This window comes from Marinagarivorans algicola, from assembly GCF_001292705.1.
In the GTDB taxonomy this organism is placed as follows: Bacteria; Pseudomonadota; Gammaproteobacteria; order Pseudomonadales; family Cellvibrionaceae; genus Marinagarivorans; species Marinagarivorans algicola.
This window is the reverse complement of the sequence record NZ_LGAK01000009.1, coordinates 57,672-115,342: the sequence shown is the minus strand read 5'-3', so window position 1 is coordinate 115,342 and position 57,671 is coordinate 57,672. Positions and strand designations below refer to the sequence as shown.

Genomic DNA, 57,671 nt, shown 5'->3' with positions numbered 1-57,671 from the left:
AACTCCTGATACAGCAGCCACTAAAGCCTTTGAGCCTAAACCATCAACCGCCTCCATGGCAACAAATGCGTCTGGTACAGCAACTACGCCGACAAAGCAATACAGCACCCCTGTAAAAAACACTTCATCATCCACAATAGGAATACAAGATATGAAAGCCCAAACCAGCACCTCCTTCACGCCAAGCACGCCAAGCACGCCTGCCAGTAACAATGGGCCCAGCGGTGTAGCACAAGATGAAAACCGCCCCAGCGCAGTGATCGGCTCTAAAATTACTTTTAAAGGCGAATTGAGCGGTGATGAAGACTTACTCATTCAAGGGATTGTAGAGGGCACAGTCTCTTTGAAGGGTAACCAGTTAACCGTCGGCAAGCTCGGTAAAGTAAAAGCTAACCTTTCAGCCAAAAACATTATCGTCGATGGCAATGTTGAAGGCGATTTAATTGCAGAAGATCATATCGCCATCAATGCTTCGAGTGTTGTTAAAGGCAATATTGTTGCCGAGAGAGTAACTCTTGAAGACGGCGCGAAGTTCCGCGGCTCTATCGATATGGACACTGACACACCACTTTCTAGCAAACCACAAGGCTTTAGCAAAAACTTAAGCTATACCGATAGCTAAGTCGTAAGCTAGCGATATCACAATTAAAAAACACCCCAAATAAGCAAGGACGCTATTTACCAAGAGACTAAAGCGTGCTTAATCCGTCATCACAAAAGCCATCAAACTACAATAAAGACCTCACTTTCAAGCACCCCAGTATTGAGCTCATACACAAAACCCTGCAGCAAAAGCAAAAGCCAAAAATATTAGATCTAGGCCCCCCTAGCGCAGCAAGTTTTAATTTCTTTAGAGCCAAAAACTGCCACATACGGTTTGAAAGCTTAAATGACTTTTTTGAGCAGGCCGCACCCCACAAGGAACAATGGAACAGTAAGACATTCATTACTGAAATGGATAGCTTTTTATCGCCACTCAACAAAAACGATGAATATGACGTTATCTTAACCTGGGATCTATTTTGTTATTTAGATCGCGAATCTATCCGATACTTTTGCTGGCGACTCGCACAAAACAGTAAGCCGAACACACTCCTACAAATGGTACGCTATTGGGGCCGCGCCTATCCTAGTAAGCCTTGCGAGTTCAAAATACTTGATCATGAATATGTCAATAATAACTACGCAAGTAGCGAGCTTAAGCACGCTCAAAAACTCGCACCAGCTTCCCAATTGCAGGCTCACCTGCCATTGTTCAAACTCACACATCAATTTATCGATGCTCCCGACATGCACCCTGCAATGACAGAGTCTGTCTTTATTTTTAATCGCAGCACCCCCCAGCACCCCAACAAAAGCAACGCCCAACCAATCGGTATGCGATCGATCAATACAGTGAAAACCAAAATAAAGCCCGCTCCCACCAAGAGCATTCGCTTTGGTCATGTCAGCTACGCACTTGATCAATTATTACTCTCTGGGCGTACTTATCAGACTTTAGACACTCTCGCTACCGACCACAACAAAGTCGGTAATGCGCCATTAAATATCTTAGATCTAGGCGCCTACAATACCAATAACTCAGCCTATTTTAAGCGTTTAGGGCACCATGCTTTTTTTGTCAATCTCACACACCTTATGCAACACATTAATCTGAATAACACTGAAAGCTTACCCTCGCTATTACCTTTACGACCCAACCAAAAATTTGATGTTGTTTTAGGCTGGGACTTACTATGCAACTATGAGCCCGAGCAAATCACAAAAATCATCCAACTCTTAAAGCCGCATATTCACACCAATAGCTTACTGCACTTAATGCATTTTGTCGGCAAGCTCTCTGGGCCCAATACTCAACTAAGCTGCGACTTTAAAGCCGTCAACAAGCCAGTATCACCCAGCGATGATGAACAGCCTCAAAATTGCCAGATCAGCCTTCTAGAGGACAACTACCCCGCTCGAAGCAGCATAAATACAAAACATAAGAACTACAGTATTCACGAATTAACCTGCGCCATCAATGCCGCCAAAATAGAAAAAAGCTTTATGTTTAAAAAGGGGATGCACCCCGATATTAACGAGTACATTATTAGAATAGAAAGACAGTAGCCCGTCGCCGCACAAAACAGCGTATCGCGGGCACACTCAAAAGAAGACTTTAAGTGAAAAAGATAGACCTATTGGTAGCACACTCGAGTCATACACAAGCATAAAACAGCAGGGCCACCACTTTCAAGGTTGAGGTTATTTAATACTTTTATCTTTTAAGCGGTCGGCAGCACTACTTAACATTTCTATGACACGGTTTTTATCGTAGTTACGAATCTTTTCAAGATCCATATGCATAGAAAACCCCGTCATGTTTTCTTCGAACCATGTCTGCCCTTTTCCCAAATCCTTACGGAAGTCAACTACTTGATAAATACGTACCGGATGGGTAAGTCCTTTAACACTAATCTCACCTTGATCACGGCACATCACCACATCTTTGACTAAAGACCACGTTTGATGTGAGATTAAAATTTCACCCGGCTCGGCAGCCGACTCCAAGCGCGAAGCAATATTCGCGTGAGTACCCAGCACGGTGTAATCCATATATTGACTTGTCCCAAAGGAACCCACGGTGCAATACCCTGTATTAATCCCCATACGGATCAACATCGGCTTTTTAATGCCTTGGTTATACCAGCGCGCTTGTAGCTCTTGCATTTTTTTACGCATTTCAATCGCCATAGAAACGCAACGTAACGCATCTAGCTTCATACCTTCGCTTTGAGCATCACCAAAAATCACCATGACCCCATCACCCATAAACTTATCGATGGTGCCCTTGTGCTTGGCGGCAATTCTTGCCATCTCTGTTAAATAAGAATTCAGCAGCTCGGTCAAGGTTTCTGCCTCTAGCTCTTCGGCTAGGGTGCTAAAACCTTGGATATCAGAGAAAAACACCGTCACACGCTTACGCTCAGTAGTGAGTGATTGCTCACGACCCTCGCTAATGGCTCGCCAAACTGTTGGCGGTAAATAGCGAGCAAGCTTATAGGTTTTGAGCTTGTACAGCGTATGCTCACTAGAGAGCTTTTTAACCTGCTCAGAAAGCCTACGCATACGGTTATAGGCATAAAGCGCATACGCGCAAAAATAAATGAATATACCAATTAAACTAACGGCATTAATTTCTAAACGCGAAGAGTACTGCCACTCAGGCACCCGTATAACCAAGCTCACCACAATGCCTGCCACTAATGCTGCAGTATCAATACTCCACTTGTGCAAGCCGCCGTTAATAAGGCTATTAAACTGCACCATTGTTACAAACATGATGGTAGGCAACACACTAAAGTCGCACAAACTCAGTATGACACCAACTAATGCAGCATCAGCTACCATAAAGTGGTCAAACGTTTTATGCTGGCTAAGCATCCTACGCTTGATCAAAAAGTAGCTAACAACAGTGTAAATACCGACTAACAGACCTGCAAAAAACAACAGCCAATCGGCATCAGGCCAATTAACATGCGTAATAGCCGTACCCGCTGCAGCAAAGCAAATAAGCGCTCGGATATCGTGCTGACGCACGGATACCTCAGCGCCAGCTGAATGTTTTTTTTGTGCTGAGTTGTCGCTCATATGCGCACTCAATTATTATTCTATTAATGACATTTTCCACCAACAGTGAACTCCTTAGCGTTTGAACCTTCTATAAGAATACACAACATACAAATATGTTCACTACACATATACCGGCATTGCCTGCTCATACACTCGCAAGATATTCAAGGCCGCCTAGATTAAGCCATACCCTTCCAATTCTCACGCGTGTGCGCTTAACGGCAGGCATTAAACGCTTTTTATTACCAATTGTCCATATTGCACTCAATGACTCTGGCCTTCTAATTTTAAATCTAAATAGCGCTCATCTAAACCCTTGTATTGTTTTTTTAATTGATTGTGCTCTTACACCAGTACCTCATATTTGTGTACTAGCAAATGCTCACTCTCAATATTCACACGTTCAGCACTCAAATACTCCTCACTCGAACCCGTAATACCTAACAGCGCCTCGTGACTCACAGAGCGCCTTGCAACCCCGCCAGCATCCAAAGTCAAAGCATCGCCTCCTACACAGCTGCATTATTGATGGGGGTTTCTGGGCTGGTAGGTTCCCCTGGGGCATGCTTGTCTTTTGGGGCCACCAACGCAGCTTTTAGGCCTACAACTTCTTCTTTTAAATAGTGAGCCACCGTATCAGTGGCACACATATCGCTTTCAAGCTCTTGAATATGAGCTTTTAAGTCAGGCAGAGCACTGAGTTTTGACCGCAGACTTTGAAGCTCCTTGTACGTCATCGCCAGCTCATCTGCCATTAATTGAATACACAATGCCGACTCCTCTAAAAAGCGCTTATGCCGTGTAAGCTCGTCCTCAAGCTCACGAATCAGATCAATTTTAACGCAAGCATCGCTAGCACTTTTAATTGTTAGCCTCAAATCATCGATCATCTGGTGCTGCTCATTCGTCATTTGGCGTAATTCACGCAGCTCTTGCGTGGCCACATCAACGATATCATAACTACACTGATACTGGCCCACCAAATCAACCAACTCACTCTGATTTCCATCATCTACAATGCATGCTATTTTATCTTGTATGTGCTGAAAATATTCACCAGCCTGCGCTTTACTGGTATACCTAAAGGCTGCGACGCGCCTGTCAATCGGTACGCTAGAGCCAACATCAAGGTCAATATCTCGGCCTGCCTTAAATTGCGCATGATAGTCACGTATGCCACAGACATGCCTATCAAGATAATGCGTATAGGTGCTCAGCGAGGCGCGGGGCTGGTCTATAGCGTTCGCCGAGATAGCCTTAAGAGTGCTGGCCTTAGAAGCAATGTATGCTGATGAGTCGCTAAACTCAGGCACAACTAGGGGCTGGGCGTGATGGCCGAGCGCGCTGGTGCCGCTTGCTTGCTGATAAGCTTTTTTTGGGCGCGAAGCAGCAATGACTTAAGCTTGCGAATGTACACCACCATACCCGCAATGATTAATAACGCAAAGACAAAAGCCTCGATCAAAACAACCAAGGTAACGACCTTAAACTCCATGAATATAACTCAAAATAATCGCCGCATTACCCTAAAGTATGGTTCAACATCGCCTTTATGGGTAACAAACACCATTATTTTGCCTTTTTAAAGACTGATAAACAGATATCATTTGCCTTTAGCGTCAAGCTTCGATAGAGTTGCGCGCCTAATTTGGTGAGGTGTCCGAGTGGTCGAAGGAGCACGCCTGGAAAGTGTGTAGGTCGCAAGGCCTCGAGGGTTCGAATCCCTCCCTCACCGCCATTTCAAAAAAAGCCCAGTAAAACTGGGCTTTTTTTTTGCGTGACGCTTTGTCAGTCAATCTATTTTAAGGCCGCGCGCTGCGGTGGCTTGCTTTTCAACATTAAACATTCCATAGAGACTCTGAGCCATATCATTATGCATTATGAGGCGATTAGCATACTTGCTTGCTGGCGCCAATAGGCTAGCTGCGCAAGTGCGCTCTGGGACTGGTCATCAACGCAAAGGCTGAGCAAGTCTTCAATAAAATAGCCTAACGCGCGCTTCTCTATGGCTACTATAGCTTGCTGGATTGGCTCGGATAAATACCCGTAATACGACGCGGCACCAAAATCGCCAAAGAGTAACTGCATCTCGTCATTAACGAGAACATTATGCGCATAAACATCGCCATGGCTGATTTGTCGCACCCTCAAATGCGCTAATACCGATTCCATTTGCACCATCAAGATTGCGATATCAGCCAAACTTAAACGCTCATTTGGAGCAAAGGTATCACGCGTACAGCTGTGCAGGCTCGGTGGTAAACCTAAATTGCGATAATCGCTCGGTATTAGCTTCATCACTACTGCCAATGCCTCATCGCTTTGAACATAACCCACCGTACGCACCACATTGGCATGAGCACCAACACGCACAGCAATCGCTAATTCATCGCGAGGGTAGCCATCACTAGTCACAGAGCCATGAAATACTTTAACCGCGACATGCTTAGGCATTTTATAGGCGTTCACTCGCCATGAGGCCCGCCAAATCACTCCTGACGCCCCACGGCCTAACACGTCATGACATTTTAGGTGATCCATACGCACTTTAGGCACTTGCCATTCGCTATCTAGCGGCGCCGGCGGCTCAAAAGGGTTACCCGCAAAGGCTAGCCACGCTAAACGAGGCAGTTTGCACAAAACACGGGGGAACGAGGTCAATTGATTAGCAGAGATTCTGAGAAGCTGTAAGTTGTGACACCGCGCTAGCGTATCTGGCAGCGCGGTTAAGCGATTACCTGCCAGCATTAATTTTTGTAAATAAGGTCGCTCGCCAATCGCCTCTGGTAGTGACTCGATGGCATTGTCGGTAAGAATCAACCACCGGAGTTTAGCGGGCAGTGCGCAGGCAGGTACATGAGTAATACGATTGGCTTTAAAGCCGATCATTTCCAAGTTTTTGCAAGCCCCTAACGCGGCTGGCAAAACAGTAAAGTGATTATTTGAAACAAAAAGAACCTTTAAGCGGTGCAAGCGATGTAAATCATCGGGCAAGCTTGTTAAGCAATTATTTGATAAATCTAAAATTTCTAATGTGTCGGCTAAGGTAAAAATAGCTTCGGGAAAATCAGTGAGTTCTTGCGCTAGTGCCAACCGTGTGGCGCCTTGGTAAGCGCCATCTTCCAATTGCTTTAAAGTATTCACACTTTCCCCCTTTATTGTATAAGCCCAAAATCGACTTAGCCCCCTTGGCGATGCGCTATTTTACGCTGGACGACTCAATAGTCTAGCGCTGCAATCCTAAGCAATCTATCGAAGTTACACTCAAAAGCCTCACACGATGAAAAACTATAGCCATTACATACTAACTACAGCGTGCCATCAGAACTCACTTAATTCATGCGTATTGCGCTGTTTTTTTACCTTGATACCCTCAGCCAGATACTTTTAGGCCATACTCAATACACAGATATATGCAGTATTCCACTGCTTACTGTATGATTCGCCCGTTAGCTAACTTTTGAGGAGACACCGTGATTTCAACTACAGTCCTTATTGTCACCAGCCTTGCCTGCCTATTGATCGGTATCGCAATAGGTTTATTGATTATGCGCACCATCCAAAACACTGGCCAGCCAAAAGATTTAGAAGCCAAACACAACACGCTGCAAAATGAATACAATCAGTATCAACAAAATGTTGCACAACATTTTGTTGATACTTCCCGCCTTATTGTAGAAAGCCAGCAACGTCAACAGCAGTTGCGCGACCACTTGGTCAGCGGTGCACTTCATCTTACCAGCCCTGATATCAGCCGCGCCATTTTAGCTCAAAGCGATGAAGAGCCTACACCACCCCCACAAGCTCTCGAAAATATAGACCCAGCAACCATTAAACCGCCTCAGGACTGGGCCCCCAAAACACCGGGCCAGCAAGGCGTGCTGAGCGAAGATTTTGGTTTGGCTGAAGAGCCGGAAGATACGAGTAGCATTGAAGTCAAGACCGCAGGCAACGACCCGCACGACGACATTAAAAGCAGCTAAAGCACGTGCTCTACAAGGTATTCTTATTTACTCGATGGCCGCTACTTTTTGGCTTACTTGCGGCACTGGTGGTACTGATGGTTGCGCCACAAATTAGCGTGCAAGACGGACGCGCCACCTTTGTACATCGACCCAGCCAAAACACTGCGCCTGCATCTTACGCGCAAGCCGTACAGCATGCCGCGCACGCTGTGGTTAACATCTATACACGCAAAAAATTCACTAACGAACGCCGCCCGTTGTTTAATGACCCCCTTTTTCGGCACTTTTTTAATAATGCAGACAGCTCTCGACAAGAGCGTATGCAGTCAGCCTTGGGGTCAGGTGTTATTGTCACTCAATCGGGATACTTGCTAACCAACAACCATGTCATTCAAGGCGCTGACGAAATTGTTGTGCAGCTCCAAGATGGTCGCGACGCTCAGGCTGACCTTATCGGTATCGATAAAGAAAACGATCTCGCTGTCCTCAAAATAGCTTTAGATCAGCTCACAGCGATCAGCATCAACGAGCGCCCACTTATGGTCGGCGATGTTGTCTTGGCGGTAGGCAACCCCTTTGGCATGGGCCAAACCGTAACGCAAGGCATTATCTCGGCAGTAGGGCGTTACGGGCTTGGCATTAACACTTTCGAGAACTTCATTCAAACCGATGCCGCTATTAACCCAGGTAATAGCGGTGGTGCACTTATTGATGCTTACGGTAATCTTGTAGGCATCAACACCGCCATGTTGGATCGTATTGGTGAAAATAATCTGAACGGAATAGGCCTTGCTATACCCGCCGAAACCGCTTTGCAAAGTCTAAGCGATATTATTGAGTTTGGACGCGTCGTACGCGGCTGGCTCGGAGTGACCGCTCAACCCATTACTCCGCAGCTGGCAAGCCGCTATCGTCTTCCGTCACCACATGGTTTATTGGTCACTGGGGTGTACAAGAATGGCCCGGCCCATATTGCCGGTCTAACGCCTGGCGACATTATTATAAAAGTGAACGATCAGAAGGTAAATAATGGCTTGAGTGGTAGCCTTCGTAGTATGCAAGAAGTTAAAGAGTCCCGCCCAGGCGAAGAGGTTAAGCTGGAGGTGTACCGCAACAACACTCCTTTAACGATTACTGCGGTACTGTCGATCAACCCTAACAGTAGCGAATAAATACATCATTACCCCACCAGAGCTGACCATACGTACAGATAGATTTGCGTAAATCGAAACTTTATAGCGACTTGCAACCGGCAGTCGTTTTACCACAACCACAACCACAACCACAAAAGTGTAGCCGCCAAACATTAAGACCCAATAAACACTATGGATATTATTCTTGCTTCATCTTCTCGCTACCGCAAACAATTACTAGCGCAAGTAAACATTAACGCTCGGTGCATAGCACCCGATATTGACGAAGCCGCGCACTATCAGGAACAACCCAAGGCGCAAGCACTGCGCTTAGCTATCGCGAAGACTCACCATATTGCACAGCATGCCCCTCACGTGACGATTATAGGAAGCGATCAAGTAGCGAGCCTCAACGGCGTGCCACTAGGCAAGCCTGGAGACTATGAAAAAGCCGTTCAACAACTCCAATTACAATCAGGGCAGACGGTCCTTTTTCATACCGCCGTGTGTGTACGTAAAGGGCCAGCTTTACTCAGCGATGTAGTGACAACAGAAGTTGAATTTAGGCCGCTCACCAGCGCCGACATAGAAGACTATCTTAAGCAAGAGCAACCCTTTGATTGTGCCGGTAGCTTTAAATCTGAAGGCCTTGGATTATCGCTGTTTAAGCGCGTAACCAGTGATGACCCCAGCGCACTAATTGGCCTACCGCTCATTACAACGCTAAACTTTTTGCGCACCCTAGGCGCTCGCTAAGCTCTCGGAACTTTGTGTCGTATTAAGACGCCATCAAAAAGCCTTACAAAACAACAACTGAGTTTTCTTCAAAGCTTACATTACTCGGCACATAATGATCTGCACTATCATCATTTTCCCAGGTATCGCCATTTAACAAGTAGCGAAATTCATGTTGCTCACCTACAGGCAGTGAGAGCGTTGCGGCATATGCGCCGTTTTTTTGCTTGCGAAGTTTTTGCGCATCAACATTCCAATCATTAAATGTTCCTACTAGATGTACCGTTTTCACACCTTCAGCGCGTTGGCGAGGAAGTACGAATTTGACTTTACAAATAGGCTTACTCTTTAAATAATTCTTTTCAATCATAATGATGCGCCACGTGGTTGCTATGAGGTTATTGTCGGGTGATACTTAAATTGAGCAGTACTCAGAAGTACCCACACGATCATCAGTCATTCACCCTGCCCTCTGGGGTCTTAGGCTTTGATTTTATCTAATGACTTTATCTGATGACTTTATGTAGTGACTTCCGTAGATCGTAGAGCCAAGCGTTATAAAAGCCCTCTCAACACGTAAATATCCAGTGAATACGCTCGATTTATTCAGGCCTGTATTAGCTCAATAAGCGCACTAATCGGCCATGCGATTGGCAGCCGCTTATGCTGCAAAACCAACTCGCATATATATTTTATGATAAAAACAAAATTTCGCAGAACCTCAACTCATCCTATACGCCAAAAGAAAGTATTTGGCACCTTATTATTTAAAGAGCTATCGAAATGCTTTTTATTCCGCATCGATACACCCTAACAACGCTCGATCTTCGCGCACAATCAAGATGAGCTCATATAATAATGCGAGTCCACAGCCGCACACGCAATAACACCGCGATAGCATACCCTGCGATAACACACCCTATAACACAGTACACTCTGACTTATGCGCTGACAGCATGAAAGTCTTGCGGCAAAAGCTCAGTCAATACTTGGGTTAACTCATCATCACTCCAAGGCTTGTTTAAATAAGCTCCCACGCCTGCACTTTTGGCCATCACTTTGTGCCTCGCAGTAGTTCGTGAGGTCACCATGGCAATAGGTATACGCTGATAATCTGGTTGCGAACGCATATGAGCGGTTAATTCAAGCCCGTTCATACGTGGCATTTCCAAATCCAGTAAGGCAATCACTGGCGCGCGACCTTCGGGAAGCTCCGCCATTTGATTAATGGCATCAAAACCATCGCGCGCCGTCACAACATCGTACCCAAAATCCGCCATAAATTGCGCCAGCGCACGACGAGCACTCAGAGAGTCATCAGCTATCAAAGCAATAGGCTTGGTAGCTACCACAGGTTTTTTACGCACACCTAATAAAGCTGTACGCTCCTGCCAATGTTTACGCTCCTCTTCGGTGAAGCGCAATACCGGAAAGTCATGAATATCTAAGACGGGTGCAATAGCGCCATTCCCTAAAATCGCCGCGCCAGTAACGCCGGCAGGATGATAGCTAAAACGACCCAACGGCTTAATAACATGCTCTTCACTAGCGGTTATTTGCTCTACCGCAACACCACAAAGCTCGCCATCCGCTTTGGGTGTTATTAATAATGATCGGTAAATTGTGGCATCGGTACTAAAACCATCGTCAACACCGACCATCTGATTCAAAAAGAAGACCGGTACAGATTTACCATAGAAGTCATAAAACCATCGCTTTTGATCATCTTGCTGCAAATCACCCGCTTGTAGGTGGGCAATTTGCTGCAAGCCTCGACTAATAATACCGTGCACCTGATCGGCGCAGTTCACCATCAACATATGCGCCGACAACACACTCATCGGCATAGACAATTCAAACGTTGTGCCTTGATCGGCCTCGCTGTGTACGCTCAAATAGCCTTTAAGCTGGCGCACCTGATCACTCACAACATCTAAGCCTATACCGCGACCCGATGTTTGGGTCACCGCACTACGCGTACTAAAACCAGGCATTAAAATAATACGGTCAAGCTCACTGTGCGTATGGCTTTGTTCAGTGCTCACAATGCCTCGCTCAATGGCTATTTTTTCAATGAGCCGATAATCAATACCTTGGCCATCATCACTCACACGTACTTTAATCGTGTCCCCAATACGTTCAAACGTCAGAGTAATTTTACCTTCGGCGCTTTTGCCTTTTTGCTCACGCTCAAGTGCACTTTGCTCTAACCCGTGATCCACCGCATTACGCAACAAATGCAATACAGGATCGGCAATCGAATTTAAGACGCGTGAATCCACTAGTACATCATCACCAATAATCTCGAGTGTTGCGGCTTTGTGGGTTAAGCGCGCCGCTTGACGTACACCCCGAGTAAAACGAGACGATAAAATAGAGGCCGGCAGTAGCCGAATGCCCAACACCTGATTTTGCATTTCAAAACCCAGCTGGCGCTGCTCGCCAATAATAGTTTGCAAATCCATCAAAGATTGATTCGACTCCTGCACGGCCTCATGAGCATCAGTCGTAACTTCTTGTAAGCGGCTGGCAAAACTATGCAGCTCATGGTATCGCTCTAATTCTAATGGATCCATGTGCGTATCATCGCCAGCATTAGCGGCAATAAACGCTGCACTTTGCTGAGCCAAACTTTTATCTAACTCGCCCGCCAAATCTAAAAGCTGCTGCTGAAAACGCAACGTAGCCTCAACGACACTTAATGTGGAATTAACACGCGATTGAATTTGAGTATTAGAAATTTGCACCTCGCCGGCCACTCGTAATAACTCAGTCGCCTTCTCATCCGATAAAGTGAGATTAAATTGCGGCTTAGCCTCTAGCATCGCTAACGATGTGGTCGCATTAGGCACCGCTGTGCTGATGCGCGGCGCACTCGCTTTGAGCGCATCCGTATGTAGTTGATTACTTGGCACCCCATTGTCTTGCAGATCATCTTGTTGCGATAATTTCTCTTGCAGCGCATCGCCCTGCAAGAGATCGCGGTGTCCTGCGTGACTGAGTATCACGGTAGGCTCAGCGTCAATCTCTAAAGCGGTCGCCGGTATTTGCGCTTCACCAGCGGGCACTTGAGCGGTCTTAGTCGTTATGCTCGGCAATGATTGAGCATTCAGTGATACCTCTTGGGGTAGCTCTTGAGGTAGCTCTGCACCAATTAAACGATCAATATCCGTCAATACACCTTCGGTAAACACTTCACTTTCAAACGATTCTGTTAGCACGCGAGGCACTGCTCGATAATCGAGGGGCCCCCGTACTGCATGATCACCTAATACGTGCTCATCAGAGGAATGATGCTTATCGCTAGTAGCAGGTTGAGTATCATTACCAAACAAATCATCAAAATCGGCCGCCAAGGACTCGAATTCAGCGTCGAGATCTCCTGCAAACATAGACTCCTGCGCGACATAAGCGCTATCTTTTGTATCGTTAACCGGCTGCAATGCGTCCATCGCCAGCGCATCGGCATCCTGTAACTCGTCCTGCATCACTAATGCATCATCAGTCACCACGGTATCATTCGTAATAAAGGTGTCAGCAGCGGCCATGTCATCGTCAGCAAACGCGACCGTGTCAACAGTGCCTTCAAGCGGTGCCGTTACGCTAGCCTCTGCTTGTATGGTCTCTCTTGTCAGCGCACCCACAAGAGACATCAACAATGCATGAATATTGTCAGGCGCTGGCGCAAAACCCTGTAAAAAATCAGCGATATTTGCTAGGCAATCAGCCGCATCTAAAAGTAAATCAGCAAATCCGGCGTCCCCCATATCAATGCCTTTTTGGTGGGTCTCTAAAAGGTCTTCACAATAATGCATTAAATTGGCGACACCGTGAATCCCCACCACATTGCCAGCACCTTTAACTGTATGGGCAACACGCTGTGCGGTTAATAAATACGATGCGTCGCTGGTATGGATATAGTGGTCAATCGCCGCCGAAAAAAAATCCGCTTGCACAGGAAGCTCAGTAATTAAGCCATCCAATAATTCAGGGTGCACATCGTGAGGAATCGCCAAGCTGGCGTGCTCTTGGGTAATATCATCGGGGTATAACGTCTCTGAATCCTCATCAATAACAACTTCAGAGCACTCAAAAGCCTCTTCAAGCAGCGTCACTTCTTCAGGGGTTAGGGGTTCAGGCCACTCATCTGCCTGCAAATAGGCCAACAAATCTTTACACGCTTGAGCATTAAAGCCATTCGCAAAAATATGTTGTAAATAGCCTAAAAACACCACCGCCCAACGCGCCATTAACGCTTGTACTTCAGGGCTTGGGGCTGTGCGTGCGCTGGCAATACCGGCAAAAATTTTAACCAAGTGATTACAGCTAAGCCCAAGCCCGTGCAAGCCCACCATTTGAGCTGCGCGCGCTAGGTGCTCTAATTGGCTATTAAGATGCTCAAAGTAATGACGCCAGCGGTCAACACGTTGCCATAAATCATCTGGCTCATTACCTACATACTCCGCAACTTCATTGCGTAACAAATCGAGCAACTCTTGTTGCTGCGGAGAAAGACTATCGTATGCCACAGGCGACTCTCACTACTTGATTAAACGCCAATAAATAAAAAGTTACTATTAAGCCAAGTTGAAAAAACTCACCTGACAGGATGCTGATGGATGATTTTCTGGGCATTTAAGTGCCGAGAGCGCTTATATAGCGCCCATGGGTGGCTTAAGCGGCCCAGACAATGATTCATCACTACCCCATTCAGTACCTCTGAATAGCACTAAAAAATAACTTCCGCTACTTACATCGCCTTTGAAATAACGACTTGCTCAGGTTTAGTAGGGGTATATTGCGCCAGTACATTTTCAGGTAGTTTAAACAAACTTACTTGCTCAACTAATAAAGCAGATTGGCCTTTTAAACTATCGGTATATGTTTTTTGCTGAATTAATTGACTGCCTGTTTTTTCGGTGAAGTTTCGAATAATCATGGCTCGGTCACGTACGCGATTCGTCACTTCCGCTTGTTGCACAGCGCTTTGCGCCATCACTTGTACCAGTGCTACAAGCTCATTGGTCGCTTGGTCTGTCTCATTCATTCGCCGACCCGCCACTTCAGCCGTTTTAGTCCCTAGCGCAACCTCAGCAATTAATTTATTCATAATATTCACAGTGTCTGACGTTTCTACTCGAATATTATTCACCATTGACGAAATATCGGCAGTTGCTTCACGGGCATTTTCCGCCAAGCGCTGAACTTCATCGGCAACCACCGCAAAACCTTTACCTGCTTCACCCGCCGAAGCAGCATGCATACTCGCATTCAACGCCAAAATATGAGTTCGCTCTGCAATGGTATTAATCAAACTAACAATACCCGAAATCTCTTGCGAGCGATCACCCAAACGCTTAATACGCTTTTCTGTTTCAGAAATGGTTTCACGAATGGTCAAAATACTTTCTACCGCTTGCTCCACCGATTCACGCGCTTGCTGAGTATTTGCAATAGCGCCTTTAGCGAGCTTATTCGCATCACCGGCTTTACTCGCAATATCATTCATCGCGCGCGCCGAGACCTCGAGTGCTTTTGCTGTCGCAATCACCTGCTTTCTTTCATCTTCTGCAACGCGCACTACTGTCTCTGACTGCTCTTGAAGTACATCAGCCACTTGGTCAACATCCCCCGAAATCGCTCTTACTTGAGCTAAGGTTTTTGCCGTTTCGGATGTCAATAAGTTAATCGCATCTGATACTGTACCTGTAATATCGGCAGAAACAGGTACTTTAATAGTTAAGTCTTTTCGGGCAATCGTACCAACAGCACGAATCAATGAAATAATCGAGTTGTTAAGGTGTTCATTTTCTAACGCTTGATCTTCTAAGTTTTTAATGCGGTCATCTAACAGCTGGTTAAATGCATTACCCAGATCACCCATTTCATCATTGCCAATCATTTTTACGCGTGCTTTCAATTTACCGCGGTTAATACGGCGAATAACACTTTGCATATGCGTCATAGGAAATACAATCCCTTTATAGAGAAAGTAAACACCTACTGCTGTCGCTGTCACAATAATCGATACCATAACAATAAAAACAGCCGTCATGGTTTGATGTTGCTGCTCAGCTTCGGTCCGCGCGGCATTAACATCTTTCTCGACCTGCATCGCTAAAGCACTTACGTCGGCATTTAGCGCATTGTGCAGCTCGCTTTTTTGAGCCACTAATGACTCTAAATCTTTTATGCTGTAGGCTAAAGCTTCAAATTCACGGGAATATTTTTCTAAATCATTCAAAGCCGCTTCCCCCTTAGCTGTTTGTTCATCAGCACGGGCAGCATCCTTTAAGCGATTCAGGCTGTCGAGTACGTTGGCGTAGCGCTGCGCATCAGGTTCAGCAAGGTAACTCGCTTCGCTGGCCTGTAACAATGCTAAGTTGAGTGCTTGTGAAGGCAGGCTTTCGTGCAATACTGCAAACGCCGCAATGACCGACTGTTGTTTCTCGGCTAAGGCCCCTTGCAAGCTTGTGTATTCTGAGTGCGCAGAGAAATATTCTTCAAGTACTTGTGTAATCGTATCAGTTTGCACACCTTTAATCTCTTTTGACTGAAGACTCGCAACCAATACTTGAATATCATCTTTAGCTTTTTCCAAATTGGCATCTTGTGCTGCTAAACCTGCTCCGGTCATCGCTAAGTTCATCAGCGTATTCTGCATCGCACTCAACTGTGCATTTTTTCGACTTTGCTCTGCTTGCAAATTAACCTGTACAAAATATGCCGCACCAATGGCAATAAAACCCACAACCAGACCGGCGACTAAAGCCATAATCTTTTGGGATATACGCATATTCACTAAAAACTTCATGGAGTCACTCCGGTTGTGCGTAGTTAAATTTAAATTTTTGCCATTTCCCTTGTCTGTTTAAGCGCTTGCCATTAAAAAATTTCGACAAGAAATTATGAAACGGACTCTTGCGCGAGAAACGTAAAAATGGCCGCCACATCTAACTCAAACCACCATGCATGATTAAGCCAAAAGCTGCGCGATACAAACGGTTGCAGCGGCGCAGGTGCTTGATCATTCGCATTGCGTAGCGCATCGATGGACAACTCCAATGTCTGCGGTAAGTGATCGCATAATAATGCGACGCTATCATCACCTTTACCTAATATAACAACTTGCGGCTTTTTGATTATTTTTTTAGGTAAATCGATGAGTACAGGTTGGCTTTGCTCGACTGCATACAGGTATAGGGCCAAATCATACACTGGGATCAAGTTGCCCCGCATATTCAATAAGCCCACAAAGTACTGCGGCGTATTAGGTAGCGCAGTAATAACAGGGTCAAAGGTTAATTCGCTATAAGTGCCAACCGGTAATAAAATATTAACTTCACCCACGGTTACACCATAACCGCGCTGTTTTGACCAGCGATCACTTAGAGGAGCCGAAAAATCAAGCGCAACTTCAACTTGGCCATCATTTAATATTTTTTTATCACTCACAAACATCTCCAGCATGCTGTGCTTTCTCTATCGACTGCGCACGTATAGCAATCACAACCTTTGTTAGGCTTCTCGAATCGCTTTTAATATCTGCTCTTCATTAATAGGCTTAGGAATCACTGCGACACCGCCTTGAATGGTAGCCCATACTTCATCGGCCTTTTGATTTTTACTTGTTACAAAAAAGATAGGGATTTTACCAATTTCATGATCTCCCGTTATGCGCCGGCAGGCCTCATAACCGTCAATACCTTCCATAACTACATCCATTAAAATCAAATCAGGTCTTGCTGATTTTGCAATATTATAAGCCTCTTCGCCATCTGATGCGGTTACAACGCTATAACCTGCCCCCTCAACAATACGTCTTAAATGCGCCAAATCTACAGGTGAGTCATCAACCAATAAAATTTTACTTGTTGTCATCTTTAATTTCCTTTGGGTTTAAAGTGCTGTTTTAAAACATCTTCAAAATCATTATGATTTATAGGTTTTACTAGGTAAGTATCGCAGCCAGCTAAAGCGCCTTTTAAACGATCAAATGATGAGGACTTGCTTGTCAACAATACAATGGGTACATTTTTATAATGCGGTAGCAATCTAATCCTCTTGCATGCTGTATACCCATCCATTCCGGGCATTACAACGTCTAAAAAAATCACATCGTAGTTCTGAGTCTTAAGCTGCTCAATGCCTTCTTCGGCTGTTGCAGCCAGATCAGCATTAACGTCGAGCAAACTAAACTCTATTTCTATTTGTTTGCGCACCGGTAAACTATCATCGATGACGAGCGCCTTATTCAAACCGTTTAATTTGAGCTTATTAGCACCGTTTTTGAGCAGCCTAATACCCGCTAATGTGTGCCCTGAGACACGACTATCATCAAGGCCTATCTCAAACTCAGGGAAAAAGCTGAGCTCTTTAATCGTATAGTCATCTAACGTTTTTAAGAATTTACTCGGATTTAAAGGGACCGAAACAATGTATTCTTGGGGGGATGCTTGAGTATTTGCTTTAGCCAAGCGAATCAGTGGCTGCTGTAAGCTTTTGCGTGTGACATGACCTCGCCACTGGGCAATGACATCTGGATGATTAACACACAAAACATAAATATCAATAGATTGGTTAGGCTCATCGCTCACCGGCACAGCAACTGCTCGGTAAGATCGTGTTCGATGATGCGTCACGCTAAATATTCGATTAAATGCGGCCAAAGCATTTGATGTTGCACCAATGATGCCTACCGTAAATAAACGAGACTCTATAGGTTTTTGAGAGAGTGTTGGTTGCATAAGCTCATCACTAATGAGGCATATCAGCCTCGGTTAAGCAAATTATCAGGGCAATCAAAGTTAGCGTAACCACACAAACCCCAATGATTAATACACTACGCCCGGTGCAGTAATACACACAGAAGTCGGTCAAAAAACAAACAACATTGACACCTTAATAAATACTTTGACAGCTAAGACTTCCTGAAATGCGATTTGGCGCGTATTCTAACCTATTACACGTTCATTACTAGTGTTAACACGCTAAACAAATCACTAATGTGCTCAAAACTCTCAACACAAATAGAAACCATGTTATTAATACAACATTTAACACACTTTAGGAGCCCTAAAACATGATGCACGCCGAACCCAGCTATAATTTTTTTCTTGTTGCACTTTCTTATTTCATTGCTACTTTTGGCTCATACACAGGCCTACAACTGGTTAAAGGTATGCGCCATGCCGAAGAGGGCGAACGCACTAAATGGATCATATCGGCATCTTTTGCATTAGGCGGCGGTGCGGTGTGGGCTATGCACTTTATTGGCATGATTGCATACGACATGGGCATGCCCGTTGTCTATGACCCATGGCTAACTGCCGCCTCACTGGCCATTGCTGTAATCGTTGTGGGATTGGGACTGTTTTTGCTCAGTACGCGTCCAAATTCAATTGCTATGCTGTTAATTGCTGGCGTTATTGCTGGTTCAGGTATTTCGAGCATGCATTTTAGCGGTATGGCCGCGATGATTACTGCAGCTGATATGGATTACAACAATACACTCGTCATTGTATCGGTTTTGATTGGTATTGCCGCGGCAACCGCAGCTTTTTGGCTCGCCTTTAACCTAGAAGGCACCATGCAAATGATCGGCGCATCTTTTGTTATGGCTATAGCGGTATGCGGTATGCATTACGTTGGAATGGAAGCCATGATTATGACACACAACCCAAATCTTGCTATGCCAGAGTCAGGTGTTGAGCCACTGACTATGGGTTTGTTTATCTTTTGCTTTTCCATGATTATGCTGGTGCTATGCCTAGTTGTTACTTTAAGCCAATTAAATAAAAAAATGTATGAAGCCCTAGAGGCCGAAGACGATGAGGAAGATGAACTAGAAGAAGCCGCCAAAAATTAATACTAATGTACCAACAAATAATCATTGGGTTTTAGAAAAATAAATTCATATAACACTCTTAATACTGCGTCAATACTATTGTCGCAGTATTTTTTTTATTTTTATTTTAAAAAAATAGTTAACCTGAACTTTATTCACCCCAAAACGCTAACCACTTCTCTTTTTTAATTTTTTTACCCCCACTTTAGAACCAAAAATAAAAATAGCATTTGATGATTACGTTAATTTATTTCAATATAATCTAACAACTTTTGTTTAACATAGCGTTTAGTTTAATGTAATGTACCTGTTAATAAAGTATTCACACTTGTGAAGTAATGTAAAAAATTATTAATTAACTTTTAATCAATTGTAAGGATGTACTCATGAAAGTTTTAATTCTCGCGTCTTCGTTTAGTGGTTTATGTCAAAGAGTGTTAAGGGAATTAGTGTTACTCGGACATGATATTGATCAGCATTATGGTATGGACGAGCCTGTGCTGAGGGAGCAAATTGCTAGCTTTCAACCCGATCTTATACTTTGCCCCTTTTTAACCCATCGTATTCCCGAAGACATTTGGCAGCAATATAAATGCTTAATCGTACATCCCGGTATTGAAGGCGATCGCGGACCCTCATCGATTGATTACGCCATTACACATGACGACTCACGTTGGGGCGTTACATTATTGCAAGCCGATAGCGAAATGGATGCCGGTGATATCTGGGGTACGCAAAACTTTCCTTTGCGCCGCGCCGGTAAAACCAGCACCTACAAACGTGAAGTGAGTACCACGGCAGTCGCACTAATTAAGCAGGCCTTACTCGATTTTAAAGATCCCAACTACCAACCCAAACCCCTCAACTACAACAACCCAGGTGTTGAAGGCACTTGCAATCCGTTACTGCGCCAGCCTTTGCGTCGCATTGACTGGTCTGTCGATACGACACGCACCATCATGCAAAAAATTTATGCCGCCGATACAACCCCTGGCGTACTCGATCACTTTTTAGGCCATGATGTGCATTTATTTGGCCCAGAGCTAGAACCCAACCTTAAAGGTGAAGCCAAGCAAATTTTAGCGATTCGCCATGGCGCAGTCTGTATAGCCACCATCGACGGTGCCGTTTGGATCAAGCAAATGAAGTGCAAAACGCATTCTGCGCTCCCAGCAATCAAGCTACCAGCCGCTAGAGTAATCAATGCATTAGCAGGCAATCAGAGCCTGAACCTTGCTACCGAGTACGATGCATCGGTTATTGATGATATTCGCGTTGAGCATATCGGTGATGTAGCTTATGTCTATTTTGATTTTTACAATGGTGCTGCCAACACCCAGCAGTGCTTACGCCTTAAGCAGCGCTTAGCACACGTTAAAGCCAGTGATGCCAAAGTCATTGTTCTTATGGGTGGTGAGGACTTCTTCAGTAACGGCATCCATTTAAATTGTATTGAAGCAGCGGCTGATCCTGCGCTGGAGTCTTGGCAGAATATTAATGCTATTGATGATGTTGTTGCTGAGATCATTCATACACCCAATCAATTAACCATTGCGGCATTGCGTAATAACGCTGGTGCTGGTGGTGCTATTTTGGCTTTGGCCTGTGATAAGGTCATTATTCGTGAAGGCGTCGTACTCAACCCACATTATGCCAAAATGGGTCTCTATGGTTCGGAGTACTGGACTTACTTACTACCCAAGCGTATAGGCCATGAATTGGCACAAAAATGGACGACCGAGTGTGAGCCGCTCTTAGCTAGCGAAGCCTTACAATACCGCTTTGCCGATCAAATGTTACCCGAGGACTGGGAGCAATACCATGAGCATTTACGCAGCTTCTGTCAGCAACAAGCATCGCAACTTGACCTCACAGCAGAGCTAGAGCAAAAGCGCCAACGCCGTGCCGCCGATGAAGCGCTTAAGCCTCTCGAAAACTATCGCAGCGAAGAACTCGCTAAAATGCGTGAGATTTTTTATAACCCCGAAAGCAGCTATCATTTAGAGCGTAAACTGTTTGTTTTTAAGGGTAAACTTCCTGAGGCTGATTCCGTCAAAGATGCTCAACTCGAGCTTGCAGCGCAGTGACTCATGTAAATATTTACACACCAATAAAACAGACACTACACTAAAAACTGCTGCATAACCTAAGAGCCTTTAAATTATTTAAAGGCTCTTTTACACAACTTTTTCTGATGAGCATCATCGCTGACAAACCTCACTTTACAGTATACTGACGGATGATTTTTTGGGCGCTTAAGCGCCGAGAGTGCTTAAAAAAATAGCGCCCATGGGTGGTTTGAGCGGCCCAGACAATGATTCAGTACCCAATTTCGGCCCCTCGGAATAGTTACATTTTATGTTCAAGCCTTTATTTACTCGAGCGTAATGGCATGCTCTTTTATTTTTCTGCTACCCGTGGAGGGGGCCTACGAATGGAGCCCCCAGAAGGGTATACAGCACTCTTAAAGCGCCTTACCGTGCGGGCCAAAACCCAATAATTCACCTAACTCACTTTTTAGTAAATAGCGCACTAACTCTAATAAAAAATCTGCCAGCACAACATAAACACGGCCACTAGCTGCAATAAATACGTTAGTCCAGCACCTAAGCGCCTTGCGATAAAGGCTTGGTGGTTCATACCCATTGCATGAGCCACGCGAGCGAGTGTGAAGGCGGTGACTAATGCGCTTAAGTACATATTAGGTAATTGATTGAGCGTTAATGCCAGTAATAAAAAAGCAAAAATAGGCACTTGCTCGATGGCGTTGCCTTGAGCGCGAATAGCGGCAAATAAAATATCGTTACCACCATCGCCGGTTGATATTTTAAACTTCATGCGCAATAACGAAACGCGCATGGCTAAGGCAAATAATAACAACGCCTGTAACGCAATAAAAACTGAAAACCAAAAATAATCCATGCTATTTCCTTGTAATCAAATCATAACAAGTAGATAGGCACACTGTAATATTAGAGTGTTCACAGCGTGCCTCAACTACCATAACTCATGGCACTGTTAACGACTCTTCGTCCATATCCGCCGGCACACCCCAAAGGTCATATTCATCGGAGCCTGTAATACGTACATTTAAGCGATGGCCCGGCTGTAAGCCGTAGTCGCCATCTAATGATATTTGACCGTCAATTTCGGGGGCATCGGCTTGGGTGCGACCAAACGCTACACCATCTTCAATACCATCGACGAGCATTTCTTGAATAGTACCCACTTTTTTGGCTAAACGACTGGTTGATATTTCTTGTTGCTTGGCCATAAAGCGCTCCCAGCGCTCTTGCTGGATATCTTCAGGGATATGGTCGGGTAAATCATTAGCCTTCGCACCGTCAACCGGGGAATACTTAAAGCAGCCTACGCGATCTAATTGCGCCTCTTCTAAAAAGTCTAATAGCTCTTGAAATTCCGCTTCAGTTTCACCGGGGAAGCCCACAATAAATGTCGAGCGAATAACAAGTTCAGGGCATATTTCTCGCCACTGCTTAATGCGATGCAATACTTTTTCGCTATGGGCAGGGCGCTTCATGAGTTTTAAAATACGCGGGCTGGCATGCTGAAAAGGAATATCCAAATACGGCAAAATTTTGCCTTCAGCCATTAACGGAATCACTTTATCAACATGCGGATAAGGATACACATAGTGCATACGCACCCAAACACCTAGCTCGCCTAAAGCTATGGCTAAGTCTTGCATACGGGTTTCTAAGCCCTCGACTAAATCAAGCTTAAATTTCACATCAATGCCGTAAGCACTGGTATCTTGCGAAATAACTAATAGCTCTTGCACGCCGCTTGCAACCAGTTTTTTAGCCTCACTCACCACATCAGTTAACGGACGACTCACTAAATCGCCACGCATCGCGGGGATTATGCAAAAACTACAACGGTGATTACAGCCTTCTGATATTTTAAGATAAGCGTAATGCTTAGGCGTTAACTTAACACCTTGTGGTGGCACCAAATCAACCAAAGGGTTGTGCTGCTCAGGAGTAGGCGGTATAAATTGGTGCACTGCATTCATTACCGAATCATAATCGGCAGGACCACTCACGCTAAGCACATCGGGGTTTGCCTGCTTAATCGCATCGGCATCTACACCCTTACCCATGCAACCTGTCACAATCACTTTGCCGTTTTCGGCCATGGCCTCTTTAATAGCGTCCATAGATTCTTGCTTGGCGCTATCAATAAAGCCACAGGTATTAATTACCACTACATCTGCGTTTTGATAGCTATCGACCAAGTCATACCCATCAACACTGAGCTGGGTTAAAATGCGTTCAGAGTCAACCAACGCCTTAGGGCAGCCCAACGAAACAAAGCCCACTTTACCGTTTTTACTTGTCATAGAGTTACCACTTATTAAAACTGCCAAACCTACACATAAACAACCCTCGCTATCGCAATAGGCCAGTAGGCTAAAAAATTAGGCGCAATTCTACCAGAAAGCACTCGCAGCGCGTTTGCTTACCGAACAAAACCTTTAGCTAAAAACAATGACACACAAAAAAGGCCTCAATAAGAGGCCTTCTGATCAAATGCACTAATGGTTAGCGCTCATGACATTGCTTTGATTTTGGCAACCGTTTGAGCGGCAATATCGGTGATTTTTTGCCAATCTTTGGCTTGTACTGCCGCTTTAGGCACTAACCAAGAGCCACCTACACACGCCACGTTAGGTAGCGCCAAAAAGTCGGTAAAGCCATCCATCGTTAAGCCGCCGGTTGGACAAAAAGTCACTTGTGGTAATGGACCATTAATAGACTTAAGTAAAGGTATACCGCCCACCGCCGTTGCGGGGAATAATTTAAAGCACGTTAAGCCAAGCTCCATGCCTTGCAATACTTCAGAGCAGGTTGATACGCCAGGCAACAATTTAACATTTAATGCCTGTGCTTTTTTAACCAACGCTTCGGTCATGCCCGGTGATACCGCAAAATCAACACCCGCTTCAGCAACGCGCTCTAGATATTTTTCACCAATAACCGTTCCACAACCTACAATTAAATCTGGGCATGCCGCTTTAACCGCTTTAATGCAATCAATTGCAACTGGTGTACGCAAAGTGATTTCGACCGAGGTAATACCGCCTTTTTGCAACGCTTGCGCGACAGGTACGGCATCTTCGACAGCATCTAACACAATAACGGGCATTACGCCTAACGGTGCTAAAAATTCTTTTGTAATTGTCATAACAAGCCTCTTTATGTGTTTTTTAAATAAGTTTTACGATTAACAAGGTCCGTAAAAACCTTGTTAAAACCGGTTTACTCGACGTTAGTTATTCAAAGTCGATAGCGTCATTAAACACACTGGCACCACTTTGCGAACGATCGGCAAGCGACCTAAAGCCACCGAATAAATTGCGACCCAAATCATGTGTTTGCTGAGGCTGTGCGGCCACCTCACGCTCGGCTAATACTTCTTCGCTCACGAGTAATTCAACAATGCCGTTATCTGCATCAAAACGTACTCTATCGCCGGTTTGCACTTTTGCCATCACACCACCAAACAATGCCTCTGGCGACATATGAATGGCCGAAGGTACTTTGCCCGATGCGCCAGACATACGCCCGTCTGTAACTAGTGCGACTTTAAAACCACGGTCTTGCAACAAACCCAATGGTGGCGTCATCTTATGCAGCTCTGGCATACCGTTAGCACGCGGCCCCTGAAAGCGAACGATAGCAATAAAGTCACGGTTTAATTCACCGCGTTTAAACGCAGCAATCAAATCGTTTTGATCATCAAAAACAATGCATGGCGCTTCTAGCGCACGATATTTAGGATCAACAGCCGATATTTTAATAACCCCCTGCCCCAAATTGCCTTGTAGCAGGCGCAAGCCACCTTCACTATTAAATGGGTTAGTTGCTGGCCGCAAAATAGTATCATCCAAACTCTCGCCGGCATCGTGAATCCAAACAGCGTTACCTTTTTCATCTAGGGTTGGGTATTTTTGATAACTGTCTAAGCCTTCGCCCATCACGGTTTTAACATCTTCATTGAGCAAACCCGCTGCACGCAGCTCCTTCACCAAGTAGGCCATGCCACCGGCTTGGTGAAAGTGATTAACGTCGGCTTCACCATTCGGGTAGATACGCGCTAATAATGGTACTGCCCGCGACAGCTCGTCCATGTCTTCCCAGGTTAAAATAATACCCGCTGCCCGCGCCATAGCCACTAAATGCATCGTATGGTTGGTCGAGCCACCGGTTGCTAGCAGGCCAACTACGGCATTCACAAACGACTTTTCAGTGAGGACTTCGTACGTAGGAATATAAGTGCCTGCCGCCTGCGAGTTTAAAATACAACGCTCAACCGCTGCCTTAGTTAACGCTGGGCGCAATGGGTCATCCAAGGCAATAAAAGAAGAGCCAGGCAATTGGATACCCAGCATTTCAACCAACATTTGGTTACTGTTAGCCGTCCCATAAAACGTACACGTGCCAGGACTGTGATAGGACTTACTCTCGACCTCTAATAAGCGCTCTTCGCCCACTTCACCTGCGGCAAATTGCTGGCGCACTTTGGCTTTTTCTTTGTTGGCAATACCTGATGGCATAGGCCCTGCGGGTACAAATACAGCCGGTATATGACCAAAACTGGCCGCGGCTATCACCATGCCCGGTACAATTTTGTCACAAATACCTAAAAATAAATTCCCATCAAACATATTATGACTCAGACCAACGGCCGCCGACATGGCAACCACTTCGCGACTGAACAAGCTCAACTCCATACCAGGTAAGCCTTGCGTTACACCGTCGCACATTGCAGGCACACCACCGGCGACTTGCGCGGTACTGCCCATGCTACGAGCAACTTCTTTGATGAAGTCGGGATATGTTTCATAAGGCTGATGTGCAGACAGCATATCGTTAAACGCAGTTGTTATGCTCAAATTAGCGCTTTGCATAAGCTTAATCGTATTTTTATCTTCACCGCTACATGCCGCGTAGGCATGCGCTAAATTTCCGCAAGATAAACGCTTTTTAGGTGGATTATCTTTCATAGTGCGCTTCATCGCGGCCAAATAAGATTGCCGTGTTTTAGCGCTACGCTCAATAATACGTGCGGTGACCGCTGCAATGACATGATTCACAATTACTACTCCCGTTACCGGCAACAACAATGCTGCTTAGGTACTGATAAATTTAAAATGATGTTTAATAAAAAATTCTAGACCATAGCTTCACACTAAAATTTTTTGTTAAAAACCACTTACAATGACTATTAACTACCGAGTTAACTATCGATTACGAGCATCACCCCAAAAAACACCTATTAGCGCCCGATGAGGCCACTAGCTAAATAACGATGCACTCTTTAACATAAAGATAATATTATTGTTCGTAAAGCCCAAACTCAGGCACCTTTAAAGACTGAGCACGTCAAATACGCGCTCGTAACATGACATCAGCTAATATGACATCAGCACACAAGTCGAGTCAAAAGCCTCTATTCAATTGAGCCTCTATGACAGCTTTTTAGCTGTCACCTCTATGAGAATGTAAAACCTAATACCTAAATAGGCACAAAAAATAATAAGCCGTTTTTGTGCCGCGTAGTAGCACGTCGATTACTGTGCCGCACAAAAGTGACAAACGGATTAAACGCTACAGCATTCGCCTACACTACAATGTACATTGGCGTTAAAATCACAGGCCTCTATTCGGCCAGTAATGATCTTTTTAATACCGCCATAACAGTTATATCCGCTGATACATGTCATTGCTAATCGGTTGCACCATTGTGCCAATGACGGTTATCTTGCGCCATAAAATCATCGGAGGCTTGTGGGCCTGCAGACCCTGCCGCATAACCAACCGTACGATGATCTTCACTCGCCCAAGCTGCACGTATTGTGTCAATCCAATCCCATGCCGCTTCCACCTCTGGTTGGCTAACAAATAAAGTTTGGTCATTGCGAATCACATCAAATAACAACCGCGAATAAGCATCATGTCTTTTCTCTTTTGCTGTTTCACAAAAAGATAAATCCATAGTGCGGTCAATTAACGGAACACGTGCATCAAGGCCCGCTTTTTTGTTCATCATTCTAATGCGAATGCCCTCGTCTGGCTGCAAATGAATAACTAACTGGTTAGCCGAGTTATCGGTTAACTGATCGCGAAATAATCGGGTATTGTTTTGTTTAAACGTGATAACAATTTCGCCATGACGCTTGTCCAAGCGCTTGCCGGTGCGCAAATAAATAGGCGTGCCCGACCAGCGAAAATTTTCTATTTCCGCTTTAATAGCCACATAAGTTTCAACATCACTGGGGCGGCCTTGGCTTTCTTCTTCTTGCAGATAACCAGGCACTTGCTCGCCACCGATTGTACCCGCTTGATATTGGCCGCGCACGGTTGCCTCTTTAACATTTGTAGTATTAATAGGCTTGAGACACTTAAGGATCTTAAGCTTTTCAGCACGCACGTAATCGGCATCAAGGCTCGCCGGTGGCTCCATGCACACCAAACACAGCACTTGCAACAAATGATTTTGCACCATATCGCGAATGGCACCGGTTTCTTGATAAAAGTCCCAGCGATTACCACACCCCACCATCTCACTAACAGTAATTTGAATGTGGTCAATATGACGGTGGTTCCATAATGGCTCAAAAATATCATTAGCAAAACGCAAGGCCAATAGGTTTTGAACCGACTCTTTACCTAGATAATGATCAATACGGAAGATTTGGTTTTCTTTAAATACGCGGCTAAATTCAGCATCAATCGCTAAAAAAGCTTCTTTACTGTTACCAAGTGGTTTTTCAACGACAACTCGTGTTTTTTCTCCCGTCATGCCTGCGGTTTCAAGCGCTGTACATATTTTGCCAAAAATACTCGGTGGTACCGCCAAATAGACAATTAGACTAGCATCTTGTGTAAAGTACGTGTCTTTAATGCGTTTAAGACTGTCAGGATCAGTTGAGTCACCCTGCACGAAATGTAAACACGGAGCAAATTCATTCCAAATCGCTTCATCATATAATGCGCCAGTATTTTCAATGAGCCATTTTTTAACTAAAGCAACAAATGCATCACGTTCGCGTGCCGAGCGGGCCATACCAAAAATTTTGGTATTAGCTGGCATGCAACCATTGAGCGCCAAATAGTATAACGAAGGGTAAAGTTTGCGAAGCGCCAAATCGCCATCACCACCCACGAGTAAGATGTCAGTATTCATACCGGTACATACCTGCCTTAATTACAGTAATTTGAAGAGGAGTTTGACCCTAAAATATTTTACTTACCACCTTCTTCAGGTAGCAAAACTTGTGGCAAACACAGTGTATTTGCGCGCAAATACACTTACACACTGATTTGCGAAGCCCGAAATCTATTAACCAAAACACCCGCAAAGCTATGAGTGGCCTAGGTTTCAAGGACTTTTAGACCAGAGGGAGCACTGGTAAAGCCGGCTGTATTGTAGAGGTTGATTGGTTGCTTTTTCAACTGTGATTACGGATAATCGCCACACTTCAAAGGGTTCCAAGGCTAATAACTTGCGTACTCCCATAGAATTTAACGCTATTTACGGCAATAACTCAGCAATTTTTGTCTGTTATTTTGCCTTTGCGTTAACATATACACCTGCCGTTCACCGCAGACTCAGATTATTCACATTCACTAATTAGGACTCCCTATGATTCGTATTGGTATTAACGGTTTTGGTCGCATTGGTCGCTTTGTATTTCGCGCCGCTTGCGAGCGTTCTGACGTTCAAGTTGTTGGCATTAACGATCTTATTGATGTTGAATACCTTGCTTATATGTTGAAATACGACTCAACCCACGGTCGTTTTAAGGGGGATGTAGAAGTCGTTGATGGCAGCCTGGTCGTTAACGGCAACACTATTCGTATTACCGCAGAGCGCGATCCTGCAGACCTTAAATGGGGTGATATTGGTGCAGATTATATTGTCGAGTCGACAGGCTTCTTTTTAACCGACGAAACCGCTCGCAAACATCTTGCAGCCGGCGCAAAAAAAGTCGTTTTATCCGCACCTTCTAAAGATACGACACCCATGTTTGTTATGGGCGTTAACCATACATCTTATGCCGGCCAAGATATTGTCTCTAACGCGTCATGCACCACTAACTGCTTAGCGCCTATTGCTAAAGTGTTAAACGATAAATTTGGCATTACCGAAGGCCTAATGACAACAGTACACGCAACAACGGCTACACAAAAAACCGTTGACGGGCCATCAGCCAAAGACTGGCGCGGCGGCCGCGGTGCTGGTCAAAATATTATTCCTTCATCAACTGGCGCTGCCAAAGCTGTCGGTAAAGTCATCCCGGAGCTTAACGGTAAACTAACCGGCATGGCTTTTCGTGTACCCACCCCAGATGTATCAGTTGTTGATTTAACTTGTCGTTTAGACAAAGGCGCCTCGTACGAAGCCATTTGCACTGCTATGAAAGAAGCCTCTGAAGGCGACCTAAAAGGTATTTTAGGCTACACCGAAGATGCTGTTGTTTCTAACGATTTTATCGGCGAAACATGCACCTCAATCTTTGATGCCACCGCCGGCATTTCACTTAACGATAACTTTGTTAAAGTGGTTAGTTGGTACGACAACGAAATTGGCTACTCAAATAAAGTGGTTGATTTAATTACGCACATTGCCGCCCAATAATTAGCCTCATACAATCACTCATAAGACCCTCAGTCTTTTTGAGTGATTGTTTTAGCAGTGCTTGTTTTAGCAGTGATTGTTTACCTGCCCCCCTTTTCATTTTCACTCTCAAGCTCGCTTAAATACCCAAAAGTCAATCAGCGAGGGTCTTCTCGTATCATTGTTCAGTTTTGCCAAATAAAGATTGAACGCTAAATCAAAAGAGCTGAGTAAGGCTTTTTAGCTACATCATAATATGCAGAAGAGGCTTCTGGATAACACCGTCGAGAAGCATAAAATCGCAAAGCACTCCGTGGCAGTTAGCTTAAGCGACTCTATCGATGAATCACTCGCACTCAATGTCGGCATCGCTTAAGCAATAAGGCGGTTAATAAGACAGTTAAATAGCGGTGACTTTTCAACAGTACGGATTATGAATAGTCATAGCCACCGCTTCTTTACTGCTTTAATCAATGAAAACTTACATTGTGACTATTGATTGCGCATTATGCTGTAGCGCAATGGTCGACACCATACGCAACTGTTCAGGGGTAATACTTTTTGCTTGAATGTTATCCGCTGACAAATCAACGTTTAATCCTGTTTGTTCAAAAATCGTCGCTTCAATGGTCTCTTTATTAACAACACCCTCAAGCTTAACCGCGCGTAAGCCATTGTCGCTATTAAGCGTGCCCAAACTACCGCCAGGCAAATAAATGGTGCCTTGATGAAAATCGATGGCAAATGCGACTAAGCCAGGTACCAGATAAAAAAACAATCCAATGCCATTTAATGCAACAATTTTCATATCGATATTACCGCCCGTTTGCCCTTGGCGCTCAGGGTGTAAAAATGTACCGCAACCGGCTGTATTCATTAAAATAGCAGCAATAGCAACGCCACCCATCATTTTTTTAAGCTTCATAGTATTCCCCAAATTCAACACATTTATGTCATTACAATATGCCACTGCATATTAATTTAGGGTACTTCAGGTCACCCACTCGAGTCAAAAAATTAGGCTAACCAAGCCTCTAAATCCTCATCATGCCATTTGGCCACTAAACTCAAGCCCTCTTGTGCCACATTTAAATACACATCAATAATCTCTGTGGCTAACGCAAAGAGTTGCGCCGACTCGCTCATAATACGGTTACCACCTAATACATCTGCCTCTACTTTATTGAGCAAAAACATTAACTTAAGCTCATAGGTTTTCATCAAATTGACGCTGGGTAATTCAGTCTCTAAGCCGCCACAAATGCGCTGGGCATATACGCGCAGCGCCTCATGCTGCGCACGCACACACTGCACAGCAAAGCGTAATTTACGATCTAAACGGTACTCGCACTCCCCCTTTGCTGCCGCATAAGTGGCCAATCCTCGCATGCGCGCTAACTGCTCGACCATCTCGGGGATGCGCCTCACAATAAAGGGCAGCAACTCTACCGACCTCATCGCAACGATGGGCTTGTTAGCACTGGCCACCCGATTAGGCGCCATCACACGGGTTATTGGGCGCTCTATTTTTTGCGCCAACGCAATACTCATGCCTTGCATTTGCTCAATAAAATGCGAGTGCAACTCAAAATTATCAATCACATCATCATCTTGCCAATGCGCACTGATTGTATACCAAGCATTGTGCACGTTTTGCCGATCGCGATCGCTCAAGCTACCCGCCATTGCAGCAAATGCCTCCAGCGCTGCCAAACGGCGCTCTACTTCGCACTGCAATAAAGTAAAGTCCTCTTCAAAGGCGCGATTGCCCGCTAATAACGCCATACTCATGCCGCGATGGCGCTGTACTGCTTTTGACAGATGATGCAATTGGCGCAATAACACCATCGCATCACGCTGCTCGGTATAACGCTTACTAAAAATAGTTAACGTGAGGTCTGCGTTATGAGTCAGGCTCTTGAGATCGGTGGCAAGTGGGCATGCAGGATTAAACTTTGAAACAACGGTCATGGAAAAGTCTCTGTATTGATGCTCATTGGCATACATTAAATGCTTATGATAGGCAGCCTCGGCACGTCTCTTTTTAGTGCAGCCGATAAACCAACAGCGCTTATCTGACGCAGAGACAGCGAACATTACGCCATCTTGCGGCGCTTTAGCCTTCTGATACACCACGAGAAGCAACCGCTGTGCCACACCTTTTAGGGCCTTCCTCTCTAAAATGCACAAGCAAAGCGCCCACTGAGGCAGCTAATCGCCTGCCATCGACACCTACGTATTTAATTTACCGCCCGCACAGCCTATAATCGTTGTCTTTTGCGAAGGCACCAAGCCTTTGCCACTGGGTTAGAGATCAAACAACTGATGAACGAGAATTACAATCCGTCCGAGATCGAGCAAGATGCTCAACGTTATTGGCAAGAAAACAACAGCTTTGCCGTCACCGAAGACACCAGCAAAGAAAAATTTTACTGCCTGGCAATGTTCCCCTACCCCAGTGGCCGTCTCCATATGGGCCATGTACGTAATTACACCATTAGCGATGTTATTGCGCGCTTTCAGCGTATGCTGGGCAAAAACGTCTTACACCCTATGGGTTGGGATGCCTTTGGTTTACCAGCCGAAAACGCCGCCATCAAAAACAACACGGCCCCAGCTAAATGGACATATTCTAATACTGAGTACATGCGCGACCAGCTCACAGCCTTAGGTTTTGGCTTTGACTGGAGCCGCGAGGTCACCACCTGCAAGCCCGACTACTACAAATGGGAGCAATGGTTTTTTACACGTTTATACGAAAAAGGCCTAGCCTACAAAAAAGTATCAACCGTAAACTGGTGCCCAGAAGACGAAACCGTACTGGCCAACGAGCAAGTTGAAGAGGGCTGCTGCTGGCGCTGTGGTACTACCGTCGAGAAAAAAGAAATTCCACAGTGGTTTATTCGCATTACCGATTACGCCGAAGAACTTCTCGACGACCTCGACAAGCTGCCCCACTGGCCCGAGCAAGTGAAAACCATGCAGCGCAACTGGATTGGCAAAAGCCGCGGCGTCGATATGCGCTTTGACCTTAGCACCCCCGTTGCTGAGCACACAGGCTTTGAGGTGTACACCACTCGCCCAGATACCATTATGGGTGTGACCTACGTTAGCCTTGCCGCGCAGCACCCCATCGCGCTTGAACTGGCGAAAACTAACCCCGAGCTCGCCGCCTTTATAGAAACGTGCAAAACCCAGTCAGTGGCCGAAGCCGATATGGCCACCATGGAAAAACTAGGCTTTAACACCGGTATTACAGCGGCTCACCCCATCACTGGCGAGCCGGTCAATGTATGGGTAGCCAACTACGTACTCATGGATTATGGCTCGGGTGCGGTCATGGCTGTACCAGCCCACGACGAGCGCGACTACGAATTTGCCAAAAAGTACAACATCGCCATTAATCAAGTCGTTGCTCCAAGCAATAGCGACAAAAATAACAGCGACAATAACGACATCAACTTAGATGAAGGCGCCTTTACCCGCAAAGGCGTACTTATCAATTCAGGGGAGTTTGATGGCCTTAACTTTGACGGCGCTTACACCGCCATTGTGCAAACCCTAGAGGCCGCAGGCAAAGGTCGCGCCACTACCAACTACCGCTTACGCGACTGGGGCGTATCGCGCCAGCGTTACTGGGGCACCCCCATCCCTATCTTTAACTTAGCCGACGGCGGCGAAATTGCCGTACCCGCGCACAAGTTGCCAGTTCTTTTACCCGAAGATGTGATTATGGATGGCGTACAGTCGCCCATCAAAGCCGACCTCGAATGGTGCAAAGGCGATATAGACGGTCAATTAGGTGAGCACGAAACCGACACCTTTGACACCTTTATGGAATCAAGCTGGTACTACGCACGCTATACAAGTCCTAATGCCGACACCATGCTAGACCCTCAAAAAGCCAACTACTGGCTACCGGTTGATCAGTACATTGGCGGTATTGAACACGCTATTATGCACCTGCTTTACGCGCGCTTCTTCCATAAACTTATGCGCGATGAAGGCCTTGTAGACTGTGACGAACCCTTTGACCGCTTACTGTGCCAAGGCATGGTTAACGCCGAATCGTTCTTTACTAAAGAAGGCGGTCGCACCGAGTGGTTTGCCCCTAGCGATGTGCGCGTAGAGCGCGACGAGAAAGGAAAAATGCTCAACGCTTTTAGCGTCGAAACGAATCAACCGCTCGAGTTTGGTGGCGTGATTAAAATGAGTAAATCCAAAAACAATGGGGTTGATCCTGAGCACGTTGTCCGTGAATACGGTGCCGATACCATTCGCCTATTCAGCATGTTTGCTGCCCCACCGGAGCAAAGCCTAGAGTGGACCGATGCCGGCGTAGAAGGCGCTAGCCGCTTTCTTAAAAAATTATGGCGCGCAGTGCACACTCATTTGGCCGCCGGCGAGCCTGGGGCGCTAACACTCGACACCCTCACCAAACAACACACCGACTTGCGTCGCAAAACCCATGAAACCATCAAAAAGGTCACTGACGATTTTGGTCGCCGCCAAACCTTCAACACCGCTATTGCCGCCGTCATGGAGCTTCTTAACGAGGTGAATCGCAACGCCGATCGCGCCACACCACTAGGCCTAGCCGTAGAGCGCGAAGCGCTAGAAGCCGCCGTTGTAATGCTTGCACCTATTGTGCCGCACGCAAGCCATGCTTTATGGCAAGGCTTAGGGCACGGCAAAAACCTTCTCGATACCGCCTGGCCTAAAGTAGATGAAAGCGCCTTAGTGCGCGACAGCATCACAATGGTTGTGCAGGTTAACGGTAAAGTACGCTGTAAACTTGAGCTACCCGCCGACGTCAGCAAAGAAGACGCCGAAGCCGCCGCCCTCGCCCACGAAGATACGATTCGCTTTATTGGTGAAAACACTGTGCGCAAAGTGATTGTGGTGCCAGGCAAATTAGTCAATATTGTCGCCAAATAAGCACAGTGGCTAAGCAGGCATTGATGCTCAGTAAATATTAATGCTTAGTCAAAATAGCCACTTAATAAACCGCGACACAATGGCTGCGAGCCTGCTAACAATCTCGCAGCTAGGCTTATCGTAAGCTTGATGACAAGCTTAAAATAAACACACGTTGTGGCAAGTCAATACCATAATCAACGAGCATTAGCCCGTATGGTATTGACTGAACCGCGTAACACTCACTCTTGCGCTTAATATCAGCAACTAAAGCTTGATAACAGCAACTAAAGAGAGTGAGTACACGTACCTTAACCTAACACGCCACATCCAATTCCGCACACTAACTCCCCACGAGAGCCCTATGCAAAACAACGCCCTATCTTTTTTATTTCGGCTATTTGTGATGACAGTATTGCTCAGCACCGCCGCTTGCGGCTGGCAATTACGCGGTTTTAATCAAGGCAAGCTACCTGCACAACTCGCACTTAAAATTGACGACCCTTATGCACCGCTTGCCCGCCAGCTGCAACAAACACTCGTGCGCCGCGGCGTGACCGTTAATCCCAGCGCCGCAGTACAACTATGGCTAGATAAAGAAGTGCTTAGCAAGCGCACCGTCGCAGTCACCAGTATTGGGGCTTCTGCTCAATATGAACTGCAATTAAAAGTCGCCTTTAGTTTTAGTCGGCAAAGCGACACCCAAAACGCTCAACTCACACCCAACACCTTGATTACCCAGCGCGTCTTTGACTTTGCTCCAGGCAGCAACCTAGCCAAAACCGAAGAAGAGCAAACGCTACTCAAAGAAATGCGCCAAGAACTTATTAATCGCATTTTAGCGCAAAGCCCTACTCAAGCTATCGAATCAAGTGCTTATGCAGACCCCTTACCCGTGATCGAAGAGCACACCTTAGGTACACCAGCGGCAACGAGCGAAGCGCAATAATGCCTAAAATCAATGCCGATCAGCTCGCCAACCACTGTCACGGCACGCTTCTACCGGTATACATTATCAGTGGTGACGAGCCCTTATTGGTACAAGAGGCCTGTGATATTCTGCGCCAACATGCGCGCGCCCAAGGCTTTAATGAGCGCGAACTCTACCATACCGACAGCAGTCTCGACTGGCAGCAACTACTACAAAGCGCCAACAGCATGAGCTTGTTTGCCGAACGCAAAATCATCGAAGTGCGCAGCCATAACAGCAAGCCCAATGAGGCTGGCAAAAACGCCTTGCTCGAATACAGCAAAAACCCTAGCCCCGACACACTCTTACTACTAGTATTTCCTAAAATAGAGCGCGCCACGCAAAACACCAAATGGTTTAAAGCCATTGATGCAATAGCCGGCAATGTACAGATCTGGCCTGTAGGGGCCAAAGCTTTTCACCGCTGGGTTGAGCTGCGCTTAAAAAGCGAGGGCCTTAAGGCTACTGCCGATGCCATCGGTATTTTAGCCAGCAAAGTAGAAGGCAACTTACTCGCCTGTGTACAAGAAATTCAAAAACTCAAGCTACTCAATAATGACGGCATCATCGATGGCCAAACCTTGGCTAATGCCGTCGTCGATAGCGCCCGCTATGATATTTTTACCCTAGTTGACCGCGCCACCAGTGGCGATGCTCGTGCAGCCGTACGCACACTGCAAGGACTCCGCGAAGAAGGCACCGAGGCAACGATTATTTTATGGGCACTAGCCCGTGAAATTCGCGCGCTCAATGCGCTGTTTTTTGTCAACCAACAAGGCGGCAACTTTAACAGCATTGCGCGCACGCATGGCATTTTTGATAAGCGCCTCCCATTGGTGCGCCAAGCTCTTGGGCGCCTTAAAGCAGGGCAGCTACGCCTACTATTGCGCCAGTGCGCACTGGCCGATCGCGCTATTAAAGGTGCCAGTAAACAAAATATTTGGAGCCTGCTCAACGATATTACCTTAATGCTCGCAGGTGTTAGGGCATTAAGTGCCCGCTCATTACAACAACAACTCGAGCAATGATTACACATCTCCTGCCGCTGTCACACACAAATCTCATCGCCATGCTTTAAAAAACCACACACTAACAACCAGCCCGCGTGACCACCTCTACAACAGTTTAGTCGCGCATTACAACCACCAATTCCATAATAAAGGCACTAAAGTCATCCAAACATCGACATTACAAGTCTTGACTTTTTCGGTAAAAAGCTAAGGCTTTTTTGGCATATAAAACCAATCAAAATAAAACAATTCTATCTTTAGCGCGTTCACTAAATTCTCATCGGGTTACACCCCGCAGACCGCTTGGTTTACAGGTACTTATCCACAATGGCGTCCACAATTTACTCACACTTTGCCCCCTGCTTTTCACTATTGCAACTTTGTCAAAATCACTTTATCTTGTAGCTCGTTTTCAGCCCAACCCCAACATGTGGTGTTTTTGTACAACCCACTCAGTTTATACCCTTAGTCTGTGTACGCCTTTTTGCATCGTCAGTGTGCATTTAATGTACACACATGTCTAAGGGGGTTAAAAACTCACGCACAGTGGTTCAAACACTCAAGCTCGGTCATTTAACACCAAAAGCTGAACGTTTGTCGCGCATAAACACTAACTGGCACTGCATGATTTTTATTGCTGTCTTTTTTGCTTAAACCTGCCGCTTTTCGCTGATGTAGGCGCTTTGCCTCTGCCTATGTTTGAGCCGCAAAGTAGCAGGACCATAAGTCAAAAAGCATACAAAAAATATGCAGCGCCTTTACATCGTGCTGGTATTGGAATATTAAATTATAAGCGCCACCCAAGCGGCACTTAATTAGGAGAGCTATTGAATGCAAACTGATGCGCCATCATCACAACCCGTATCTGCCACAAGCAGCAATGCCACCGGCGCTAACGCGCCCAGTAATACCGCCGCACATACACCAGGGCAGCTACGCGTTATCAAGCGCAACGGTACGGTTGTACCTTACAACGATGACCAGATCAGCATCGCCATGACCAAGGCCTTCTTGGCTGTTGAAGGTGGTGTGGCAGCAGCCTCAAGCCGTATTCACGAGACCGTCGAAAAGCTCACCAACCAAATTAGCTCAACCTTTCGTCGCCGCATGCCCTCAGGTGGAACCATCCATATCGAAGAAATACAAGACCAAGTTGAGCTAATTTTAATGCGCGCTGGCGAGCACAAAGTAGCCCGCGATTACGTGATTTACCGCACTGAGCGCGCTAAACTCCGTGAAGCTCAAAAAAACCTCAGCCGCACCGCATTCAAATACCCCGATATTAACGTTAAACAAGAAGACGGCTCGTTAACGCCACTTGATATTGTACGTTTAAACACTTTAGTCACCGAAGCTTGCGCCGGGCTCAAAAACACCGACCCGAGCGCGATTCTTACCGAAGCGCTGCGCAATCTTTATGACGGCGTTACCGATGACGACGTAAACACCTCGCTGGTTATTTCGGCACGCACACTTGTCGAGCGTGAGCCGCAGTATACCTACGCCACTTCTCGTTTATTACTCGACAAATTGCGCAGCGAAGCACTTGGCTTTTTAGGTATCGCCAACAAAGCGACTCAAAGCGAAATGAGCGAGTACTATTTGCAAGCGCTACCGGCATATATCGAACAGGGTGTAGCGCTCGAGTTACTCGACCCTAAACTCAAAGATTTTGACCTCGAGCTTTTAGGCAAAGCCTTAATTGCCGAGCGCGACTTACAATTTACCTATCTAGGCCTACAAACTTTATACGACCGCTACTTTATTCATAGCGATGACGTACGCATCGAGCTACCGCAAATATTTTTTATGCGTATTGCCATGGGCCTTGCTGAGCGCGAAGAAGAAAAGAACGAGCGCGCTATCGAATTTTATCGTCTATTAAGCTCATTCGATTACATGAGCTCAACACCAACACTCTTTAACGCCGGCACTTTGCGCCCGCAGTTATCGTCGTGCTACTTAACCACCATTCCCGATGACCTCCACGGCATTTACGGCGCCATGCAAGATAACGCCTTGCTCAGCAAGTTTGCCGGCGGCCTAGGCAATGACTGGACGCCTGTGCGCTCACTCGGCGCCTACATCAAAGGCACCAACGGTCGCTCACAAGGCGTCGTCCCCTTCTTAAAAGTGGCTAACGATACCGCCGTTGCAGTTAACCAAGGCGGCAAACGCAAAGGCGCTGTGTGTGCCTATCTCGAAACATGGCATCTAGATATCGAAGAGTTCTTAGAGCTGCGCAAAAATACCGGTGATGACCGTCGCCGCACCCACGATATGAACACCGCCAACTGGGTGCCCGACTTATTCATGAAGCGCATGTTCGAAGACGAGCACTGGACACTCTTTTCGCCACATGAAACACCCGACCTGCACGACCTTTTTGGTAAAGCGTTTGAAGAGCGCTACGAAGAGTACGAAAGAATGGCCGCCAACGGCGAGCTAAAACTCAGCAAAAAGGTACGCGCCCTCGACTTATGGCGTAAAATGCTCGGTATGTTATTTGAGACAGGCCACCCTTGGATTACCTTTAAAGATGCTTGTAACTTGCGTAGCCCGCAACAGCATGCCGGCGTTATTCATTCGTCTAACTTATGTACCGAAATTACACTCAATACAAAAGCGAACGAAGAGATTGCCGTATGTAACCTAGGCTCGGTTAACTTGGCGCAGCATATTATCGATGGCAAGCTCGACACAGCAAAAATGGCCGCCACCATCAAAACGGCTGTACGTATGCTCGATAATGTCATTGATATTAATTACTACAGCGTACCAGCAGCACGCACCAGCAACATGCGCCACCGCCCTGTGGGCTTGGGTATTATGGGCTTTCAAGACGCTCTATATAAGCAAAACATTGCCTATAGCAGCAAAGAAGCCGTCGAGTTTGCCGATGAGTCGATGGAGCTTGTCAGCTACCACGCCATTGCCGCCTCTAGCCAGCTTGCCGCCGAGCGTGGCAGCTATGGCACCTTTGATGGCTCGCTATGGAGCAAGGGCATTTTACCCATCGACTCCATTAAGCTATTAGAAGAAAACCGTGGTGCTAAGTACATTCAAATGGACAAAACCGAGCGCTTAGATTGGGCCACTTTACGTGAAACCGTAAAAACCCAAGGCATGCGTAACTCAAATGTTATGGCCATCGCCCCCACAGCCACTATCGCCAACATTACTGGCGTGAGTCAAAGTATCGAACCGACATACCAAAACTTGTATGTTAAATCAAACCTTTCAGGTGAGTTTACCGTGGTTAACCCCTATTTAGTGCGCGATCTTAAAGACCGCGGCTTGTGGGACAATGTCATGATTAACGATCTTAAGTATTACGAAGGTTCGCTGCAAAAAATTGACCGCGTACCCGAGGATCTTAAAACCATGTACGCCACTGCCTTCGAGGTAGAGCCACGCTGGCTAGTCGAGGCCGCATCACGTCGCCAAAAGTGGATTGACCAAGCACAAAGCCTTAACCTATATATTGCTGGCGCTAACGGCAAAAAGCTCGATATTACTTATCGTATGGCATGGTATAGCGGCCTTAAAACCACTTACTATTTACGTGCTCTAGCAGCTTCAAGCACCGAAAAATCTACCGTCGAGCGCGGCAGCCACAACGCGGTATCCTCAGAAAATCAAAGCCAAAGCACAACCGCCCAAGCGGAGCCACAAGCCGCACCAGTACCACTCGCCTGCTCAATAGACGAGCCCGATTGCGAGGCTTGTCAATAAGCTGAGCTAGCTCGTTAGCTAAACTAAAGAGGTTTATGTTCCGTGAGGGATGTAGGCCTTTTTTTTGGCCCCAAAAAAATGATTGGCTTGTTATATTTTTTAGCTCATGCAATGTGTAGGATCAGGCCACCACACTACAACCTTTTAAAAAACAGCTTTATAAAAAAACTCTAAACTCGTGATCAGATGGGTTGACCACTACACATTTGGCTAGTGCAAAAAAATCGAGACGCCAAACGATCGTTTGCATTCTGGGTTGGAAAAAACAAACGGTTTGTACCTTGATGCCGAGGTTGGTTTAGGGTACAAAAAGTGCCAAACCTAACTTTGTGCCAGTACTGGCAAGGCCTACCAGCGTTGGATTTTAATCGAGACGCCAAACAGTAAATGGGCTAATTCCCCTGTTTGGCGTCTGCCAACGACATTAAAGGAAATTGCCCCAAGGTTGCTTCTCGTCTTCCTTTGGCTGTGGTGTAGCGGATCATCCAATACGGCGAGCCCTGTTTGCGGACGCAAAAGTATAGGCCTTCACCGTCTGAATATTTTTTTGGGTCGGCTTTGCTGTAAGCAATAACCTGTTTTACTGTGAGTTTTCCCATGTTTACTCCATAGTTGCTGAAATAATGGAGGGGCAATAATGGCTGCCCACCACCGATTTGCTTATTGAATCAGCAGCTAACCTATTGTGATGGCGAGTTAAATGCGAAAACTGGGTAACTTACTGCCCACCATTCTGCCCACCACTAAACACGTAGTTGGTAACGGACATCTGCAAACCGATTTGGACGGGGAGAATAAAAAAAACCTGTATTTACAAGCAAATAACAGGGCTTCTAAAACATTCTTGGATGGGTAAAAAAACTATTCGATATTTTGAACCTGCTCATTGAGCAGCGGACTAGATCCTAACAAACTCAATGATTTAACGAAAAGAAACCGTTCAAAAATGCCTGTTTGCCCACCAAACTGCCCACCACTTGCCTATGGCTTTTACTAAATCTTAGTGGTTAGCAATGGAAAAACAGTGCCGTTTTTATGCTGCTGTTAGAGCTAAAACATAGCAGTTTTGAAGGGCTTTATCGAGCATGATTTCCGTCAACATAGCTTTGCCATTTTTTCACTGGTTCTACACGATAGTAATGAGTCAGCAGAAAGCTCACTTAGCCTGAAATGGACATTATGGTGTCCATTTTAATAGAAATAAGCTCAATATGGATACTATGGTATCCAAGAGAGATAAGACTGAGTGTCGAATGGTAAGCATCAGGTCTACAAATTGTTATCCCTAAGGTAACTTTGTGTAGACCTTCGGGCCTAGGCAACGCGCCTTTACCATCTCTCTGGTAAATACTGCGTGAAATACAAAGGCATCACGATATTGGTTTGTTCTAACGCTGAAGAGCCTTGTGTACCCGTTAACTTAAAGGTTTTATTTGGAGTACATTTTTCAACGTAGGATGCCAACGATTTTGCTCTTGTACGTTTACCACTTTTGACTTCCACAGGGATGATATCGCCTTCATCGGTCGCCAAAATAAATTCGATTTCGGCGCGGGCGTCATTCCATGAATAGCTTGGGTCAACGCCAATAGCTGTGAGCTCTTGTTGCACAAAGTTTTCAGCCACATAGCCTTTGTATTCATAGTTTTGTTGCTTAATCTCTTTATAACTGCTGCCCAGCATATGATTGAGCAGGCCCACATCAAACAGAAATAGTTTAACCATATTGTCTTTTTTATAGGCCGCCAACGGAGACTTCGGTAATCCTTCAATAGGGTAGTTTGGCAAAGCTAAGCGGCAGCAGTTAAGCCAATGGATCGCGGTTTCAAAATCGCTATAACGAGATTTACGCTCATGCACATGCTTAAATTTAAAGCGTTTAACCGACTCATCGCTGACAAGTGATAGCTGGGCTGGAATGCTATTAAACACCGATTCAATCAGTGTGGCATCGACCTTGCCCGCGTACTTACCGAAATCGCGGCGATAACCTTCAACTAAATCGGCATGAATTTTTGTGACTTTTTCAACACGCTCTAGAATGCTTGAATCCTTAAACTGATACCAAGCAGAAACGGCTTCCGGCATACCACCGGTAAAAAAATAGTCGGTTAGTTTATCCATCAATTTAGTGTGCACCGCCGGTGTGCTTGCTTGACTATCAAATGCTTTGATCAGTGCTTGCTCGTTGGATGCGTAAATAAATTCTTGGAAGGTCAGTGGTCGTAAATTGTATTGTTCTACCTTGCCTACAGGGAAGGTATTGAGCAAACCAATGTTCGAACCGCTGGCTGCGACAAAATAGGACGGTGCTTTTTCGGCAAAATACTTCAGCGAAGTTACGGCTCGTTCACATTCGCCAATTTCATCTAATATCAGCAAGTCGGTGTCTGGATTGAACGCTTGGTTGGTTAACAACTCAATGTTCATTACTAGCTCGTCAGGTGACAACGAGCCATCGAACGCTTCTTTGTAAGCTGGGTTTTCAAGGAAGTCGATACGAAGGATGTTGGCAAAGGTATTCCCAAACAACTCTTGCAGTAGATAGGTTTTACCTGTTTGTCTTGCGCCATCGATCAATAATGGCTTGCGCACAGGTTGACTTTTCCATGCTATTAGGGCGTTGAGTAAGTTGCGCTGCATTGTCATTTCCCGCCAATTAAGACTGTTAACTGCCTGTAGTATAACTCAGTCTACACTTTTACGCGCAGAAAAGTGTGATATTTTACATTTTTATGCGCGTAAAAGTGTTGTGGCGTTTAATTGAGCAAGACTTTCCCTTTTTGAGAAAGCTTTTGGCACTCATCCCTTGGGCTTTTGGGGCAGTCTGGGCAAAGCCTTAGTTCACGCCACTCAGGCACACACTCACCCTGCCCATTCGGTATTTATGACTTGGGGCATTATGTAAATTCTGGGGCAGCTAGCTACCTGTACCCTCAGAAAGCTGAACGATCTAGGCATTTATCTGCCTACTGCGTCCGATTAACTCTTTAATACTAGTACTTGTGGTTTCAATGGGTCAGCGCAACAGGCTTGATAATACATCGGCGGGTGTTGAATACCCCAATGTTTTTCTCGGCCTTTGATTTAATTTTTTTGCAATCCGATTGAGGTCGGCTTGACGATGCACTGAAAGGTCCGTTTTCTTAGGAAGGTATTGCCGTAACAAACGGTTTGTATTTTCATTCGTGCCACGCTGCCATGGGCTTTGAGGATCACAAATATAAACATCAATATCTTTCTCAAGAGTTAACCGCTTGTGATCTGCCATCTCTCCGCCTCGATCCCAAGTAATACTTTCCCATAAATGCGCCGGAAGTTGAGCCACCTCCCTTAAAATGCCTGTTATGACACTTTGCGTATCTTTCCCATCTACCTTGACCATTATCGTATAGCGTGATTTCCGCTCAACAAGAGTTGCAATATGCGTGTTGTTCGAGCCCGATATGAGATCACCCTCCCAGTGACCGGGAATGGCGCGGTCCTCTACGTCGGCCGGTCGCTGACTAATTGATATGCCATCGACAACACCCCACTCTCGGCCCTTGTTGCTATGATTGCGTGCATGCCTCATCGTTCTTTTTGAGCGTAATTGAGCAAGCAATTCACGCTTTAATAAGCCCTTAGATTGAATGAATAGTGCCCTATAAATAGTTTCGTGAGAGATTCGCATACGCTCATCCTGCGGGTACTTTCTTTGAAGCCAGCCCGCTATTTGCTGAGGAGACCAATCTTTTTCTAACTTTACAGTCACTAACTGCTTCAGTGACTTTCGCTCAAGCTTATGCTGCTTGGGGCGTCTGCGCTGCGTTTCAGATCGAGATTCGGCCTTAAGTGCTCGGTAACCTTCAGCTCCACCGTTGCGATTGATTTCCCGGCTAACAGTCGAGGGGGAGCGATTGAGCTCTCGCGCAATTGACCGTATTGACTGGCCTGCGGCCAGCCCGCGAGAGATAGTTTCTCTCTCTGAAAACTGAAGGTGATCTTGAGATGCCGCTCTGATGCGAGGGCTTATCCCACCATGGAGTTTTAAGACACCATAAACAGAACCTGGCTCTTTATTGAGTGATCTTGCTATCTCACTAAATGAAGCGCCTTGCCGCCATAACTTCCACGTCATATGCTTTTCATTATCACTAAATCCCGGTCTTCCACGCTGGGCCATAGCTGCAACACTCCAAAATAAAAGAAATTATAGTGTGTTGCACTGACACATTGAATTCACAGTTTTGGCGTAAGGGGGTAAAGGCATGGGGAAGTGTGTGGCGGCTGTTGAAACTCATGGATTAGCAAATGACGCCCAGGGGGGGATTGCATCAGCTGATCAAAGTAAGTAATTGGGTTGGTTGATTTAGCTTAAAGCTGGGTGTGGTATTTTGTAAGCGAGCTATCGGTAGGAAAAGCAATGGCTCAATAGTGACTAATACTTCGCGTACGTCACGTGCAGTCACCTCAGCAATACACTTAATGCCAATGACTGGGCTTATGTCTTTGGTGTAAACCCGATACGGAATCTTGGGATGCTTTAGTCGTCTACTCAGATCGGTTCGATACCAGTCATGGAACAGTTGATCTACGGTTTCAATGTCAGGTAACTCGATTTTCTGTTTTTCTAGAAGAGGATCTATACCGTCACGTACTTCTTTTCGAAAGTATGCGGCGGCAATTCTGGCGTCTGCCAACGACATTAAAGGAAATTGCCCCAAGGTGGCTTCTCGTCTTCCTTTGGCTGTGGTGTAGCGGATCATTCAATACGGCGAGCCCTGTTTGCGGACGCAAAAGTATAGGCCTTCACCGTCTGAATATTTTTTTGGGTCGGCTTTGCTGTAAGCAATAACCTGTTTTGCTGTGAGTTTTCCCATGTTTACTCCATAGTTGCTGAAATAATGGAGGGGGCAATAATGGCTGCCCACCACCGATTTGCTTATTGAATCAGCAGCTAACCTATTGTGATGGCGAGTTAAATGCGAAAATTGGGTAACTTACTGCCCACCAATTTGCTCACCGCAAAATGCTTATTGAGCCAAAAGAGGGGACTGCCCACCATTCTGCCCACCACTAAACAGGCAGTTGGTAACGGACATCTGCAAACCGATTTGGACGGGAAAAATAAAAAAGCCCTGTATTTACAAGCAAATAACAGGGCTTCTAAAACATTCTTGGATGGGGAAAAAAACTATTCGATATTTTGGATCTGCTCACGCATCTGCTCAATAAGCACCTTCAACTCAACCGCCACTTGCGTAACACCGCCAGTAATAGCTTTACTACTCAGGGTGTTAGCTTCGCGATTAAATTCTTGCATTAAAAAGTCGAGCCGCCGCCCTATAGAGCCAGCCTGTTTTAGTGTGTGCTGCGCCTCGGCGATGTGGGTGTCCAACCGATCTAACTCTTCTGTAACATCGGCTTTTTGCGCAATAATAACTAACTCTTGCGCTAAGCGATCATTATCGACTTCGACCTGTAAATTCATAATTTTTTGGCTGAGCTTGGCTTGTTGTGCCGCGACTAAATTTGGCATCTGAGCACGCAATGCTTTTACATGAGTGCTCATCGATTGCAAACGTGCCTGAATATGCTGCGCCAAACTTGCACCTTCGCGTGCACGGCTCGCCTGCAAAACAGTCAAGGTGTCACCCATCATTTGCTGCGCAGCATGGGCCAGCTGCTCGCCATCAAGCTCCTGGGCTTGGAGCACTCCAGGCCAACGTAACGCCTCGAGAGGGTTAACCGGCGCTACGTTTGGTAGTATATGCTCAGCTGTTGCCAGTAACTGTGCTAAAGCCTGCAAGGCGGCTTCATCAACGCGATGGCTGTCGCTTTGCGCTTGTTGTGTAAAAAATGTAATTTCAACTTTGCCGCGACCTAACTGGTTTTTAAGCTGGTCACGCAAAGTGGCTTCTATTGCTCGCAAACTGTCGGGCAAACGAAAAGAAGGCTCTAAATAACGGTGGTTAACACTGCGAATTTCGCAGCTTAATACCCCCCACGCATATTCACGTTGTGTACGCGCAAAGCCTGTCATACTGTGTGTCATAATTGTTCCTAATATTGTTCCTACGCATTGCTTGTCTTAACTATTCAGCCAAGCTGAAAAATTTTACCTGATAGGGTGCTGATGAGTGGCTTGAGCGACCCAAGCAATGATTCATTAGCCCCCAATTTCGGTGCCTCTGACCCCTATTATGGTGCCTCTGAATAGTGACGTATTGTTTTATGTTAAGTACTTTTGGCGACATAAGCCTGCCACCTGTATTTCATTAGCAACTCGTGAGTTTAACGTGCAAACGCTTACGAAAAAAGTTTAAGCGGAGGCAGTAATACTGCATCCCATACTACAGATTTTCTACTCACTCAGCTGCGTTGTTCAAGGCGTAACAGACTGGGACATGCTCCGTTATCTTAACAAGCTGTCAACATTAAAGTGATTGATAGACCACGCTTTTACTTGGGCTATATCGCACCGGCTGTCATAATATCGCTTTTTATCATCGTACAATTTAAACCTAGGATACCTCATGCATCGACCCAGCGGCCGCACCCCAGAGCAGCTTCGAGCCATTAACATCACCCGCAACTACACCAAACATGCCGAGGGCTCGGTACTGATAGAATTTGGAGACACTCGTGTATTGTGCACAGCCAGTGTGAATAAAGGCGTGCCGCGGTTTTTGAAGGGGCAAGGCAAAGGCTGGCTAACCGCCGAGTACGGTATGCTACCACGCTCGACTAGTACACGCATGAACCGCGAAGCCACCAGAGGTAAACAAGACGGTCGCACCGTAGAAATACAACGCTTTATTGGCCGATCACTCCGTGCTGCTATCGACTTAAATACTTTGGGTGAATTTACCCTTGTTGTTGATTGTGATGTTATTCAAGCTGACGGCGGTACTCGTACAGCCGCTATTACCGGCGCCTGCGTGGCTGTTATTGATGCACTTAATCACCTACAGCGCCGTGGCACTTTAAAAACAGACCCACTGCTTCATATGCTTGCATCAGTGAGCGTAGGGATTTACAAAGGCGTGCCCGTACTCGATTTAGACTACTCTGAAGACTCCAATGCCGATACCGATATGAATTTAGTTATGACCGAAAAAGGCGGCATTATTGAAATTCAAGGGACCGCTGAAAAAGCCCCCTTTAGCGAAGATGAATGCCAAGCCATGCTGAACTTGGGCAAGCAAGGTATTCAAAGCTTGATCGCTTTACAGCGTGATGCACTCGCACAATAAGGTGCCGGTCAAGCTCGACTATTGGGCTGCCGATATACATCGCAGCCCAATATCAAAAATCTGAGTATAGATTAAACAATGGGCTAATTTTCAAACGCTTACATTTAACATCAACTCCTGCTAGCCTAGCGACACCAAAATATAACAAATTAAACAACTGTCGATAACTATCGAGTCACCCACATGACCACAGCGACCAACACACCTATTGTTTTTATTCACGGCTACGGTAGTGAAGGCCGCAACACACCAATCCACGATATATACGGCGAGCTACCTCAACAGATTGCGCATAGCTTAGGCCAAAAAGTTGTCAGTATTAATTTGAGCCGCTGGATATCGCTCAGCGACGGTATTCATTTAGAGGATGTCAGCTTTGCTTTAGAGCGTGCATTGAGGTCACCAAGCTATCAACATTTACTCGATCAAGGCTTTCGCTGTATTGTACACAGCACGGGAGCGCTCGTTATTCGACACTGGCTTAAAGAGTACAGCCCAAAACCCAGCCCGCTCAATAAAGTTATTTATTTAGCCGGTGCTTTTTTTGGTAGCGGGCTAGCACACATGGGTATGGGGCAATTATCTCGTTGGGCACATATCATCTTTAAGGGTACATCAACAGGCCTACCCTCGCTGCGCAGCTTAGAATTTGGTGCCAATGTCACAATCGATTTACATCAATATTTTTTGCAAGCCCATCATAGCCTACGTGATGACTTTGGCGTTTATGAATATTGCATGGTTGGCTCACAAACGCTACCGGCATTACGCATGATACCCAATCGCTATGTCAAAGAAGACTCCTCGGATTGCACACTGCGTACAGCATCGGCAAATGCGAACTTTAATTATTTCGAAATTACTTATACACCCGAAGGCAGTCGTTTAAGCGCGCAAATTTTACAAGAACACATTCGCGCGCGCTGTGCTAACCAAGCGCTGCCTAGTCAGCTCTACAAGCTCACAGTACTACATCAAGCCGATCAAGCGCCGCAAGTGCCCTATGCACTACTCTACGAAACAGCCCACATAGGTGACGCTATCGGTATTATGGAAGGACGCAGAAACCGCACACAAGTACTGCCGCGCATCAAAGAAGCCTTGACCTGCAATAACACACCCAACACCCAACAACACCTTATGGATAAGTGGCAAAAAATTACCGAGAAAACATTAAATCGTGCCGCCAAGCTTAAGCAACGCTTAAATGAATGGAATCCGCAATCACAGTACGAGGCTCACAGCCAAGTTATTTTTCGTGTGCGTGATCAGTTTGGGCGTGACATTAATGAGCACGACATTACCTTTAAAAGCCATGCCAAAAAACATAGCCTAGCACTGCCACTATTAATTGAAGATAAAATAAAAAATAGCTTAAGCCAAGGTAACACAACTTATTATTTTCGTGTTCAGCGCTTTGAAAAGGGGGAGTTAACTGATCGCTTAGCCAATATAGCGCCAATAACGCTTGAAATTACCGGCGTCGAGCCCAAGAGCCCGGACATGCATTACCTGCCAGTCATGCTGCCTCTGAGCGCAAAAAAATTACGCGCCTTAATACAGCCGTTTAAAACCTCTATTGTGGATGTTATTTTACTGCGTCTCCCTAGCCATAAAGTGTTTGCGCTAACGCAAGCTTCTGTTGTACCTGATTTATGAGTGGTCATTAGTCAGCGCCCAAATTCCACTAGCATTACGCCAAGCGCCGCAATAGTCCATACCCATACCAAAAACATACTGATCAGGAACATCTTTTGCGCTAAAATCAGTACGATATTGTTTTGGCTTTCGGGTATGAATTTTATTGACCATTACCGCAGAGTACACATGATCAGCCCCTTGAGCCACAGCCCAAGCGTGTAGATATTCCAGTGTTTTACCTTCGTCAAAAATATCATCAAGTAATAAAACATGTTGGCCTTTTAAACTTGCTTCTGGCTGCGTAAGCCAATCGACTTGTTCGCCACCATGAGTCGTATTGCGGTAACGCGTTACACGCAATGTATCGAGCACAATGGGCATTTTTAATTTAGGCAGTAAGTGCCCCGTGTACACCAAGCCACCCTGCATTACGCACAGCACCAACAAAGGCTGATGACCCAGCTGTTGGTTAATTGTGATTGCCTGCGCGGCAATCGCATCCGTTATTTCTTGCTCTGTCATTAATTGGTGCGCGCTAGGCCACGGGATATGATCAGCCATACAATATCTTCTCAGGTTAAAAAATTCACGTCGATGTGCATTATAATGGGTATACCCGCCTATACACCGGGCGCTTGATGCGCACCGTCAGGTAATGTAACGCCGTGTGGAATATGCACCGTGGCTGTTGGAAACGCACATTCGGCATTGTGCTGTTCAATAATATCAATAATTTTAAGCATCACATCTTGCTTAATTTCATGATACTCAATCCAAGCCGTTGTTTTAGTAAAGGTATAAATAAAGAAATCAAGGCTGCTGCTATTAAAAGCATCAAAATTAACAATCATTGTTTGGTCTTGATCTATTGCTGGGTGGTTTTGCAGCATTGACTTTACATCGCTTACAATCGCTGCCATTTTACCTGCGTCATCATAACGAATACCAATGGTCTCCTTAATACGGCGATTGAGCATACGCGAAGGGTTTTCTACCGATATTTGCGTAAAGGTGGCATTGGGTACGTATAAGGGTCGCTTATCAAAGGTTCGAATACGCGTGAGCCGCCAGCCAATATCTTCGACCGTACCCTCAATATTTTTATCGGGTGAGCGCACCCAATCACCAACGGCAAAAGGACGATCTAAATAAATCATCAGGCCACCAAAAAAATTAGCCAGTAAATCTTTGGCCGCAAAACCTACCGCAATACCACCAATACCGCCAAAGGCCAATACACCTGAAATACTGTAACCTAGCGATTGTAAAACGACGAGCGCTGAAGTGATAATTGTGGAGACACGCAACAACTTACCAATCGCCATGGCCGTGGTTTTATCCATTGGCTTACGCGCATACCCTGGGTCAGTCAGATTATTTTCAGCGCGCTTAATAAAACCAACAATAAACCACACAATCAGCATAATGGATAGCACCGTGCGAGCGGGTGCTATCATAGTAAGCAGATTCACCTCAGTTTGCCTTGCTGCGATACTGGCCGCGTACGATAACCCTAAAACCCAAACCATCCATTTAGCTGGCCGATGCAGCGCTTCAAAAAGAGCGTCATCCCACAAACTTTTCGTTGCATGACTGCGCAGTAAAATTTTTGCAATAAAACGATTAACAATAAACGCAATGCATAGTGTTGCCGTTACCACAATAAACACTTCGACAATCCATAAATAATCTTTGTCGATAAAACTTTGCAACCAAGTATTTAAAGTTTCCACTTACTGCCCTTTGATATAATGAGTGTAATTACTCGATGATTGGTCTATGCCATATCAACCACTGATACATAACAGCCCGGTTGAGATGCTACATATCATTAACGTTATTAATGGCTCGGTGTGTTTGTAACCAAGTTGCTGTTTTGTGTAAAGCATGCCAATTAAAACCGTGTTGCGCGCGACGCTTATGGGCACTTAATGGGTGTAAGCGTGTCTCATTGGCTACTAAGCCTTGCTTCTCTAGGCCTTCGATCAAAGCTATCGCACCGTCGGGATTATTACACATTAAAGCCATAGAGCAGCCCGCATTAATCGCTGCTAAGCCACGCTCGAGCGGATCACCGGCAATATGTGCAGCAACCATCGATAAATCATCGCTCAATATAGCCCCTGTAAAATGAAGCTGCTGCCTTAAAATGCCCTCTAGCCACTGTCGACTAAAACCCACAGGGTTTTCACTCACACAAGGAAAGATAACATGCGCCGGCATAATCCCTTGTAATTTAGCGGCAAGTTGTTTAAACGGCTGTAAGTCTGTTCGCTCAATGTCCTGAAAATCACGAGAATCAACAGCACCTTCTAGGTGCGTGTCACCGTCGACACCGCCATGACCAGGAAAGTGCTTGCCCACCGCTGCCATACCCTCGGCATTTAACCCCTCAATAAATTGGCCCGCATACTCAATAATGTTAGCAGGACTCTCACTAAAAGCGCGATCGCCAATCACCCCGCTCTCAGGATTAAACCGATCAAGTACCGGGGCAAACGTAAAATCAATACCTACCGCCATTAGCTCTAGTGCCATGAGCTGTGCTGTAGGACCGAGTAAGGTGGGTGCCGCTTGGGCCAATTTATACATCGACGGAATACGGGTAAACCCCTCCTTAAAGCGCTGAACTCTGCCACCTTCATGATCGACAGCAATCAAAATATTAGGCTTACACGCGCGTATCTGACGATTTAGGTCAATCAATTGCTGCACGCTCTCGTAATTGCGCGCAAATAAAATGACACCACCTACTTGTGGATGCGCAATCACCTCTCGTTCTTGCGCGCTCAAAGAGGTTCCCTGCACATCCAGCATTACATGCCCTAACTGCGAGTATTTCACAAGCCACCCTAAACTATTTGTCGTCGTATTGAATCAATAGTCATCTCAAAAAAAGCCCTACACTTCTTTACTTTAGTCACTTTGCAGCATACCGCTCATGGCTGGAACTAAATATTTTAGCAATTCATCAATTGATGCTTCTTTGGGATCTTTACCTAACATCGAGGTGATCGAGTCAAAGCTTGTTAAAGTAAATAAAGAAGCACCCAGCATAAAGTTCATTCGCCAATAGAATTTCATAAAATCGACATCGGGTGCGGTTGTTTGTAACAACTCTATAAATCGGGTCAGCGTACTACCGTAGCGTTCGCCACAATACTCCCGCAAATGCTCTTGTGATTGCGCATAGGCCATCATCATCAAGCAGGCAAAGCGCTCAGGACGTTCGCCCACTATTTTTTGTGTTGAGATAAATGCTTCACCCATAGCCAATAATATTTGACGTGCCGTTGGTGCTTCACCCTTTAAGCTTTTACATAATGCATTCAAATTACTATTTAGCTCTTGGCAAAAAGGTTCTAAAAAGCGTGTAAATACAGCTTGAATCAATGCTTTTTTCGAGCCAAAATGATAATTAACAGCTGCCAAATTAACATCAGCCATACTGGTTATTGTACGTAATGATGTTTCAGCAAACCCACGCTCAGCAAACAAAAGTGTCGCAGAATGTAAAATCTTGTCGACAGTCTCACTATTGGCCATTTTAAACCCTTAATTTTATTTTGGCATACTCACTATAATTACATTCAACGCTAGTCTTGCGTTAAAGCCTCTAACTCTTCACTTTTTTCCATCCACTGCTCTTCGTATTCCATTAATTTTTTATTAACATCTGCCTCAGCTTTTAGTGCATTGGCTAAATCATTACCGCCTCGACTATAAATATCAGGATCCGCCAGTATCTTTTGAGCCTCATCTAGCTGCTTTTGTAATTGGTTTATTTTTTTTTCTAAATTTTTGATCGCATTCGTTAATGGTTTTAATTGGGCGCGTAGTGCTGCGCTATTTTGGCGCTCCGTTTTTTTATCGGGTTTATGACCTACCGGCGCTGGAGCCTCGCCGCGAGCCTGTGCAGTGCTATTATTTTTAGTGGCTAACCACCGTTCATAGTCGTGTAGATCGCCATCAAATAATGTTACTTTACCCTCATCAACTAATAAAAACTCCTCTACGCTATTGCGCAATAGGTGGCGATCGTGTGAGACCAAAACCACTGCGCCTTCAAAACTTTGCAATGCCAACGTTAAAGAGTGGCGCACCTCTAAGTCGAGATGGTTTGTGGGCTCATCGAGTAATAATAAGTTGGGTTTTTGCCAAGCCACAATAGCTAAAGCGAGGCGCGCTTTTTCACCCCCTGAAAAATGCCGAATAGGCTCAAACGCTCTATCGCCTTGGAAATCAAAGCTTCCCAAAAAATTACGAATTTCTTGTTCGCTCGCCTTAGGAGTTAAACGCTGCAAATGCATGGCGCAAGAGGCTTCCATATCTAGCGCCTCTAATTGATGCTGATTAAAGTAACCAATACGTAAATGCGCACCCTCTATACGATCACCGGCTAGCAAGGTTCCTTTAGTGCCGTCAACCAGCGTTTTCATAAGGGTGGACTTGCCCGCGCCGTTAGCCCCTAATAACCCTAAACGCGAATGCCCATGCAAGCTCAATTGCACTTTTTTTAGCAGAACCTTATCGCCATAGCCTAAATCAGCATCACTCAGAGTTATTAATTGTTGGGGTACGCGCTCCGGGGCAGGAAAGCGGAAGCTAAAAGGAGAATCAACATGCGCAGGCGATAACTGCTCCATGCGCTCTAACTCTTTTAAGCGGCTTTGTGCCTGCTTGGCCTTTGTGGCCTTAGCCCTAAAGCGACGCACAAAACTTTCAATTTCACCAATACGCTCTTGCTGTTTTTCATAGGCAACTTGCTGCTGCGCTAAGCGCTCTGCTTTTTGGCGCTCATAAGCGCTGTAATTACCGCTATAGCTAATTAATTGTTTATTCTCAAAATTGGCAATACCTGTGACGACGTTATCTAAAAAATCTCGGTCATGAGAAATAATTAACAAGGTACCATCGTATTGTCGCAAGCGCTGCTCCAGCCACAGTGTTGCATCAAGATCGAGATGGTTGGTAGGCTCATCAAGTAACATTAAGTCGGAGCGGCACATAAGTGCTTGCGCTAAGTTGAGACGTATACGCCACCCACCCGAAAAGTCGGACACTGGTCGCTCACCATCGGTAGGGGCAAACCCTAAGCCTGCCAACAGTTGCATTGCACGCGCTGACGCCGTATAACCATCAATATGCTCATACTGTGCATAGCAATTGGCTAGCTTTTCGCCGTCGTCGGCGATAGTGGCAATTTGCTGTTCAATAGCCCGTAGTTCTTTATCGCCATCTTGTACATAATCCAGCGCTGTGCGCTCACCCGCACCCACCTCTTGCGCCATGTGCGATATTTGCCAACCTGCCGGCACATGTAAGTCACCGGCATCAACCGCTAGCTCGCCAATCAATAATTTAAATACACTGGATTTACCACTGCCGTTGGCACCAATAATGCCCAGTTTTTCGCCAATATGCACAGTTAAAGAGGCTTGTTCTAATAATACTTTATGGCCACGCTGCAAGCTTGCGCTAGTGAGTTTGATCATGCAAATTACATCCAAATAAAACTAAACGCACATCATTATATAAGCGCGTTTCAATACGTTAAAAATGCGTCTCTATTGAGTCAGCCAATACGCCCCATGTGACCAAGCTGTGATCGACTGACTTACACTCATCGCACTAAGCATCGATACTTAATAATTCAATCTTATAGCCATCGGGGTCTTCGACAAAAGCCAGTACTGTTTGACCATGCAGCATGGGCCCCGCTTCTCGCACAATTTTGCCACCAGCCGCTTTAATTTTATTTGCGGCGGCATAAACATCTTCAACACCAATGGCAATATGGCCATAGCCGTTGCCAAGATCGTAGTCTTGTGTGTCCCAGTTGTGGGTCAACTCCAATACCGTTCCACTGGCCTCATCGGTATAACCTAAAAAGACCAATGTAAAACGACCATCAGGGAAGTCTTGTTGGCGCAACAAGCGCATACCCAAGATATCAACATAAAAATTGAGTGATGCGGCTAAATCGCCCACACGTAACATGGTATGTAAAAATCGCATATTGATTCCTTAATGATGCTCATGAGTCGATAAAGACGACGTATTTGAATGATCAGTTGCAGTAGGATGTAAAGAAGAGTTTGCATGGTTTGCATGGTTTGCATGGTTTGCATGGTTTGCATGGTTTGCATGGTTTGCATGGTTTGCATGGTTTGCATGGTGAAAATGATGGTACCAAGCAACACCAAAAGTCCAGAAACCAAAAGCTATAAAGGCAAATGCCAGGCTACGTTGAAACCAATGCTTAACTAGCCACTGGCGCACCCAGTGTGCAGCTAAACCACCGGCTAACACTGCCGGTAAAGTGCCAAGACCAAAAGCGGCCATTGTCAATGCACCCATGGCAGCGCTTGACTGAGTAGCCGCTAGCACTAACATCGAATATACCAAGCCACAAGGCAGCCACCCCCACAGCATACCCAATAATAAAGCCTTAGGTACTGTATAAACGGGTAACAAGCGCTGACTCATAGGCTGAATAAAGCGCCAAACTTTTTGACCACCACGCTCAAGCCAAGTAATACCGCGCCAGATATTGGCCAAATAAAGGCCCGTTGCCACCAGTAAAAGCCCAGCCAATGTACGCGCTAAAGGATAACCCGAGTCAAAACCTGCATTTTGCCCAGCCGCGACAATGGCGCCGAGTACCGCATAGCTACTCATGCGCCCAAGGTTATAGCTGAGCAATAACGTTAAACGGCTTATTTTTTGCTCTGAGGGAATTGCGTAGGCCAAGGCAGCCGCAAAACCACCACACATACCTAAGCAATGGCCAGCCCCCATCAAACCCAATAATACAGCAGTAATGGCCAGCTCAATCATGCTGATGGCTCGAAGATTTCGACGCTTGCGCATCGTTTAATGAAGCCGTGTCAGGTAGCGGTTGATCGGGCTCGTCAAACAAAATACGGCTTGCCTCAGTATCAAGGTCGTCGTATTGGCCAGATTTTACAGCCCAAAAAAACACCGCCACCGCTATCGCCACGATAATAATCGCAATAGGAATGAGTAAATAGAGACTTTCCATTATCGCGCCCTTGTTAATAAAGCGCGCATTATACCCAATGTACGGCTTAACTCACCCGCGCAGCGTTAAAACCTTCTGCTAATACTTCAGAGAGTGAGGCAATTTCGTAAAATACCTCAATAGCAGGTGTTGTTTCGGCTTTGGTCAGCAGATAGGTTAAATAACGGAATAAATTACCGCTGGTATGCACACCCTTAGCTACCTGCGAGCAAATACATAACTGCTCGCACACCTGCTGAGTCTCTTTAAGGGCTACACCAATTTGGGTATCGGCTTGCTGTGTAATCGCCGTATTTTTAGACAGTAGAAGCATTTTAACGCTCAGGTTAAATAAGCGTGTCAAGGCTTGGCTGTATTGCGCTAAAGCTGCTTGCTCCCTAACTTTAGCGGAAATAAAGCGTACATTAGGCGCACCATCGGGGCTTTTATATTCTGCGTAGGGTTGTGTCATTGTGCACATCCATTGCCTGTTATTCATTGAGTTTAAATGTTAGTCAAGCTCAGCTAACATTTAAACCCTGACCAAATTTTATTGACTGCATCATCGGTGTCAGAAGCCGGTATATTAACGATATTCAGTGCTATGTCGGGACCGCACTCAGCCAGCGCGAAGCGGTCGCTTCAGGCAAATAGGTCACCACCCGAGCATAAAGCGCTAATACTTTTTCTAGCTCGGCAACAAGCGATGCATTATCACGCGTATCATCTGAAAACGCCGCATCTAACATGCGCCCTAAGCGCTCATCGCACGCTTTAACACCCTCCCAGTTACCGCATTCAAAGGCGGTTTGCATGGCTTTACGGGTACGAATAACATCCACTAAAGAAGAACAGACTAATCGCATGGTGGCAATCCTCACAGCTTATTTACATAACCTTCAATAACGGCCATGGCATGTAAAACTTGAAGGCTTTTATCAGCATTAAATTTTGCATACGTCACCACTAGGAAAATGCGCGCAATCCGTATCCTGTATTTACCACACATGCTGTATTTGTCATAAGTCAATCACTATCGACTATCGACTACCCGTTTTGTAAACAGCCCAAAGGGAATTCGGGCTGCTTTGGGCAGCACCATGCGACGCATAATGCTGAGGCGGTATAACTCAAAGACCTCTTGCAGGCTATCGGTTTCCTTTCAGGTATTGCGCTTCTTGCAACAAAGGGCCTTCT

The 57,671-nt window shown here is 45.7% G+C and carries 48 protein-coding genes and 1 tRNA gene (2 of these 49 cut by a window edge); 15 read left to right on the top strand and 34 right to left on the bottom strand.

The window, feature by feature from the left end; genetic code table 11:
- Positions 1-622, top strand: partial view of a bactofilin family protein gene (locus tag AC438_RS17130; protein ID WP_053979939.1) — the 3' portion only. Its footprint begins 428 nt before the window's first position; only the last 622 of its 1,050 coding nucleotides appear in the window; its start codon lies beyond the left edge, outside the window; it ends in the stop codon at positions 620-622.
- 74 nt (positions 623-696) lie between these two features.
- Complete coding sequence (locus AC438_RS03765; RefSeq protein ID WP_053979938.1) at positions 697-2,109, top strand: class I SAM-dependent methyltransferase; 1,413 nt, start codon at positions 697-699, stop codon at positions 2,107-2,109.
- A gap of 135 nt (positions 2,110-2,244) precedes the next feature.
- Here the strand turns inward: AC438_RS03765 and AC438_RS03760 are convergent, their stop codons facing one another.
- The 4 genes from AC438_RS03760 to AC438_RS03750 all read right to left on the bottom strand — a co-directional run bounded on the left by AC438_RS03760 (position 2,245) and on the right by AC438_RS03750 (position 5,107).
- Positions 2,245-3,630 (bottom strand): adenylate/guanylate cyclase domain-containing protein, encoded by a 1,386-nt coding sequence (locus AC438_RS03760; RefSeq protein ID WP_053979937.1) that lies wholly within the window; start codon positions 3,628-3,630, stop codon positions 2,245-2,247.
- A gap of 327 nt (positions 3,631-3,957) precedes the next feature.
- Positions 3,958-4,110 (bottom strand): hypothetical protein, encoded by a 153-nt coding sequence (locus AC438_RS16745; RefSeq protein ID WP_156316986.1) that lies wholly within the window; start codon positions 4,108-4,110, stop codon positions 3,958-3,960.
- A gap of 11 nt (positions 4,111-4,121) precedes the next feature.
- Complete coding sequence (locus AC438_RS03755; protein ID WP_053979936.1) at positions 4,122-4,925, bottom strand: hypothetical protein; 804 nt, start codon at positions 4,923-4,925, stop codon at positions 4,122-4,124.
- Positions 4,926-4,927: 2 nt separating this feature from the next.
- A complete protein-coding gene (locus AC438_RS03750; RefSeq protein WP_053979935.1) occupies positions 4,928-5,107 on the bottom strand; it encodes a hypothetical protein in 180 nt (59 codons plus the stop codon).
- A gap of 155 nt (positions 5,108-5,262) precedes the next feature.
- Here AC438_RS03750 and AC438_RS03745 point away from each other — a divergent pair.
- Positions 5,263-5,350 (top strand) — tRNA-Ser (locus AC438_RS03745).
- A gap of 140 nt (positions 5,351-5,490) precedes the next feature.
- Here the strand turns inward: AC438_RS03745 and AC438_RS03740 are convergent.
- Positions 5,491-6,756: a leucine-rich repeat-containing protein kinase family protein gene (locus AC438_RS03740; protein WP_053979934.1), complete on the bottom strand. Its 1,266-nt coding sequence runs from the start codon at positions 6,754-6,756 to the stop codon at positions 5,491-5,493.
- Positions 6,757-7,085: 329 nt separating this feature from the next.
- Between AC438_RS03740 and AC438_RS03735 the strand changes: the two genes are divergently transcribed.
- From AC438_RS03735 to AC438_RS03725, 3 genes are all read left to right on the top strand, one after another.
- Positions 7,086-7,595 carry a Z-ring associated ZapG family protein gene (locus tag AC438_RS03735; RefSeq protein WP_053979933.1) on the top strand — a complete coding sequence of 170 codons (510 nt, stop codon included), beginning with the start codon at positions 7,086-7,088 and terminating at the stop codon, positions 7,593-7,595.
- Between the two features lie 77 nt (positions 7,596-7,672).
- Positions 7,673-8,749, top strand: coding sequence for a trypsin-like peptidase domain-containing protein (locus tag AC438_RS03730; RefSeq protein ID WP_082353961.1), 1,077 nt, complete (start codon positions 7,673-7,675; stop codon positions 8,747-8,749).
- Between the two features lie 153 nt (positions 8,750-8,902).
- Positions 8,903-9,466 (top strand): Maf family protein, encoded by a 564-nt coding sequence (locus AC438_RS03725; RefSeq protein ID WP_053979931.1) that lies wholly within the window; start codon positions 8,903-8,905, stop codon positions 9,464-9,466.
- Positions 9,467-9,509: 43 nt separating this feature from the next.
- Here AC438_RS03725 and AC438_RS03720 read toward each other — a convergent pair whose 3' ends face one another.
- From AC438_RS03720 to AC438_RS03695, 6 genes are all read right to left on the bottom strand, one after another.
- The gene (locus AC438_RS03720) at positions 9,510-9,815 is read right to left on the bottom strand and encodes an isoamylase early set domain-containing protein (RefSeq protein WP_238376308.1); all 306 of its coding nucleotides are present in this window, start codon (positions 9,813-9,815) and stop codon (positions 9,510-9,512) included.
- A 571-nt stretch (positions 9,816-10,386) separates the two neighbouring features.
- On the bottom strand, positions 10,387-13,974 hold the full coding sequence (locus AC438_RS03715) for a hybrid sensor histidine kinase/response regulator (protein WP_053979929.1): 3,588 nt from the start codon (positions 13,972-13,974) through the stop codon (positions 10,387-10,389).
- A 221-nt stretch (positions 13,975-14,195) separates the two neighbouring features.
- Complete coding sequence (locus AC438_RS03710; protein WP_053979928.1) at positions 14,196-16,259, bottom strand: methyl-accepting chemotaxis protein; 2,064 nt, start codon at positions 16,257-16,259, stop codon at positions 14,196-14,198.
- Between the two features lie 92 nt (positions 16,260-16,351).
- On the bottom strand, positions 16,352-16,900 hold the full coding sequence (locus tag AC438_RS03705) for a chemotaxis protein CheW (RefSeq protein ID WP_162230692.1): 549 nt from the start codon (positions 16,898-16,900) through the stop codon (positions 16,352-16,354).
- 63 nt (positions 16,901-16,963) lie between these two features.
- Positions 16,964-17,326 carry a response regulator gene (locus AC438_RS03700; protein ID WP_053979926.1) on the bottom strand — a complete coding sequence of 121 codons (363 nt, stop codon included), beginning with the start codon at positions 17,324-17,326 and terminating at the stop codon, positions 16,964-16,966.
- A 2-nt stretch (positions 17,327-17,328) separates the two neighbouring features.
- Positions 17,329-18,192, bottom strand: a complete 864-nt coding sequence (locus AC438_RS03695) for a response regulator (protein WP_053979925.1) — start codon at positions 18,190-18,192, stop codon at positions 17,329-17,331.
- Between the two features lie 335 nt (positions 18,193-18,527).
- Here AC438_RS03695 and AC438_RS03690 point away from each other — a divergent pair, with 335 nt between their 5' ends.
- Together AC438_RS03690 and AC438_RS03685 are read left to right on the top strand one after the other, a co-directional pair.
- A complete protein-coding gene (locus tag AC438_RS03690) occupies positions 18,528-19,313 on the top strand; it encodes an MHYT domain-containing protein (protein WP_053979924.1) in 786 nt (261 codons plus the stop codon).
- 365 nt (positions 19,314-19,678) lie between these two features.
- Positions 19,679-21,379, top strand: a complete 1,701-nt coding sequence (locus AC438_RS03685) for a hydrogenase maturation protein (protein ID WP_082353956.1) — start codon at positions 19,679-19,681, stop codon at positions 21,377-21,379.
- Between the two features lie 451 nt (positions 21,380-21,830).
- Here AC438_RS03685 and AC438_RS03680 read toward each other — a convergent pair whose 3' ends face one another.
- From AC438_RS03680 to zwf, 5 genes are all read right to left on the bottom strand, one after another.
- Positions 21,831-22,214 carry an MAPEG family protein gene (locus tag AC438_RS03680; RefSeq protein WP_053979922.1) on the bottom strand — a complete coding sequence of 128 codons (384 nt, stop codon included), beginning with the start codon at positions 22,212-22,214 and terminating at the stop codon, positions 21,831-21,833.
- 85 nt (positions 22,215-22,299) lie between these two features.
- Entirely contained in the window at positions 22,300-23,655 is a 1,356-nt protein-coding gene (gene rimO / locus AC438_RS03675) for a 30S ribosomal protein S12 methylthiotransferase RimO (RefSeq protein ID WP_053979921.1), read from the bottom strand.
- A gap of 209 nt (positions 23,656-23,864) precedes the next feature.
- Positions 23,865-24,500, bottom strand: coding sequence for a bifunctional 4-hydroxy-2-oxoglutarate aldolase/2-dehydro-3-deoxy-phosphogluconate aldolase (gene eda, locus AC438_RS03670; protein ID WP_053979920.1), 636 nt, complete (start codon positions 24,498-24,500; stop codon positions 23,865-23,867).
- Positions 24,501-24,588: 88 nt separating this feature from the next.
- The gene (gene edd, locus AC438_RS03665) at positions 24,589-26,412 is read right to left on the bottom strand and encodes a phosphogluconate dehydratase (RefSeq protein ID WP_053979919.1); all 1,824 of its coding nucleotides are present in this window, start codon (positions 26,410-26,412) and stop codon (positions 24,589-24,591) included.
- A 632-nt stretch (positions 26,413-27,044) separates the two neighbouring features.
- Positions 27,045-28,505: a glucose-6-phosphate dehydrogenase gene (gene zwf / locus AC438_RS03660; protein ID WP_053979918.1), complete on the bottom strand. Its 1,461-nt coding sequence runs from the start codon at positions 28,503-28,505 to the stop codon at positions 27,045-27,047.
- Positions 28,506-28,964: 459 nt separating this feature from the next.
- Here zwf and gap point away from each other — a divergent pair, with 459 nt between their 5' ends.
- Entirely contained in the window at positions 28,965-29,960 is a 996-nt protein-coding gene (gene gap / locus AC438_RS03655; RefSeq protein WP_053979917.1) for a type I glyceraldehyde-3-phosphate dehydrogenase, read from the top strand.
- 460 nt (positions 29,961-30,420) lie between these two features.
- On the opposite strand, the gene AC438_RS03650 is transcribed toward gap, so the two are convergent.
- Complete coding sequence (locus AC438_RS03650; protein ID WP_053979916.1) at positions 30,421-30,864, bottom strand: hypothetical protein; 444 nt, start codon at positions 30,862-30,864, stop codon at positions 30,421-30,423.
- A gap of 92 nt (positions 30,865-30,956) precedes the next feature.
- Positions 30,957-31,910 carry a hypothetical protein gene (locus AC438_RS03645; RefSeq protein WP_082353960.1) on the bottom strand — a complete coding sequence of 318 codons (954 nt, stop codon included), beginning with the start codon at positions 31,908-31,910 and terminating at the stop codon, positions 30,957-30,959.
- A 354-nt stretch (positions 31,911-32,264) separates the two neighbouring features.
- Between AC438_RS03645 and leuS the strand changes: the two genes are divergently transcribed.
- From leuS to AC438_RS03625, 4 genes are all read left to right on the top strand, one after another.
- Positions 32,265-34,877 carry a leucine--tRNA ligase gene (gene leuS, locus AC438_RS03640; RefSeq protein ID WP_082353955.1) on the top strand — a complete coding sequence of 871 codons (2,613 nt, stop codon included), beginning with the start codon at positions 32,265-32,267 and terminating at the stop codon, positions 34,875-34,877.
- A 343-nt stretch (positions 34,878-35,220) separates the two neighbouring features.
- The gene (locus AC438_RS03635; protein WP_053979915.1) at positions 35,221-35,805 is read left to right on the top strand and encodes an LPS-assembly lipoprotein LptE; all 585 of its coding nucleotides are present in this window, start codon (positions 35,221-35,223) and stop codon (positions 35,803-35,805) included.
- Positions 35,805-36,854, top strand: a complete 1,050-nt coding sequence (holA, locus tag AC438_RS03630; protein WP_053979914.1) for a DNA polymerase III subunit delta — start codon at positions 35,805-35,807, stop codon at positions 36,852-36,854. The genes AC438_RS03635 and holA overlap by 1 nt, the downstream gene beginning before the upstream one ends.
- A gap of 813 nt (positions 36,855-37,667) precedes the next feature.
- Positions 37,668-40,571: a ribonucleoside-diphosphate reductase subunit alpha gene (locus AC438_RS03625; RefSeq protein ID WP_053979913.1), complete on the top strand. Its 2,904-nt coding sequence runs from the start codon at positions 37,668-37,670 to the stop codon at positions 40,569-40,571.
- A 392-nt stretch (positions 40,572-40,963) separates the two neighbouring features.
- On the opposite strand, the gene AC438_RS03620 is transcribed toward AC438_RS03625, so the two are convergent.
- From AC438_RS03620 to AC438_RS03600, 5 genes are all read right to left on the bottom strand, one after another.
- Entirely contained in the window at positions 40,964-41,170 is a 207-nt protein-coding gene (locus tag AC438_RS03620) for an Arm DNA-binding domain-containing protein (RefSeq protein WP_053979912.1), read from the bottom strand.
- Positions 41,171-41,900: 730 nt separating this feature from the next.
- Positions 41,901-43,220 (bottom strand): ATP-binding protein, encoded by a 1,320-nt coding sequence (locus tag AC438_RS03615; RefSeq protein WP_011149242.1) that lies wholly within the window; start codon positions 43,218-43,220, stop codon positions 41,901-41,903.
- 370 nt (positions 43,221-43,590) lie between these two features.
- A complete protein-coding gene (locus AC438_RS03610; protein ID WP_053979911.1) occupies positions 43,591-44,736 on the bottom strand; it encodes an IS30 family transposase in 1,146 nt (381 codons plus the stop codon).
- 151 nt (positions 44,737-44,887) lie between these two features.
- Positions 44,888-45,319: an integrase arm-type DNA-binding domain-containing protein gene (locus AC438_RS03605; RefSeq protein WP_238376307.1), complete on the bottom strand. Its 432-nt coding sequence runs from the start codon at positions 45,317-45,319 to the stop codon at positions 44,888-44,890.
- A 428-nt stretch (positions 45,320-45,747) separates the two neighbouring features.
- The gene (locus AC438_RS03600) at positions 45,748-46,608 is read right to left on the bottom strand and encodes a YicC/YloC family endoribonuclease (RefSeq protein ID WP_053979910.1); all 861 of its coding nucleotides are present in this window, start codon (positions 46,606-46,608) and stop codon (positions 45,748-45,750) included.
- Between the two features lie 481 nt (positions 46,609-47,089).
- Between AC438_RS03600 and rph the strand changes: the two genes are divergently transcribed.
- The gene (gene rph / locus AC438_RS03595; RefSeq protein WP_053979909.1) at positions 47,090-47,809 is read left to right on the top strand and encodes a ribonuclease PH; all 720 of its coding nucleotides are present in this window, start codon (positions 47,090-47,092) and stop codon (positions 47,807-47,809) included.
- Between the two features lie 183 nt (positions 47,810-47,992).
- A complete protein-coding gene (locus AC438_RS03590; RefSeq protein WP_053979908.1) occupies positions 47,993-49,468 on the top strand; it encodes an esterase/lipase family protein in 1,476 nt (491 codons plus the stop codon).
- Here AC438_RS03590 and AC438_RS03585 read toward each other — a convergent pair.
- The 11 genes from AC438_RS03585 to AC438_RS03535 form a co-directional block, all read right to left on the bottom strand.
- The gene (locus tag AC438_RS03585; RefSeq protein WP_053979907.1) at positions 49,463-50,011 is read right to left on the bottom strand and encodes a hypoxanthine-guanine phosphoribosyltransferase; all 549 of its coding nucleotides are present in this window, start codon (positions 50,009-50,011) and stop codon (positions 49,463-49,465) included. The two genes, AC438_RS03590 and AC438_RS03585, sit on opposite strands and share 6 nt — an antisense overlap.
- A gap of 59 nt (positions 50,012-50,070) precedes the next feature.
- Positions 50,071-51,183, bottom strand: a complete 1,113-nt coding sequence (locus AC438_RS03580) for a mechanosensitive ion channel family protein (protein ID WP_053979906.1) — start codon at positions 51,181-51,183, stop codon at positions 50,071-50,073.
- An 88-nt stretch (positions 51,184-51,271) separates the two neighbouring features.
- Positions 51,272-52,294, bottom strand: a complete 1,023-nt coding sequence (nagZ, locus tag AC438_RS03575) for a beta-N-acetylhexosaminidase (protein ID WP_202904703.1) — start codon at positions 52,292-52,294, stop codon at positions 51,272-51,274.
- 72 nt (positions 52,295-52,366) lie between these two features.
- Entirely contained in the window at positions 52,367-52,996 is a 630-nt protein-coding gene (locus AC438_RS03570; RefSeq protein ID WP_053979904.1) for a TetR/AcrR family transcriptional regulator, read from the bottom strand.
- 50 nt (positions 52,997-53,046) lie between these two features.
- Positions 53,047-54,945, bottom strand: coding sequence for an ABC-F family ATP-binding cassette domain-containing protein (locus tag AC438_RS03565; protein ID WP_053979903.1), 1,899 nt, complete (start codon positions 54,943-54,945; stop codon positions 53,047-53,049).
- A 136-nt stretch (positions 54,946-55,081) separates the two neighbouring features.
- Entirely contained in the window at positions 55,082-55,468 is a 387-nt protein-coding gene (gene gloA / locus AC438_RS03560; protein ID WP_053979902.1) for a lactoylglutathione lyase, read from the bottom strand.
- 9 nt (positions 55,469-55,477) lie between these two features.
- Positions 55,478-56,290, bottom strand: coding sequence for a sulfite exporter TauE/SafE family protein (locus AC438_RS03555; RefSeq protein WP_156316985.1), 813 nt, complete (start codon positions 56,288-56,290; stop codon positions 55,478-55,480).
- Positions 56,283-56,495: a cbb3-type cytochrome oxidase assembly protein CcoS gene (gene ccoS, locus AC438_RS03550; RefSeq protein WP_053979901.1), complete on the bottom strand. Its 213-nt coding sequence runs from the start codon at positions 56,493-56,495 to the stop codon at positions 56,283-56,285. The genes AC438_RS03555 and ccoS overlap by 8 nt, the downstream gene beginning before the upstream one ends.
- Positions 56,496-56,541: 46 nt before the next feature.
- Entirely contained in the window at positions 56,542-56,946 is a 405-nt protein-coding gene (locus AC438_RS03545; protein WP_053979900.1) for a hypothetical protein, read from the bottom strand.
- A gap of 130 nt (positions 56,947-57,076) precedes the next feature.
- Positions 57,077-57,340, bottom strand: coding sequence for a hypothetical protein (locus AC438_RS03540; protein WP_156312465.1), 264 nt, complete (start codon positions 57,338-57,340; stop codon positions 57,077-57,079).
- A gap of 282 nt (positions 57,341-57,622) precedes the next feature.
- A protein-coding gene (locus tag AC438_RS03535; protein ID WP_053979898.1) for a DUF799 domain-containing protein crosses the window boundary here: on the bottom strand, positions 57,623-57,671 show its final stretch. 581 nt of this gene lie beyond the right edge of the window; only the last 49 of its 630 coding nucleotides appear in the window; the start codon falls outside the window, past its right edge; its stop codon occupies positions 57,623-57,625.

Excerpts from the sequence above, each read along its gene's own strand:
- AC438_RS03760 (WP_053979937.1), bottom strand. The coding sequence starts at position 3,630 with ATGAGCGACAACTCAGCACAAAAAAAACATTCAGCTGGCGCTGAGGTA.
- AC438_RS03750 (WP_053979935.1), bottom strand. The coding sequence starts at position 5,107 with ATGGAGTTTAAGGTCGTTACCTTGGTTGTTTTGATCGAGGCTTTTGTC.
- AC438_RS03730 (WP_082353961.1), top strand. The coding sequence starts at position 7,673 with ATGGTTGCGCCACAAATTAGCGTGCAAGACGGACGCGCCACCTTTGTA.
- AC438_RS03725 (WP_053979931.1), top strand. The coding sequence starts at position 8,903 with ATGGATATTATTCTTGCTTCATCTTCTCGCTACCGCAAACAATTACTA.
- AC438_RS03720 (WP_238376308.1), bottom strand. The coding sequence starts at position 9,815 with ATGATTGAAAAGAATTATTTAAAGAGTAAGCCTATTTGTAAAGTCAAA.
- AC438_RS03710 (WP_053979928.1), bottom strand. The coding sequence starts at position 16,259 with ATGAAGTTTTTAGTGAATATGCGTATATCCCAAAAGATTATGGCTTTA.
- AC438_RS03700 (WP_053979926.1), bottom strand. The coding sequence starts at position 17,326 with ATGACAACAAGTAAAATTTTATTGGTTGATGACTCACCTGTAGATTTG.
- AC438_RS03695 (WP_053979925.1), bottom strand. The coding sequence starts at position 18,192 with ATGCAACCAACACTCTCTCAAAAACCTATAGAGTCTCGTTTATTTACG.
- AC438_RS03690 (WP_053979924.1), top strand. The coding sequence starts at position 18,528 with ATGATGCACGCCGAACCCAGCTATAATTTTTTTCTTGTTGCACTTTCT.
- AC438_RS03685 (WP_082353956.1), top strand. The coding sequence starts at position 19,679 with ATGAAAGTTTTAATTCTCGCGTCTTCGTTTAGTGGTTTATGTCAAAGA.
- AC438_RS03680 (WP_053979922.1), bottom strand. The coding sequence starts at position 22,214 with ATGGATTATTTTTGGTTTTCAGTTTTTATTGCGTTACAGGCGTTGTTA.
- rimO (WP_053979921.1), bottom strand. The coding sequence starts at position 23,655 with ATGACAAGTAAAAACGGTAAAGTGGGCTTTGTTTCGTTGGGCTGCCCT.
- eda (WP_053979920.1), bottom strand. The coding sequence starts at position 24,500 with ATGACAATTACAAAAGAATTTTTAGCACCGTTAGGCGTAATGCCCGTT.
- zwf (WP_053979918.1), bottom strand. The coding sequence starts at position 28,505 with ATGAATACTGACATCTTACTCGTGGGTGGTGATGGCGATTTGGCGCTT.
- gap (WP_053979917.1), top strand. The coding sequence starts at position 28,965 with ATGATTCGTATTGGTATTAACGGTTTTGGTCGCATTGGTCGCTTTGTA.
- AC438_RS03650 (WP_053979916.1), bottom strand. The coding sequence starts at position 30,864 with ATGAAGCTTAAAAAAATGATGGGTGGCGTTGCTATTGCTGCTATTTTA.
- AC438_RS03645 (WP_082353960.1), bottom strand. The coding sequence starts at position 31,910 with ATGACCGTTGTTTCAAAGTTTAATCCTGCATGCCCACTTGCCACCGAT.
- leuS (WP_082353955.1), top strand. The coding sequence starts at position 32,265 with ATGAACGAGAATTACAATCCGTCCGAGATCGAGCAAGATGCTCAACGT.
- AC438_RS03635 (WP_053979915.1), top strand. The coding sequence starts at position 35,221 with ATGCAAAACAACGCCCTATCTTTTTTATTTCGGCTATTTGTGATGACA.
- holA (WP_053979914.1), top strand. The coding sequence starts at position 35,805 with ATGCCTAAAATCAATGCCGATCAGCTCGCCAACCACTGTCACGGCACG.
- AC438_RS03625 (WP_053979913.1), top strand. The coding sequence starts at position 37,668 with ATGCAAACTGATGCGCCATCATCACAACCCGTATCTGCCACAAGCAGC.
- AC438_RS03620 (WP_053979912.1), bottom strand. The coding sequence starts at position 41,170 with ATGGGAAAACTCACAGTAAAACAGGTTATTGCTTACAGCAAAGCCGAC.
- AC438_RS03615 (WP_011149242.1), bottom strand. The coding sequence starts at position 43,220 with ATGACAATGCAGCGCAACTTACTCAACGCCCTAATAGCATGGAAAAGT.
- AC438_RS03610 (WP_053979911.1), bottom strand. The coding sequence starts at position 44,736 with ATGGCCCAGCGTGGAAGACCGGGATTTAGTGATAATGAAAAGCATATG.
- AC438_RS03605 (WP_238376307.1), bottom strand. The coding sequence starts at position 45,319 with ATGATCCGCTACACCACAGCCAAAGGAAGACGAGAAGCCACCTTGGGG.
- AC438_RS03600 (WP_053979910.1), bottom strand. The coding sequence starts at position 46,608 with ATGACACACAGTATGACAGGCTTTGCGCGTACACAACGTGAATATGCG.
- rph (WP_053979909.1), top strand. The coding sequence starts at position 47,090 with ATGCATCGACCCAGCGGCCGCACCCCAGAGCAGCTTCGAGCCATTAAC.
- AC438_RS03590 (WP_053979908.1), top strand. The coding sequence starts at position 47,993 with ATGACCACAGCGACCAACACACCTATTGTTTTTATTCACGGCTACGGT.
- AC438_RS03585 (WP_053979907.1), bottom strand. The coding sequence starts at position 50,011 with ATGGCTGATCATATCCCGTGGCCTAGCGCGCACCAATTAATGACAGAG.
- AC438_RS03570 (WP_053979904.1), bottom strand. The coding sequence starts at position 52,996 with ATGGCCAATAGTGAGACTGTCGACAAGATTTTACATTCTGCGACACTT.
- AC438_RS03565 (WP_053979903.1), bottom strand. The coding sequence starts at position 54,945 with ATGATCAAACTCACTAGCGCAAGCTTGCAGCGTGGCCATAAAGTATTA.
- gloA (WP_053979902.1), bottom strand. The coding sequence starts at position 55,468 with ATGCGATTTTTACATACCATGTTACGTGTGGGCGATTTAGCCGCATCA.
- AC438_RS03555 (WP_156316985.1), bottom strand. The coding sequence starts at position 56,290 with ATGATTGAGCTGGCCATTACTGCTGTATTATTGGGTTTGATGGGGGCT.
- ccoS (WP_053979901.1), bottom strand. The coding sequence starts at position 56,495 with ATGGAAAGTCTCTATTTACTCATTCCTATTGCGATTATTATCGTGGCG.
- AC438_RS03545 (WP_053979900.1), bottom strand. The coding sequence starts at position 56,946 with ATGACACAACCCTACGCAGAATATAAAAGCCCCGATGGTGCGCCTAAT.
- AC438_RS03540 (WP_156312465.1), bottom strand. The coding sequence starts at position 57,340 with ATGCGATTAGTCTGTTCTTCTTTAGTGGATGTTATTCGTACCCGTAAA.